This window comes from Gordonia metallireducens (assembly GCF_021245825.1).
Classification (GTDB): domain Bacteria; phylum Actinomycetota; class Actinomycetes; order Mycobacteriales; family Mycobacteriaceae; genus Gordonia; species Gordonia namibiensis.
Genome location: NZ_JAJQJP010000024.1, coordinates 56,964 through 100,480 on the forward strand (window position 1 = coordinate 56,964; position 43,517 = coordinate 100,480).

The 43,517-nt window shown below is 68.9% G+C and carries 38 protein-coding genes and 1 other RNA gene (1 of these 39 only partly in view); 18 read left to right on the forward strand and 21 right to left on the reverse strand.

What is annotated here, in order from left to right:
• On the reverse strand, positions 1–247 hold the beginning of the coding sequence (locus LQD00_RS08195; RefSeq protein ID WP_232716667.1) for a serine/threonine-protein kinase. 1,313 nt of this gene lie to the left of the window's left edge; the window shows 247 of its 1,560 coding nt (coding positions 1–247); its start codon is at positions 245–247; the stop codon falls past the left edge of the window.
• A gap of 124 nt (positions 248–371) precedes the next feature.
• Here LQD00_RS08195 and LQD00_RS08200 point away from each other — a divergent pair, with 124 nt between their 5' ends.
• Positions 372–1,196, forward strand: a complete 825-nt coding sequence (locus LQD00_RS08200) for a maleylpyruvate isomerase family mycothiol-dependent enzyme (RefSeq protein ID WP_232716668.1) — start codon at positions 372–374, stop codon at positions 1,194–1,196.
• Between the two features lie 250 nt (positions 1,197–1,446).
• Here LQD00_RS08200 and LQD00_RS08205 read toward each other — a convergent pair whose 3' ends face one another.
• The gene (locus LQD00_RS08205) at positions 1,447–3,477 is read right to left on the reverse strand and encodes a protein kinase domain-containing protein (RefSeq protein ID WP_232716669.1); all 2,031 of its coding nucleotides are present in this window, start codon (positions 3,475–3,477) and stop codon (positions 1,447–1,449) included.
• Between the two features lie 104 nt (positions 3,478–3,581).
• A complete protein-coding gene (locus LQD00_RS08210; protein ID WP_232716670.1) occupies positions 3,582–4,409 on the reverse strand; it encodes a spermidine synthase in 828 nt (275 codons plus the stop codon).
• A 40-nt stretch (positions 4,410–4,449) separates the two neighbouring features.
• Between LQD00_RS08210 and LQD00_RS08215 the strand changes: the two genes are divergently transcribed.
• A complete protein-coding gene (locus LQD00_RS08215) occupies positions 4,450–5,427 on the forward strand; it encodes a cobalamin biosynthesis protein (protein WP_232716671.1) in 978 nt (325 codons plus the stop codon).
• On the opposite strand, the gene LQD00_RS08220 is transcribed toward LQD00_RS08215, so the two are convergent.
• On the reverse strand, positions 5,405–6,457 hold the full coding sequence (locus LQD00_RS08220) for an SURF1 family cytochrome oxidase biogenesis protein (protein ID WP_232716672.1): 1,053 nt from the start codon (positions 6,455–6,457) through the stop codon (positions 5,405–5,407). The two genes, LQD00_RS08215 and LQD00_RS08220, sit on opposite strands and share 23 nt — an antisense overlap.
• A 36-nt stretch (positions 6,458–6,493) precedes the next feature.
• Here LQD00_RS08220 and LQD00_RS08225 point away from each other — a divergent pair, with 36 nt between their 5' ends.
• Positions 6,494–7,498, forward strand: coding sequence for a zinc-binding metallopeptidase family protein (locus LQD00_RS08225; protein ID WP_232716673.1), 1,005 nt, complete (start codon positions 6,494–6,496; stop codon positions 7,496–7,498).
• A gap of 27 nt (positions 7,499–7,525) precedes the next feature.
• On the opposite strand, the gene LQD00_RS08230 is transcribed toward LQD00_RS08225, so the two are convergent.
• Together LQD00_RS08230 and LQD00_RS08235 are read right to left on the reverse strand one after the other, a co-directional pair.
• Positions 7,526–8,005, reverse strand: a complete 480-nt coding sequence (locus LQD00_RS08230) for a low molecular weight protein-tyrosine-phosphatase (protein WP_232716674.1) — start codon at positions 8,003–8,005, stop codon at positions 7,526–7,528.
• Between the two features lie 53 nt (positions 8,006–8,058).
• Positions 8,059–8,745, reverse strand: a complete 687-nt coding sequence (locus LQD00_RS08235) for an HAD hydrolase-like protein (protein ID WP_232716675.1) — start codon at positions 8,743–8,745, stop codon at positions 8,059–8,061.
• A 30-nt stretch (positions 8,746–8,775) separates the two neighbouring features.
• Between LQD00_RS08235 and cobC the strand changes: the two genes are divergently transcribed.
• The 6 genes from cobC (at position 8,776) to LQD00_RS08265 (ending at position 14,456) form a co-directional block, all read left to right on the forward strand.
• Positions 8,776–9,870: an Rv2231c family pyridoxal phosphate-dependent protein CobC gene (gene cobC, locus LQD00_RS08240; protein WP_232716676.1), complete on the forward strand. Its 1,095-nt coding sequence runs from the start codon at positions 8,776–8,778 to the stop codon at positions 9,868–9,870.
• Entirely contained in the window at positions 9,848–10,987 is a 1,140-nt protein-coding gene (locus LQD00_RS08245; protein WP_232716677.1) for a Nif3-like dinuclear metal center hexameric protein, read from the forward strand. The genes cobC and LQD00_RS08245 overlap by 23 nt, the downstream gene beginning before the upstream one ends.
• A 102-nt stretch (positions 10,988–11,089) precedes the next feature.
• Entirely contained in the window at positions 11,090–11,827 is a 738-nt protein-coding gene (locus tag LQD00_RS08250; protein ID WP_232716678.1) for a zinc ribbon domain-containing protein, read from the forward strand.
• Between the two features lie 5 nt (positions 11,828–11,832).
• Positions 11,833–12,483: a histidine phosphatase family protein gene (locus LQD00_RS08255; RefSeq protein WP_232716679.1), complete on the forward strand. Its 651-nt coding sequence runs from the start codon at positions 11,833–11,835 to the stop codon at positions 12,481–12,483.
• A gap of 47 nt (positions 12,484–12,530) precedes the next feature.
• An RNA gene (gene rnpB / locus LQD00_RS08260) (RNase P RNA component class A) lies at positions 12,531–12,946 on the forward strand.
• A gap of 91 nt (positions 12,947–13,037) precedes the next feature.
• Entirely contained in the window at positions 13,038–14,456 is a 1,419-nt protein-coding gene (locus LQD00_RS08265; protein WP_232716680.1) for an RNB domain-containing ribonuclease, read from the forward strand.
• 175 nt (positions 14,457–14,631) lie between these two features.
• Here LQD00_RS08265 and LQD00_RS08270 read toward each other — a convergent pair whose 3' ends face one another.
• From LQD00_RS08270 to panB, 3 genes are all read right to left on the reverse strand, one after another.
• Positions 14,632–16,125, reverse strand: a complete 1,494-nt coding sequence (locus LQD00_RS08270) for a CYTH and CHAD domain-containing protein (protein WP_232716681.1) — start codon at positions 16,123–16,125, stop codon at positions 14,632–14,634.
• Between the two features lie 72 nt (positions 16,126–16,197).
• Positions 16,198–17,163 carry a prolyl aminopeptidase gene (gene pip / locus LQD00_RS08275; protein WP_232716682.1) on the reverse strand — a complete coding sequence of 322 codons (966 nt, stop codon included), beginning with the start codon at positions 17,161–17,163 and terminating at the stop codon, positions 16,198–16,200.
• Positions 17,164–17,243: 80 nt separating this feature from the next.
• Entirely contained in the window at positions 17,244–18,098 is an 855-nt protein-coding gene (gene panB / locus LQD00_RS08280; protein WP_232716683.1) for a 3-methyl-2-oxobutanoate hydroxymethyltransferase, read from the reverse strand.
• Between the two features lie 328 nt (positions 18,099–18,426).
• Here panB and glnA (LQD00_RS08285) point away from each other — a divergent pair, with 328 nt between their 5' ends.
• From glnA (LQD00_RS08285) to LQD00_RS08300, 4 genes are all read left to right on the forward strand, one after another.
• Entirely contained in the window at positions 18,427–19,767 is a 1,341-nt protein-coding gene (glnA, locus tag LQD00_RS08285) for a type I glutamate--ammonia ligase (RefSeq protein ID WP_040536757.1), read from the forward strand.
• Positions 19,768–19,833: 66 nt separating this feature from the next.
• A complete protein-coding gene (locus LQD00_RS08290; protein ID WP_232716684.1) occupies positions 19,834–22,845 on the forward strand; it encodes a bifunctional [glutamine synthetase] adenylyltransferase/[glutamine synthetase]-adenylyl-L-tyrosine phosphorylase in 3,012 nt (1,003 codons plus the stop codon).
• A 29-nt stretch (positions 22,846–22,874) separates the two neighbouring features.
• Positions 22,875–23,825, forward strand: coding sequence for an endonuclease/exonuclease/phosphatase family protein (locus LQD00_RS08295; RefSeq protein WP_232716685.1), 951 nt, complete (start codon positions 22,875–22,877; stop codon positions 23,823–23,825).
• Entirely contained in the window at positions 23,822–24,481 is a 660-nt protein-coding gene (locus tag LQD00_RS08300) for a biliverdin-producing heme oxygenase (RefSeq protein ID WP_232716686.1), read from the forward strand. Before LQD00_RS08295 ends, LQD00_RS08300 begins: the two co-directional genes overlap by 4 nt.
• 22 nt (positions 24,482–24,503) lie before the next feature.
• On the opposite strand, the gene LQD00_RS08305 is transcribed toward LQD00_RS08300, so the two are convergent.
• Both LQD00_RS08305 and LQD00_RS08310 read right to left on the reverse strand, forming a co-directional pair.
• On the reverse strand, positions 24,504–24,689 hold the full coding sequence (locus LQD00_RS08305) for a hypothetical protein (protein ID WP_006867855.1): 186 nt from the start codon (positions 24,687–24,689) through the stop codon (positions 24,504–24,506).
• 79 nt (positions 24,690–24,768) lie between these two features.
• Entirely contained in the window at positions 24,769–25,539 is a 771-nt protein-coding gene (locus LQD00_RS08310) for a TetR/AcrR family transcriptional regulator (protein WP_232716687.1), read from the reverse strand.
• Positions 25,540–25,636: 97 nt separating this feature from the next.
• Here LQD00_RS08310 and LQD00_RS08315 point away from each other — a divergent pair, with 97 nt between their 5' ends.
• On the forward strand, positions 25,637–27,166 hold the full coding sequence (locus tag LQD00_RS08315; protein ID WP_232716688.1) for an MFS transporter: 1,530 nt from the start codon (positions 25,637–25,639) through the stop codon (positions 27,164–27,166).
• A gap of 13 nt (positions 27,167–27,179) precedes the next feature.
• Here the strand turns inward: LQD00_RS08315 and glnA (LQD00_RS08320) are convergent, their stop codons facing one another.
• Positions 27,180–28,613, reverse strand: coding sequence for a type I glutamate--ammonia ligase (gene glnA / locus LQD00_RS08320; RefSeq protein WP_232716689.1), 1,434 nt, complete (start codon positions 28,611–28,613; stop codon positions 27,180–27,182).
• A gap of 324 nt (positions 28,614–28,937) precedes the next feature.
• Between glnA (LQD00_RS08320) and LQD00_RS08325 the strand changes: the two genes are divergently transcribed.
• Complete coding sequence (locus LQD00_RS08325; RefSeq protein ID WP_232716690.1) at positions 28,938–29,441, forward strand: RDD family protein; 504 nt, start codon at positions 28,938–28,940, stop codon at positions 29,439–29,441.
• A gap of 182 nt (positions 29,442–29,623) precedes the next feature.
• Here LQD00_RS08325 and LQD00_RS08330 read toward each other — a convergent pair whose 3' ends face one another.
• The 6 genes from LQD00_RS08330 to LQD00_RS08355 form a co-directional block, all read right to left on the reverse strand.
• Positions 29,624–30,367, reverse strand: a complete 744-nt coding sequence (locus tag LQD00_RS08330; RefSeq protein WP_006867850.1) for a DUF4191 domain-containing protein — start codon at positions 30,365–30,367, stop codon at positions 29,624–29,626.
• A 66-nt stretch (positions 30,368–30,433) separates the two neighbouring features.
• Entirely contained in the window at positions 30,434–31,546 is a 1,113-nt protein-coding gene (gene lipA / locus LQD00_RS08335; protein WP_232716691.1) for a lipoyl synthase, read from the reverse strand.
• Positions 31,543–32,259, reverse strand: coding sequence for a lipoyl(octanoyl) transferase LipB (lipB, locus tag LQD00_RS08340; RefSeq protein WP_232716692.1), 717 nt, complete (start codon positions 32,257–32,259; stop codon positions 31,543–31,545). The genes lipA and lipB overlap by 4 nt, the downstream gene beginning before the upstream one ends.
• On the reverse strand, positions 32,256–33,152 hold the full coding sequence (locus LQD00_RS08345) for a TIGR01777 family oxidoreductase (RefSeq protein ID WP_232716693.1): 897 nt from the start codon (positions 33,150–33,152) through the stop codon (positions 32,256–32,258). Before LQD00_RS08345 ends, lipB begins: the two co-directional genes overlap by 4 nt.
• Before the next feature lie 33 nt (positions 33,153–33,185).
• Positions 33,186–34,931, reverse strand: a complete 1,746-nt coding sequence (sucB, locus tag LQD00_RS08350) for a 2-oxoglutarate dehydrogenase, E2 component, dihydrolipoamide succinyltransferase (protein ID WP_232716694.1) — start codon at positions 34,929–34,931, stop codon at positions 33,186–33,188.
• 219 nt (positions 34,932–35,150) lie between these two features.
• A complete protein-coding gene (locus LQD00_RS08355; protein ID WP_232716695.1) occupies positions 35,151–36,704 on the reverse strand; it encodes a leucyl aminopeptidase in 1,554 nt (517 codons plus the stop codon).
• Positions 36,705–36,792: 88 nt separating this feature from the next.
• Here LQD00_RS08355 and gcvT point away from each other — a divergent pair, with 88 nt between their 5' ends.
• Both gcvT and LQD00_RS08365 read left to right on the forward strand, forming a co-directional pair.
• Positions 36,793–37,896, forward strand: a complete 1,104-nt coding sequence (gcvT, locus tag LQD00_RS08360) for a glycine cleavage system aminomethyltransferase GcvT (protein WP_232716696.1) — start codon at positions 36,793–36,795, stop codon at positions 37,894–37,896.
• Between the two features lie 87 nt (positions 37,897–37,983).
• The gene (locus LQD00_RS08365) at positions 37,984–39,090 is read left to right on the forward strand and encodes a branched-chain amino acid aminotransferase (RefSeq protein WP_232716697.1); all 1,107 of its coding nucleotides are present in this window, start codon (positions 37,984–37,986) and stop codon (positions 39,088–39,090) included.
• A 226-nt stretch (positions 39,091–39,316) separates the two neighbouring features.
• Here the strand turns inward: LQD00_RS08365 and LQD00_RS08370 are convergent, their stop codons facing one another.
• From LQD00_RS08370 to LQD00_RS08380, 3 genes are read right to left on the reverse strand one after another with little or no spacing between them, the layout of a single operon-like run.
• On the reverse strand, positions 39,317–40,102 hold the full coding sequence (locus LQD00_RS08370) for an adenosylcobinamide-GDP ribazoletransferase (protein ID WP_232716698.1): 786 nt from the start codon (positions 40,100–40,102) through the stop codon (positions 39,317–39,319).
• A 25-nt stretch (positions 40,103–40,127) separates the two neighbouring features.
• Positions 40,128–41,915, reverse strand: a complete 1,788-nt coding sequence (gene cobT / locus LQD00_RS08375; RefSeq protein WP_232716699.1) for a nicotinate-nucleotide--dimethylbenzimidazole phosphoribosyltransferase — start codon at positions 41,913–41,915, stop codon at positions 40,128–40,130.
• A 3-nt stretch (positions 41,916–41,918) separates the two neighbouring features.
• On the reverse strand, positions 41,919–42,602 hold the full coding sequence (locus LQD00_RS08380) for a DUF3043 domain-containing protein (RefSeq protein WP_119032668.1): 684 nt from the start codon (positions 42,600–42,602) through the stop codon (positions 41,919–41,921).
• A 149-nt stretch (positions 42,603–42,751) separates the two neighbouring features.
• Between LQD00_RS08380 and LQD00_RS08385 the strand changes: the two genes are divergently transcribed.
• Positions 42,752–43,517, forward strand: a 766-nt coding sequence (locus tag LQD00_RS08385) for a glycerate kinase family protein (RefSeq protein ID WP_232716703.1), incomplete at its 3' end; no start/stop codon positions are given.

Genomic DNA, 43,517 nt, shown 5'->3' on the forward strand with positions numbered 1-43,517 from the left:
TCTCGCCCCAGTCGTGGATCGGGATGACGTGAGGGTCGTTCAGCTGGGCTGCAACCCGTGATTCGCGGAGGAAACGGTCGTGGGCCACCGGGTTGTCGGCGACCGCCGGGCTGAGAAGTTTCAGGGCGACGACACGACCCTTCCGAGTGTCGGTGGCTCGGTAGACCTCGCCCATCCCGCCGCGGCCGATCAACGCGTCGATGAAGTACGGACCCAGGCGTTCGCCGGTAAGGTCGGAAGGAGCCACGCAGTACACAGTAGGGGCCGTCGAGTCTCGGTGGGGATCCTTGGCGAACCGCGATGGGACCGTCCCGCCCGATAGGGTTGGTGCGGTCCGGGTCTCGCCGGGCGCACGACGCAAGGAGCATCACATGCCGACGACCATCCTGCCGCTCGCCGAGGTCACCGAAGGCCTGATCGCCCAGTGGGCCGCGATCGCCGACGTCGCCGCCGGACTCACCGACGAGCAGTGGTCGGCGGCCTCGGTGCTGCCCGGATGGACCAACGCCGACATCGTCGCGCACATCATCGGCACCGAGAGCATGCTCGACGGCCGTGATGTGGACGCCACCCGCACGGTCAGCGCACTCGACCACGTGCGCAACCCGATCGGCGAGCTCAACGAGAAGTGGGTCGACCACTACCGTCCGACGCCGCGCGCCGAGGTCCTCGCCGCACTCGACGAAGTCGTCACGGTTCGCACCAAGGCTCTGAAGGCGATGACGCAGGAGCAGTTCGACGCCCCGTCGATGACGCCGGCGGGCGCCGACACCTACGGACGCTTCATGCGCATCCGCGTCTTCGACTGCTGGATGCACGAGATCGACCTGCGCGACGGCACCGACGGTTCCGCCGTCACCGATCCCGTCCCCGCATCGTTGGCACTGGACGAGATCAGCGCGTCACTGCCGTTCGTCGTCGGCAAGCGCGCCGACGCACCCAAGGGCAGCAAGGTGCTCTTCGACATCACCGGTCTGTCGGCGCGAACCGCTCGGATTCTCGTCGGCGACCGCGCGTCGCTGGTCGAGGAATTCGACGGCGGCGACGCGTCGGCCGATGTGCGTCTCCGGATCGACGCCGCCAACCTCGCCCGCTGCGCCGGTGGTCGCCGGGACGCCGACCCGAATGCAGTGGATATCGACGGCGACGCCGCGCTGGGGAACGCGATCCTCGATCGGATGAACTACGTGATCTGAGCGGCCTGCTGCGACGCTTGCTCGGGTGGAGTGAAAACTCGTCCCCCTCAGGGATGTCCGAGGGCACATTGCCCTCCGATGCCATTGAGGGGGACGAGTTTTTCTGCTGGGCTGCGGCCTGATCGAGCCACACCGATGTCGCGTGCGACATCGATCTGGATCGGCGAGCTCGGTTGAAGTCGTTGGGCCGGAACGACTTCGCGTGCGAATTCGATCCGGGGTGACCGATCACGGGCGGCGAGTGGGTGCGCTACTCGCCGACCGTCGCCTTCTGGATCAGGAGGTTCTGGTTCGGCGGTCCGGACTGGGCGCCGGGTTTGGCGGGGGTGAACCCGCCCGCGACGATCTTGTCCAGGACGGCGAGTCCGGACGGGTCCATGGTGCCGACGATGGAGTAGGTCAGCGGGAGGTCGGTGTCGTCGGCGAGCATGAAGAACGTCGTCGAGCCGGTGGCACCCGTGTCGTCGGGGAGGTCGAGGATGCCGACGGTGCCGCGTGGGTAGGTGACCTGCGGGATGCCGTTGTTGTCGGTGCCGGCCGACGGGAGATCCTGGGGCAGTTCGTCGGGGCTGGTCCAGCCGGGGTTGGTGCCCTCCTTGCCGCCCGACGAGCCGCAGATCAAGTACTTCGCCGACGCCCGGTGGCACTTGCTGCCGTCGTAGAACCCGGACTTGATCAGCGACACCATCGCGCCGACGTTGCACGGGGCCTCGGCCCGGTTGAGCGTCATCGTGATGGTGCCCTGAGCGGCGATCGGGATCTGGGCGTCCACGGTGCCGGTGTTCGGCTGGGTCGACGCAGGTGCCGGCTGGGTGATGCCGCCGACGACCGTGCGCGTCGGGTAGTCGCAGGCGACGGTGCCCGCAGGCATCGCCTGCTTGGAGGTGTCGGGGTCCGGCGGTTCATCCCCGCCGTTCGACAGTGCGACGACGATGCCGGTGACCGCGAGGGCGATCACCACCAGGCCCACGGCGACGGCGATCGCGATGTTGCGGCCGGTGTTCGACTTCCGTGGCGGCGGGGTCGGGGAGCCGCCCCACTGGTTGGGCCCGGAGAACGCCTGGGGTCCCGAGAACGACTGCGGACCCGAAAACCGCTGCGGTCCCGAATACGACTGCGGCCCGGAGTGGGGCGGTCCGGAATAGGGCTGCGGCCCCGACGGACCTGAGAATCCCTGCGGCCCGGAAGTTCCCGGGGGAGGGCCGTATCCACCGGCGGAGCCGGGAGAATGCTGCGGCCCGTGGACATTCGGGCCGGAGTTCAGGCCGCGGACCATCGTCGGGTCGGATGCCATGGAGCCGCCCGGCGTCGGGTGGGCACCCGGCGGTTGGTGCTGCGGCGTGGGGGATTGGGGCGGGCGGGGAGTGTGGGGCGGCGGGGTCAGGCCCGCGGGTGGGATCGGCTGGGGTACGACGGTCGGTGGTGCCTGCTCTGCCGGAGGTGTCTGAGGTTGGGTCGCCGGGCTCGATGCTCTGCCCGCCAACGCGTCGGAGGCCGCGTGGATGAGTTCGCGCGCGCTCGGGAAGCGCTGACCCGGGTCCTTGGCGAGGCCGCGCGCGATCACCGGGTCGAGCGGGCCGCCCGTCTGCGGTGGCGGCTTGGTGATGTGCGCGGTCATCAGGCCCTGATCGGTCTTCGCCGGGAACGGGGTCTGGCCGGTGACGCATTCGTACAGCACGCAGGCGAGGGCATAGTTGTCCGAAGCCGGGCCGGCCGGCTCGTCGCCGAAACGCTCCGGCGCCATGTAGGCCAGTGTGCCGAGCGCGGTTCCCACCTGTGTCAGGCGACTGTCGGTGGTGCCCTGCGCGATTCCGAAGTCCACGAGGTAGGCGAAGTCGTCGGAATCGACGAGGATGTTGTCTGGTTTGATGTCACGGTGGACGAGGCCGTCGCGGTGCGCGGCGTCGAGCGCTGCGGCGACCTGGCCCAGGATGCGGACGGCTCGATCCGGCGGGAGGGGACCGGAACCGAGCACCTTGCGCAGATCCTGACCGTCGACGAGGCGCATGTCGATGAACAGGACGCCGTCCTTCTCGCCCCAGTCGTGGATCGGGATGACGTGCGGATCGGACAGTTTCGCCGCGGTCTTCGACTCGCGCTCGAACCGTTCGCGGAAATCCTTGTCGTGCACCAGATGCGGCGGGAGAACCTTCAGGGCGACGCGTCGTTCCTTGACGGTGTCGTAGGCCTCGTACACCTCCCCCATGCCGCCGCGACCGAGAAGTCTGTCGATGCGGTACGGGCCCAGTGTGGTGCCCGCTCTCGACGATGGATCGGTCACGTCATCCTCGGTTCTACGATCGTCAGATCTCGGCCGGCGGTCGAAACCACCCTAACGACTGGCGAGAGACTTCGTACATCGACCGGACGCGCGACCGTCGGTAATCACGGCCGCTCCGATGCGACGTCGGCGTCCGTGAGACCCGGGCCGCGGGCGAAGTCGCGGGCCTTGGCGCCCGAGAGGATCTGTGCAGGTAGGGGATCGCTGAGCAGGGTGCGGACGAGGGTTGCCGACGCGTCGAGCGGGGCGTCGCTGCCGACGATGACGATGTTGCCGGTGCGACGGCCCTTGAACATCGCGGCGTCGGCGATGAGCAGGAGGTGGTCGAAGACCGATGCGACGGTGGCGGCCTCGGCCCGCGCTCCCGCGAGATCCCGGCTGTCACCGCAGTTGGCGAGGTACAGCCCGCCCGGCACGAGCACGTCGCGCACGGCGGTGGTGAACTCGCGGGTCGTCAGATGTGCGGGCGTGCGGTCGCCGGCGAAGGCGTCGCGGACGATCACCTCGCGTGTGCCCGGCTGCAGCGAGCTCACGACCTCGCGCGCGTCGCCGACCCGGATTCGCAGCTTGGGGGCACGGGGTAGGTCGAACCACTCGCGCACGAGGCGGGCCAGCTCGCCGTCGACCTCGACCGCCACCTGCCGCGCGTCGGGGTACTGGTGGTCGAGGTAGCGGGCGAGTGCGCAGGCCGCCCCGCCGAGATGGAGGACGCGCAACCGGTCCGAGGTGGGGTGGCGTTCGGCGATGACGGCGGCCATCTGGCGCAGGTACTCGAAGTCGAGCACGGTCGGGTCGTCGGGGTCGATGTGCGAACTGTGCGCACCGTTGACCGTCAGCAACCAGCCGCCGGCGATGGTGTCGCGCGCGAGTTCGGCGACACCGGTGTCGATGACGTGCCGACCCGGGGTCGGTTCCGCGGTTGACCTGGCCACGGGTCGAGTCTGGCACGAGCACGGTCGATACCATCGCGCGGTGCCCCTGACCCGTGAGCAGCGCAACCGACCCGCACGACGAGCCCTGTCGACCGCAGCCGGGCTCGTCGCGGGCTTCCTCCTCGACGAGGCACTGGGCGACCCGTCGACGGGGCATCCGGTCGCCGGTTTCGGTCGGCTGACGTCGGCGCTCGAACGTCGCATGTACCGCGATTCGCGGACCGCCGGTGCCGGCCTGGTCGCGGTGGCCGCGGGCGGCGTCGTGGTCGCGGGAGCCGCTGCGACGGCTGGGCGTCGGGCACCGGCCCTGGTGACGCTGACCGCTGCCTCGACCTGGATCGCGCTGGGCGGGACCTCGCTGTGCCGGGTGGGCGATGCGGTCGCCGACGCCCTCGAAGCCGACGACATCGACGCGGCGCGCGCCTTGATCCCGAGCCTCTGCGGCCGGGACCCGGAGTCGCTCGACGAGGCCGGGATCTGTCGGGCGGCGCTCGAGTCGATCGCCGAGAACACCTCGGATGCGACCGTCGGACCTTTGTTCTGGGGAGCGGTCGCCGGTGTACCCGGAATCCTCGGCTACCGCGCGGTCAACACCCTCGACGCGATGGTCGGGTACCGCAACGAGCGCTATCGCGACTTCGGCTGGGCGGCCGCGCGGCTCGACGACATCGCCAACATCCTCCCGGCTCGACTCGCGGGCGCGTTGATCGTGCTGGTGTCCGGGTCGCCCCGAGGTGCCGCCGAAGCCTGGCGACGTGACAGTCACGCGCATCCGAGCCCGAATGCCGGGGTCGTCGAAGCTGCGTTCGCCGGAGCCCTGGGGGTGCAGCTCGGGGGTCGGACCGTCTACCCGCACGGCGTCGAACAACGGCCGACGCTGGGTTCCGGGCCGGCGCCGAAACCTGCCGATCTACGCGCTGCGGTCCACTTGTCGCGGCGGGTTCAACGGGCGACCCTGGCCGCGGGCGTGGCGGGGTGCCTGATCCGGTTCGGGATCAGCCGCCGTAGCGCCGGCTGAGCTTGTCCCGTACGTCGTCGTCCTGCCTGCGGGGGTCGGGCGTCGCGTCGCGGACATCGCCGACCGTGTCCTCGGCGACGGGACCGTGCCCGATGCGTCCGACGTTGTGGACCACCGTGGTGCCGCTCGCGGCGCGCAGTTCCTCGCGCATCTGCCGACGACGTTCGGCGCGGGAGGCGGCGGTACCCGGCTGTGTGGTCGATCCGGTATCCGCGGCATGGGTCGCGGTATCTGCGTCGACGACTTCACCGGTCCCGGCGGTGGCCTCCGCTGCGGGAGCGGACCGTGCGGCGGCAGCGCGCCGGCGTGAACGGATCTCGGCGACCAGGAAGTACAGGACGCCGAGCGGCGCCATGATCCCGAAGGCGAGCCACTGCAGCCCGTACGAGAGGTAGGGGCCGGTGTCGAGCTGGGGGAGCGGGATCTCTCCCAGGGAGCCCGGTTGGTCCGGGGACAACTGCAGGTAGAAGTCGTCCATCGACGTACCGGTCGCAGTCCCGACCAGCCCCGGGTTGATCGACGGGACCGTGAGCACACCGTTGTCGGAGAGCGAGCCGCGGTCGGCGCTGACGCTTTCCGCCGCGCGTATCCGTCCGTCGATGGTCTGCTCACCGGCCGGCGGCGCCGGGACGTCGGGGACCCCGCCCTCCACAGGTCGGACGAAACCGCGATTGATCAGGAGCACGCGATCGGAACCGGTCACCGCGAACGGCGTCAGGACGACCACGGCGGGGCGTTCCTGGATGTTGCGCAGCCGCACCAGGGCCTGCTGGTCCGGCAGGTAGCGGCCGGTCACCTCGACCTCGCGCCACTCGGTCGACGGGTCGAAGGTCGACGAGGGCGCCACCTCGGCCAGCGGCGCGGTCTCGAGCGACGTCGCGGTACGGATCAGATCGTTGCGGCGTTCGGTGTCGGAGTTCTTCCCCAGCTGCCACGGCGCGAGGAGGGTGAAGCAGGCCACGGCGAACGCCACGACGACGACGCCGAGGGCAATCCACCCGGGACGCAGGATCGTTCGCAGCACGTGCACGATGCCCAGGTTACTCAGCGCATGTAGCGTGATCGAATGCGAGACTTCATCTGTTTGAACTGCGGCCAGCGTCTCTCCTTCGAAAACAGTCTCTGTCTGAACTGCAAGAGCCCACTCGGGTTCTGGCTCGAGTCCCGCTCCATCCAAACCCTCGACGACACGGGGCGCGCCGAGGTCGACGGCGTCCTCCTCGAGCGATGTGCCGACACCAAGGTCGCCCAATGCAACTGGCTGGTGAAGTGGACGGGTAACCCCGAGCTCTGCCGGTCGTGCGAGCTGACGCGCACCCGTCCCGGCGACGACGATCCCGAGGCGCTGGTGGTGTTCGGCCAGGCCGAGACCGCCAAGCGACGTCTGGTTCTCGAACTCACCGAGCTCGGGTTGCCGATCGAGAATCGTGACGAGAATCCCACCACGGGTCTCGCCTTCGACCTGCTCTCCAGTGCCCAACAGAACGTCATCACCGGCCACGCCAACGGAGTCATCACCCTCGATCTCGCCGAGGGAGACGACGTCCATCGTGAGCAGATGCGCGTCGAACTCGACGAGCCGTACCGGACTGTCCTCGGACACTTTCGGCACGAGGTCGGCCACTACTACCAGCTCGTCCTGATCACCGACGACCGTCGGCCGGGGTTCGAGGAACTGTTCGGCAACCCCGACGACGACTATCAGGCCGCGCTCGACCGGCATTACAAGGAAGGTGCGCCGGAGGGGTGGCGGAAGAACTTCGTCTCCTCCTACGCCACGATGCACCCGGCGGAGGACTTCGCCGAGACCTTCGCGCACTACCTGCACATCCGCGACACCCTCGACACCGCCGCCGCCTTCGCGATGGCGCCCTCGGGTACGACGCTGGAGGGAGTCCCGCCGGGCGACGTGGGCTTCGACCGCATCATCGATGAGTGGCTGCCGCTGACCTGGGCGCTCAATCAGATCAACCGGTCGATGGGTCACCCGGACCTCTACCCGTTCGTGCTCCCGGCGCCGGTGCTGGAGAAGATCCGCTTCGTGCACAACCTGGTGGCACCGGTCGGCTGAGACCGGTCGGTCGGCTGGGCGTGGTCGTCAGGCCACGCCCAGCTGAATCCGCACCCAGTCGATCAGGCCGGGGACCGCGCTCTCGATCTGTTCGCGGGTCGCCACGAAGTCGTCGGTGCTGCCGTAATACGGGTCGAGCAGGGCGAGATCATCGGCGGGTGCCGACGGGTCGAACGACCGCAACAGTCGCGTCCGGTCGCCGAGCCGCTTCCGCTCGAGCTCCCGGACGTGGCCGTCGTCCATCGCCAGGAAGAGATCGGCGTCGAAGTGTTCGGGTCCGAGCAGCGCCGCCACGTGGGCGTCGGAGTAGCCGTGAGCGAGCAGTTCGGTGCGGGCGCGGTTGTCGGCCGGTTCACCGACGTGATAACCGGTGATACCGCAACTGCTGACGCGCACCTTGCCACCCAGGCCCGCGTCGTCCAAAGCGGTCCGGAAGATGTTCTGCGCCATCGGCGACCGGCAGATGTTGCCCGTGCACACGAAACAGATGTGTAGTTCTTCAACCACTGGTGTCTACCTCAACTCGACGCGCCGACGCGCTCGGTGATCGAGGGCGTCGGTCACACACCCAGGACGTCGCGCAATTCGGCTGTGGACTCAACCGCCCAAGCGGCGTCCTGTTCCTCCCCGTGCAGAGAGTAACCCCATCTGACCAGGATCGCTGAGATGCCGAAGGCCGCAGCGCCGTGCACATCGTGACTGCGATCGCCGATCATCACGACCGGCGCGGTGACGTGGCCGGTGTCGGCGTCGACGGGCAGCCCCAGCTCGGCGACCGCGTGGGCGATGACGTCGGCCTTGTGGCGACGCGTGCCGTCGTCGCTGGCGCCGGCGATGTACTTGAAGTGGTCGGTGAGACCGAAGTGCTCGAGGATCTTGTGTGCGGTGGTCTGGTTCTTCGACGTCGCGACCGCCATCGTGCGCCCCGACGCGGACAGATCGGCTAGGACGTCGGGCATCCCGTCGTAGACCGCGTTCTCCCGCCAGCCGATCTCGGTGTAGCGCTCCCGGTAGGCGCGCATCGCCGCTTCCGCGACCTCTGGGGCGAGCCCCAGACCGTTGAGGGTGTCGATCATCGGCGGTCCGACGATGCCCGCGACGACCTGCGGGTCGGGCTCGGGCGCGTCTACGGCGGCGAGGGCGTGACGGAAGCTGTTGGCGATACCCGCGAAGCTGTCGGTGATCGTGCCGTCGAGGTCGAAGAGCAGCACAGTGTCGGGATGGCGGGGATCTGGCGGCGTCAACACGCGTCCATCGTGCACGTAAGGTCAATAGACATGACAGCTGGGTCTGGCGTCGCATCTCCATCCGACCTCTCCGATCCGGATCGGCACGGCGATCAGGACGCGGCACCCGGTCTCGTGGATTTCGCCGTCAATGTCCGTGGCACGCCACCGCCGTTCGTCCTCGACGCCATCACGCGCGGTCTCGGCGACCTGGCCCGGTACCCCGGCCTCGACGACGAGCGGCGCGCGGTCGAGGCGATCGCCGCCACCCACGGGCGCGCACCTGGCGACGTACTGCTGTTGTCCGGCGCGGCCGACGGTTTCGAGATGCTCCCGCGACTCGGCGTGCGCCATGCCGCGCTCATCCAGCCGTCCTTCACCGAACCGGAGATCGCCCTGCGCGCCGCGGGAGTGCCCATCACCCAGGTGACCCTCGACGAGCCGTGGCGGCTGTCCGGGGCGCAGGTGCCCGACACCGCCGACCTGGTGATCCTGGGCAACCCCACCAACCCGACGTCGGTGCTGCATCCGCGGGAGTCGATCGACGCGCTGCGGCGTCCGGGACGCCTCATCGTGGTCGATGAGGCCTTTGCCGATCTCACCCGTGGCGTAGACGGTGGACTCGAGCCGCAGTCGCTGGCATCGGCCAACTGGCCGGACCTCATCGTGATCCGCAGTGTGACAAAGACTTTCGGACTCGCCGGGCTCCGAGCCGGATATCTTCTCGCGGCGCCGGAGATCCTCGCACGACTGCGTGCGGGGCGTCGTCCCTGGGCGCTGTCGACACCCGCGTTGGCCGCCCTGACCGCCTGCCTCGGCGACGAGGGACACCGCTACTGCGCCGAGCAGGCCCGGCGGGTTGCGGCCGAGCGCGCCGAGATGGTCGACGAACTCACGCGGATCGGACTCGTCGTCGTGGCGGAGCCGGCCGCGCCGTTCGTCCTCGTCGAGGTGCCGCGGGCCACCGAGGTCAAGCAACGCCTCGTCGACCGCGGGTTCGCGGTGCGCAGCTGTGCCAACTTCGTCGGACTCGGCGACGGCCATCTGCGGTTGGCGGCACGTCCGGTTGATCAGGTCCGCGCACTGACCGCGGCGATCGAGCAGGTACGAGAGGAGATGAGGGATGGGAACCGAGTCGACGTCTGAGCGGGTCACCGTCGGGGAGGTGGTCGACGCCGTCGAGCGTGCGTATCCACCGGCGCTCGCCGAGTCCTGGGACGCCGTGGGGCTCGTGTGCGGCGACCGTTCCGAACCGGTGCATCGGGTCCTGGCGTGCGTCGACGTGACCGATGCCGTCGTCGAGGCGGCCGTCGCCGAGAAGGCGGATCTGGTGATCGCCCATCATCCGCTGCTGATGCGGGGCGTCACGTCGGTGGCCGCGGACACCCCGAAGGGGCGCATCGTGCACCGCCTGATCCGCAACGGCATCGCGCTGTTGTCGGCCCACACCAACGCCGACAGTGCGCGACCGGGTGTGTCCGACGCCCTCGCCGACCTGCTCGGCGTCGTCAACACCGTGCCCATCGAACCGAAATCCGCTGCACCGCTCGACAAATGGGTGGTCATGGTCCCCGAGGGCAACGTCGAACAGGTCAGTGAGGCGATGTTCGCCGCCGGTGCCGGTGCGATCGGCGACTACCGCGACTGCTCCTGGACGGTGGTGGGCACCGGCCAGTTCGAGGCCCAGGAAGACGCATCGCCGACGATCGGGGAGATCGGCACCCGCACCCACGTCGACGAGGCGCGGGTGGAGATGGTCGCCGACCGGTCCATCCGCGGGTCCGTGCTCCGGGCACTGCGCAACGCGCATCCGTACGAGGAACCGGCATTCGACGTCTTCGAGCTCGCCGACCTCGGCAGTGACCTGGGTCTGGGTCGGGTCGGATCGTTGCCGGAGCCGATGACGCTGCGGGACTTCACCGGGCTCGTCGCCCGTGCGCTGGGCGCGCCGTCGGGAATCCGGGCGGCCGGCGATCCGGATGCGCTGGTGCGCACGGTCGCGGTCTGCGGTGGAGCGGGCGATTCGCTGCTCGGGCGCGTGCGCGGGCTCGGCGTCGACGTCTATGTGACCGGCGACCTCCGTCACCATCCCGCCGACGAGAGTCTGCGCGACGGTGGACCGGCACTCGTCGACGCCGGCCACTGGGCCACCGAGTTCCCCTGGTGCGCCCAGGTTGCGGAGCTGGTCCGCACCGAATGGGACGTGCCGGTGGTGGTGTACGACACGCCCACCGACCCGTTCGTACTGCACAGCTTCGGATGACGCCCGCAGGACCGCATTATTAAACGCCATCCGCCCGCCGGGACGCCGGGACCAGCCGCGTACGGTAGGGGGACTTCAGAACTTCAGAGAGAGGAGGCCGCAATGAAAGTCGACGCCGGAGTGCAGCGTCTGTTGCTCGATCTCGCGGACTCCGATGCCGAGATCAACCGACTCGAGCATCGCCGCAAGAACTTGCCCGAGAACGCCGAGATCGCCGAGCAGGAGAAGGCGATCGACGCTGCCCGTGACGATCTGGTGCGCGCGGAGATCTCCGCCGAGGACCTGGGGCGCGAATACCGCCGCATCGAGTCCGAGGTGACCGGGATGGCCAACCGCGAGGCCAAGGACTCCAAGCAACTGGCGGCCGGCGGGCTGGCGCCCAAGGCATTGTCGGAGCTGCAGCACGAACTCGCCGGACTCGGACGCCGTCGCGCGGCCTTCGAGGAGGAGATGCTGACCCTCATGGAGCAGCAGGAGGCCGTCGAATCGGAGCGCGACCGCGCCGCCGCGACGATCTCACACCTCGAGGAGAAGATCGCCGACACCCGGGTCCGCCGGGACCAGTCCCTCGCGAGCATCGAAGAGGACCTCACGCGCGCCCACGAGAAGCGGGACACGCTCGCCGCGGAGATCGACGCCGACCTGCTGGCCGTCTACGACAAGCAACGCGCCAACGGTCGCATCGGCGCAGGACTCCTGCGCGCACGGCGTTGCGGCGCCTGCCGGATGGAACTCGACCGCGGCACCATCGCCTCGATCAGCGCGGCACTGTCCGACGAGGTCATCCGCTGCGAGGAATGCGGCGCCATCCTCGTGCGGACCGCCGAATCGGGGATCTGACCACTGTGGGCGAGAAGTCCCCGTCCTGGCAGGGGCAACGGAGTTCGCCGACCCGGTTCATCCTGCTGCGCCACGGCCAGACGGCGCTGTCGGTGGATCGTCGGTACTCCGGTCGCGGCAATCCCGAGCTGACCGCGGAGGGTCTGCGCCAGGCCCGCGCGGCGGCCCAACGGGTCGGGCGCGAGGAGGGCATCTCGGCCATCGTGACCTCGCCGCTGAGCCGCGCCCGCGCCACCGCCGACGAGGTCGCCGCGGTCACCGGGGTCGACGTCGTCGAGCATCCCGGACTCATCGAGAACGACTTCGGCGAGTGGGAGGGCCTCACCTTCGTCGAAGCGTCCGAACGGCATCCGGAGATCCACCGTGAATGGCTGTCGGATATCACCGTGCCCGCCCCGGGCGGCGAGAGCTTCGCTCAGGTAGCCGAGCGTGTGGCGGAAACGAAAGACGATCTGCTGCAACGGTATCCGGGGCAGACGGTCGTGCTCGTATCGCACGTCACGCCGATCAAGCTGATGCTGCGAGAGGCGCTGGGCGTCGGGCCGGAACTGTTGTTCCGTCTCCACCTCGACCTCGCGTCGGTGTCGATCGCCGAGTTCTTCCCCGACGGCGGTTCCGTCGTGCGTCTGGTCAACGACGCCGCGCACTGGCACTGACGGCTGCACGTCGGATTCCGACCCTGCCGTATCCTGGGTTCCGCGAACGAGTCGGCCGGGCGGCCGCGGTGAGCGGAACGGGCGGAAGACCGTCACGCCGCGCACCGAGGAAAGTCCGGACTCCACAGAGCAGGGTGGTTGCTAACGGCAACCCGGGGTGACCCGCGGGACAGTGCCACAGAGAACAGACCGCCGGCCGCGAGGCCGGTAAGGGTGAAACGGTGCGGTAAGAGCGCACCAGCGGCGCGGGTGACCGCGTCGGCTCGGTAAACCCCACCCGGAGCAAGGCCGAAGCACGCACCTCGCGGTGCGTGTGCGCGGGCGTTACGAGGGCTGCTCGCCCCAGCCCGCGGGTGGGCCGCTCGAGGTACCCGGCGACGGTGTGCCCAGATGGATGGTCGCCGCCCGCGACGGTCGAGAGACCACGCGGGTACAGGATCCGGCTTACGTGCCGACTCGTTCGCCCTCGGCCCGCGCGCTCCGGCTCGCACGCGCGCTCCGGCTCGCACGCGCGCTCCGGCTCGACCGCGCGCACGCGCGCTAGGGTTCGAGGCGTGACGCGCTTCCTCTTCGCCCCCGACATCGACTTCGCCGGTATCCGCGATCAGCTCGGGGTGGACGAGTCCTACGGCGACGACGCACTCCGTGAGGCCCGCGACGCCGTCGACCGACTCGCGGACTCGCGCGAGGACCACACCGACGTCCCGTTCGTCACCATCGACCCACCGACGTCGCGCGATCTCGACCAGGCCGTGCACCTCGCCACCGACGGCGACGGGTTCGTCGTCGACTACGCCATCGCCGACGTCGCGGCCCTGGTGATCCCCGAGGGCGCACTCGATCAGGAGAGCCGACGCCGCGGGTCCACCGTGTACTTCCCGGACGGCTCGGTCCCGCTGCATCCGCGCGAACTGTCGGAGGGGAGCGGATCGCTTCTGCCCGAACAGGTTCGGCCGTGCGTGCTCTGGACGATCCGGGTCGCGGGGGACGGGACGGTCACCGACGTCCGGGTGCGGCGATCGCGGATTCGATCCGTGGCCCGCTTCGACTACGCGGGGGTCAGCGCCGACGCCGAGGCCGGACGCCTGCACCCGTCGATCGCGGCCCTTCCGGCCTTCGGCGAGCTGCGGCAGAACGTGGCGATGGACCGCGGAGCCGTCGAACTCGATCTGCCGGACCAGGAGGTGTCCCGCACCGACGCGGGCTGGCGCCTGGACCTCGAACCCCACACCCCGGCCGACATGTGGAACTCCCAGCTCTCGCTGCTCGCCGGGATGTGCGCGGGCACGATCATGGCCGAGGCGGGCATCGGACTGTTGCGGACGCTGCCGCCCGCCGAGCCCGAGGCGGTCGAGGACCTGCGTGCTGCGGCCAAGGCGCTCGACGTCGAATGGCCCGAGGGTATGGCGGTGGGTCGGTTCCTGGCGGGCCTGCCCGGAGCCCGGCCGAGCACGCTCGCCATCCAGTCGGCCGCGAGCGGACTCATGCGGGGCGCCAACTATCTCGTGCTCGACGGTTCGGACGAAGCACGCGCCATCCCGCACGACAAGAAGCAGCACGCCGCGATCGCCGGTCTCTACGCCCACGTCACCGCACCACTGCGTCGACTCGGCGACCGGTTCGCGACCGAGGTGTGCCTCGCGGCCACCGCGGGCGAGGAGGTGCCCGACTGGGTGATGCGCGCCCTGCCGACCCTCCCGAAGATCCTCCGCTCCGCCGACACCCTCGGCGCCACCGCCGATCGGGCCAGCATCGACCTCGCCGAGGCCGTCATCCTCGGTGACCGCGTCGGTGATCGCTTCGACGCCGTCGTCATGTCGGCCGCCACCGAACGCAAGCCCGCCCAGATCTTCATCGCCGACCCGCCCGTCGTCGCAGGATGCGAGGGAGACCTCCGACCGGGGACCAGGCTCGACGTCGAGCTGGTGACCGCCGACGAGGTGACGCGGAAGGTCGGGTTCCGGCCGGCGTAGACGCGCAAGATCGCTGGTTGGGTTACAGAAGCTCTGGTTTCAGGCCGGCGATCTTCCTGCGTGGCCGTCGGCGACTTCGTTCCGAGGCCGGGTCACCGAGTGGTTTCGACACGGCTCCTCGCTGCGCTCGTCGCCTGCTCAACCAGCGGAGGGGCGCCTGCTCCCAGCGGAGGGACTACAAGTCCTTGGCCGCCTTGCGGTACTCGGCGACCGCGCGGTAGGCGTCGGCTTCGAGGCGGGCGTCGAGCCGGCCGACGATGAACATGTCGGCGGGACCGAGCTTTCCGTCGGTGACGATGGCGGCGAGGTGGGCGCGGTTGATGCGGATGTCGTTGAAGTCGCCGAGAGCGGACTGGATTCTCTTCGCGACGGCACCGACCTCGCGATACTTCTTCTTGTTCAGCGGTTCGGTCGCATCGATGCTGTAGCGCAACCGCTTTGCCCGTTTGCGGATCTTGTGCAGCTGCTCCTGCCACTCGACCGAACCCTCGGTGAGGTCAGCGAGATCGGCCTGGGCCTTGCGGATGTGCTTGCGGCTCTTCGCGATCGCCTTGTCGACGACGACGGTTGCGGGGAGTTCGGCGTCGGGGCCGGGCGGGGGAGAGGCGAGCAGTGCATCGATGGAGTCGAGCAGGGCGAAGTAGCGCTTTGACGACATCGCGGCGTGCGCGGCGCGGATCGCCCGGTCGTGGGTCCGGGACTCGGCGCCGGCGAGGGCGGCGAGCAGCTCGGGGGAGGCGTTCTCGCTGCGGAGCAAGGACTGGTCGAGCTCGAGCTGAACCTCGGAATCGCGTGCGTCGCCGAGGATTCGGGCGAGCAGCTTGAGTTCGGCGCCGATGTGGGCGGTGCGCTCGGCGTCGAGCACCGTGGGGTAGCCCGACAGCACGCTGCGCAACCGGCGGCACGACACCCGCATCTGGTGCACGGCGTCCTCGGCGTCCTCACGCACGAGCGGATCGTAGGCGATCAGGCTGTTGCGGTGCAGTGCGATGTCGGTGATGACGAGCTCGAGTGCGGTGGGCCGCTTGGAGAGCCGGGGTTTGTGGACGGTCGGGGTCGAGCCGATGGCGCGGGCCAGCTTCGATGCACTCGACGCCGAGCGGCCGCCGCCGGCGCGCAAGGCCTTGTCGGCGGCCTTGAGCAACTTGGTGGTGCCGCCGGAGAGGAGTTCGAACTCCCACTCCGCCCACTGCTGGGAGTGTCCGCCCGGCAGCAACGACTGGGCGGTGACGAGGTCCTCGGCGAGTTCGGCGAGCGGCTCGTCGTCGACGCCGAGTAGACGCGTCACCGTGCGAGTGGTGGAGATGACGGCGACGGCGTCCAGCTTGCGGCACCGGGTGAGCGCGAGGACCGGCGTCAGGAGGGCCTCGGGGATCTCACCGTCGGCCGGCGCCTCGTCGAAGCCGACCTGGAGTTCGCGACGCGCACCGGGGATGTCGGTGGGGCGCTTGAGATGCCAGCCCTGATCGGTGCCGCCGGTGCGGCGTCGCATGGTGATCTTGTTGCCGGCGAGGTCGAGGTTCTCCGTGTCGAAGTAGGTGGCGTCGAGCGAGAACGTCTCGGGTTCGGTCGCCGACACGACTCCGGGGAGTGCCCGCAGGTCCGGGGCCACATGGCCGGGGTCCACGTCGAACTTGAGTTCCACCTCGACCTGCTCGGATGCGGCCACCTGATCCTCCTGACGCCGACGACACGGTACAGCTGACCCGAGTCTAGTGACCGCGGGGCCGGCGACTCCTCCTCATTCGGCGAAGCGGTCGGTCGCTTCGATGAGGTGGTGTTTGATGCCGGTCTCGAAAGATGCGTGCCCGGCGTCGTCGACGATGCGGAGATCGGCGGCCGGCCAGGCGCGGTGGAGGTCCCACGCGCTGCGCATCGGGCAGACGACGTCGTAGCGGCCCTGGACGATGACACCGGGGATGTGCGCGATGGCGTCGATGTTGTCGAGCAGCTGACCGTCGTCGAGGAAGCCGTGGTTGACGAAATAGTGGTTCTCGATCGACGCGAAGGCGAGGTCGAAGCGGTGCGCCTCGTCGGGGTCCTGGCCCGAGTCCTCGTCGGGACGGGGGAGCAGGTAGCTGGTGGCCTGCTCCCAGCCGGTCCACGCGCGGGCTGCGGCACGGGCGACGTTGCGGTCGTCGGAGGTCAGCAGCCGGTGATAGGCGGCGACCAGGTCGCCGTCGCGCTCGTCCTCCGGGATCGGCTCGAGGTAGGTCTCCCAGACGTCGGGGAAGATGTGCGCGGCACCGCCGTTGTAGTACCAGTCGATCTCGCTGCGGCGCAGCAGGAAGATGCCGCGCAGCACCAGTTCGGTGACGCGGTCGGGATGCGTCTGCGCATAGGCGAGACCCAGCGTCGAACCCCAGGAGCCGCCGAAGACCTGCCAGCGGTCGATGCCGAGATGGGTACGGAGCTTCTCCATGTCGGCGATGAGGTGCGGCGTGGTGTTGACGCTCAGATCCGCGCCGTCGGCGATGTGCGGACGCGACTGTCCGCAGCCGCGCTGATCGAACAGCACGATCCGGTACTTCGCGGGATCGAAGAAGCGTCGCTGGGCCGGCGACGTGCCGCCGCCCGGACCACCGTGGACGAAGACCACGGGCTTGCCGTCGGGGTTTCCCGACGCCTCCCAGTAGATCTGCTGGCCGTCACCCACATCGAGGTGACCGGACTCGTAGGGCTCGATCTCCGGGTAGAAGTCACGCATAATCATCGAGCCTAGGCGCAACCGGGATTCCGTAGAAGTCGTGGGGATATGGCGCGTCCACAACTTCTACGGATCGCCGCTCAGTAGCTGTGCTCGGGGCCGGGGAAGACGCTGCGACGGACCTCGTCGGCGTACTGCTCGGCGGCCGAACGCAATTCGGAACCCACGTCGGCGAAGCGCTTGACGAACTTCGCGGTCTTGCCGTGGGTGAGGCCGGCCATGTCCTGCCAGACCAGCACCTGGGCGTCGGTCTCGTTGCCTGCACCGATGCCGACGGTCGGGATCGTCAGCTTGCGGGTGATCTGACCGGCCAGCTCGGCGGGGACCATCTCCATGACGACCGAGAAGGCACCGGCCTCCTGGACCGCGATGGCGTCGGCGATGAGCTGGTCGGCACCGTCGCCACGACCCTGGACGCGGAAGCCGCCCAGGCCGTTCACGCTCTGCGGGGTGAACCCGATGTGCGCCATGACCGGGATGCCGGCGGCGGTCAGCGCCGCGATCTGCGGGGCGACGCGCTCGCCGCCCTCGAGCTTGACCGCATGTGCGCCGGTCTCCTTGAAGATCCGGAAGGCGTTTTCCAGGGCGTGCTGCGGCCCGATCTCGTAGCTGCCGAAGGGCATGTCGGCGACGACGAGCGCATGCGGGGCACCGCGCACCACGGCGCGGATCAGCGGGATCATCTCGTCGACGCTCACCGGGATGGTGGTGTCGTAGCCGAGGACGACGTTGGCCGCCGAGTCGCCGACGAGCAGCACCGGGATCTCGGCGGCGTCGAAGATGCGCGCGGTCGAGTAGTCGTAGGCGGTGAGCATCGGCCACTTCTCGCCCTCGGACTTCATCTGGGCGAGGTGGTGGATGCGGGTCACACGACGCTTGGGGGCGTCGGCGGCAGCGGTGGAGGTGGATGCACCATAAACCGAGGATTCGGACATCGTTGTCTCTTTTCTGCCTCGAGTCCCGGCTGGCCCGAAGGGGCGCGGCGGGTACCCGGGTTGAACACGGACAAGCGCCATTGTGTCACCGCGGATATGTTGTGTAACCGGCCCTGGTTATGCAATTGATCACACCGATCCGGGCGTGGAATCGGCACGTTCCGCGACGCGTGTCGAGCGGTGGTCGCATCCTGGCTGCTCGGGGCCTTCCCAGCGCCGGCAATTTTGTGTCCCAAATTATGGGACGACCTCGGTAAACCTGCAGGACAGCGAGTTGGTGTTATGCGTGTAACACGGATTTAACAGCCGACTTCTAATGTCGGCGACCATGGATCGCCAAAAGGAATTCGTGCTGCGGACCCTCGAAGAGCGCGACATCCGTTTCGTTCGACTGTGGTTCACCGACGTACTCGGTTATCTGAAGTCCGTGGCGATCGCGCCGGCCGAACTCGAGGGTGCCTTCTCCGAGGGCATCGGCTTCGACGGCTCGGCCATCGAGGGCTTCTCCCGTGTGTCGGAGGCGGACACCGTCGCCAAGCCCGACCCGTCGACCTTCCAGATCCTGCCGTGGACCACCTCGGCCGGCCGCCACCACTCGGCTCGTATGTTCTGCGACATCGCGATGCCCGACGGCACCCCGAGCTGGGCCGATTCGCGCCACGTGCTGCGTCGCCAGCTCAACAAGGCCGCCGACCTCGGCTTCAGTTGCTACGTGCACCCCGAGATCGAGTTCTTCCTCCTCAAGGACTCGCCGCTCGACGGTTCGGTGCCGACCCCGGCCGACACCGGCGGCTACTTCGACCAGGCCGTCCACGACGCCGCGCCCAACTTCCGTCGCCACGCCATCGAGGCCCTCGAGTCGATGGGCATCTCCGTCGAGTTCTCCCACCACGAGGGCGCGCCGGGCCAGCAGGAGATCGACCTCCGCTACGCCGACGCACTGTCGATGGCCGACAACGTGATGACCTTCCGCTACCTCATCAAGGAGGTGGCAATCAACGAGGGCGTGTGGGCGACCTTCATGCCGAAGCCGTTCAGCGAGCATCCCGGTTCGGCGATGCACACCCACATGAGCCTGTTCGAGGGCGACATCAACGCCTTCCACAACCCCGACGACCCGATGCAGCTGTCGGCCACCGGCAAGAAGTTCATCGCCGGCATCCTGCACCACGCGTCGGAGATCAGCGCCGTCACCAACCAGTGGGTCAACAGCTACAAGCGTCTCATCCACGGTGGTGAGGCCCCCACCGCCGCGACCTGGGGCGGCGCCAACCGGTCCGCGCTCATCCGCCTGCCGCTCTACACGCCCAACAAGGCGTCGTCGCGTCGCATCGAGGTGCGCAGCCCGGACTCGGCCTGCAACCCGTACCTGACCTTCGCGGTCCTGCTGGCCGCCGGCCTGAAGGGCATCGAGGAGGGTTACGAACTCCCCGACGAGGCCGAGGACGATGTCTGGGCCCTCACGACGGCCGAGCGTCGGGCGATGGGGTACCAGGAACTGCCCGGCAGCCTGGCGGACGCGCTCACGAAGATGGAGAACTCGGAGCTGGTCGCGGAAGCCCTCGGCGAGCACGTCTTCGACTACTTCCTGCGCAACAAGTGGAGTGAGTGGACGGGCTACCGCAGCATGGTCACCCCCTACGAGCTGAAGAACTACCTGCCGCTGTAAGGGGTCGGTTCCGGTTGTTCGGGACCGCGATGTCGTCTTCGGTGGTCGGGCCGCTATTTTTGTGATGTGACACGACGACCGGGACGCAGCGCGGTACCCAGTGCAGGACGGTTGGGTCTGCTCGACACCTCCGCGCCGCAGAATCTCGCCGAACTCGGCTGGAACACGCCCGAGTCCGTCGACGTGCTGTGGGCGCTGTCGCGGGCACCCGACGCCGACCTCGCTCTCCGCACGCTTGTCCGCCTGCGCGGCGCCGTCGAGGACGAGTGGTCCGAGATCGACGCGACGCTGCGCACGAACAAGTCGTTCCGAGGGCGTCTGTTCGGCGTCATCGGCTCTTCCGACGCCCTGGCCGACCATCTCGTCGCCGAGCCTTCGACGTGGCGTCTGCTGCTCGCCGAGGAGCTGCCCGACCGCGACGAGGTCGACCGCCGGATGCTCGAATCGGTCGGCGCCGAAGCCGTGCCGGGCGAGGTCGAGAAGGGCAACCGCGTCTACCGCGCAAAGCTCACCGGGCCGAAGTCCGTGGTCGCGCTCCGGCTGGCGTACCGCAACCTGATCCTGCAGCTGGCCGCGCACGACGTCGCCTCCACGGTCGAGGACGAACCGGTGATGTGGCTCCCGGAGGTTGGCGCCTACCTGTCCGACCTCGCCGACGCCGCGCTGACCGCGGCGCTCGCCGTCGCCTTCACCGAGGTGTGCGGCGACGATCCGATCCCGGTCCGTATCGCCGTCATCGCAATGGGCAAATGCGGTGCGCGCGAATTGAACTACGTGAGCGACGTGGACGTCATCTTCGTCAGCGATCCGGCCGACGGTGTCGCCTCCCGGATCGCCGGCGAGATGATGCGGATCGGTTCGCTGGCCTTCTTCGAGGTCGACGCCGCGCTGCGCCCGGAGGGCAAGTCGGGCGCACTGACCCGCACATTGGATTCCCATGTGGCGTACTACGAGCGGTGGGCCAAGACCTGGGAGTTCCAGGCGCTGCTGAAGTCCCGTGCGATGACCGGCGACATGGAACTGGCGAACGAGTACATCGCGGCGGTCAAGCCGATGGTGTGGAAGGCCGCCGAGCGTCCCGACTTCGTGCCCGAGGTGCAGAAGATGCGGCGCCGCGTCGAATCGCTGGTCCCGGAAGGGGAGCGCGACCGCAATCTCAAACTGGGACAGGGAAGTCTGCGCGACGTCGAGTTCGCGGTCCAGCTGCTGCAGATGGTCCACGGCCGCGTCGACGAGGAACTCCGGGTGATGCCGACGGTCGATGCCCTGGCGGCGCTGACCGCGGGTGGTTACGTCGGACGCGACGACGGCGCGAATCTCAGTGCGTCGTATCAGTTCCTGCGGCTGCTCGAACATCGGCTGCAGCTGCAGAGGATGAAGCGGACGCACCTGTTGCCGAAGCCCGACGACACCGAGGGGCTGCGCTGGCTGGCGCGGGCGGCCCACATCCGTCGTGAGGGTGAGCTCGACGCGACCGGGGTGCTGCGCGAACAGATCCGGCATCAGACCCTCCGTGTCCGGCGGCTGCACCAGAAGCTGTTCTACCGTCCGCTGCTCGAGGCGGTCACCCGTTTCAAGCCCGACGAGCTGACGCTGAGTGACGAGTCGGCCGAGAGGCGCCTGGCCGCACTGGGGTACGCCATGCCCGACCGCGCGCTCAGTCACATCCGAGCGTTGTCGAACGCCCCCGGGCGCCGCGGTCAGATCCAGCTGCTGATCCTCCCGCAGTTGCTCGAACACATCGGTGACACACCGGATCCCGACGCCGGTCTGCTCAACTACCGCCGGTTGTGCGAGGCGCTCGAGGACAAGGACTGGTTCCTACGACTGCTCCGCGACGACGGGGTGGTCGCCGAGCGCCTGATGAAGGTGCTCGGCACCTCGGAGTTCATCGCGAACATGCTCATGCGTTCGCCCGAGGTGATCCACCAGTACTCCGACGGTCCCGACGGGCCGAAGCTGTGCGCCATCCGGCCCGAGGACGTGGCCAAGGGCCTCATCGCCTCGACCGTGCGTCAGGAGGACATGAAACGGGCTGTCGCCGTGGCTCGTTCGCACCGTCGTGCGGAGCTCGTCCGCGTCGCGTCGGCCGACGTGCTCGGTCTCATGGACGTACCGACCGTGTGCAAGGCGCTGTCGAGCGTGTGGGCCGCGGTCCTCAACGCCGCACTGACGGTGGCGATCAACATCTCCGAACGGGATCGCGGGAAGCCTGCGCCTGCACGCATTGCCGTGATCGGCATGGGCCGGCTCGGTGGTGGGGAGCTCGGGTACGGGTCGGACGCCGACGTGCTGTTCGTGTGCCAGCCTGACCGTGAGGCCGACGAATCCGAGGCCGTCCGGTGGTCACAGACCATCGCCGAGACCGTCCGTTCGGCGCTCGGCAGCCCGAGCGCCGATCCGCCGCTCGAGGTCGACACCGGACTGCGTCCGGAGGGGCGCAACGGCCCGGTTGTGCGCACCCTGGCCGCCTATTCCGCCTACTACGCCCAGTGGGCGCAGGCGTGGGAGGTGCAGGCGCTGCTGCGTGCGCACCAGGTCGCCGGCGACGAGGCTCTCGGTATCGACTTCCTGCACATGATCGACCACGTGCGCTACCCGGTCGGCGGGGTCAGCAACGAGGCGGTCAAGGAGATCCGGCGCATCAAGGCCCGCGTCGACGCCGAGCGGCTGCCGCGTGGGGCCGATCCGGCCACACACACGAAGCTGGGCCGCGGCGGACTCGCCGACATCGAGTGGACGGTGCAGCTGCTGCAGCTGCGCTACGCCCACCGCTACCGGAGTCTCCACAACACCTCGACGCTGGAATCGCTCGATGCGATAGGCGCCGCGGAGTTGTTGTCGGAGAACGACGTCGCGCTGCTCAAGAACGCCTGGATCACCGCGACCAAGGCGCGCAACGCGCTGGTCCTGGTGCGCGGCAAGCCGGTCGATCAGCTGCCGGGCCCGGGGAAGCAGTTGCGGCAGATCGCCTACGCGGCGGGCTGGCCGGAGGACCAGGCCGCGGACTTCCTGGAGAATTACCTGCGGGTGACGCGCCGGGCGAAGGCCGTGGTGCTCAAGGTCTTCGGCGCGTAGTCGCGCTGCTGCCGTACGGGGGGGGACAAGTGAAGAGGTTTCTGTGGGTGTCGGCGTACATCCTCGGCTGGGCGATGCTGGCCGGGGTGGTGCTGGCGGTGTGGCTGCACTTCTATCCCTCGCGGGGGAACGTCGCGCTGTATCTGACGAGCGGGGTGGCCTTCGCGCTCGTCCCGGCGCTCGTCGCCATCGCGATCTTCGCCGCGTTGCGCCGCTGGTTCATGCTGGCGATCGCGCTCGTCGGCTCCGGTGTGCTGGCCTACACCCAGGTCCCGCTGGTGATCCCGGCAAGCGCCCCGCAGGGCGAGGAGTTCACCGTCGTGTCCGCCAATCTGCTCTTCGGCGGCGGTGACGTCGGCGCGCTGGAGGACATCGTGGCGCAGGCGGATCCCGACATGCTCTCCCTGCAGGAGGTGACTCCCGAAGCGCTGCAACGAATCCGCGGCGGCGAGATCGCACGTCTTCTGCCGAACGAGTTCGCCATACCGTATTCGTACGCGGCGGGGACTGCGTTGTTCACGAAGGCGACCCTGTCGGATCGGTTCAACATCCCCGACACCATCCTCCACAACCTGCAGGCGCGCACCGACCTGCCCGGTGCACCCGGTACGCACGTGCTGGCCATTCACCCGGCCGCGCCGCTGTGGGGGGAGAAGGACGGCTGGTTCCATGACATGGGCATCCTGGCCGACCACTTCGCGAATCTGCCCGCGGGCAGGGTGATCGCGATCGGCGACTTCAACTCCACCTGGAACCACGCGACCTACCGCAAGCTGCTGACCAACGGGCTCGTCGACGGTACGGACGTGGCGGGCGCGGGTTTCCTGCCGACGTATCCGACGGACAAGAGGATCGGCAACCGTCCGCTCGTCGCCATCGATCGGGTCATCCTGCGCGGATTCGTGGCCACCTCGATGGACAGTCACCACCTGCCAGGTTCCGATCACCGGGCGCTGGTGGTATCACTGATTGCATCATGAGCGCCAGCATCTCCGGTCCCGACACCGCGGGCCCCAGCATTTCCCAACGCCTCCGCGAGGCGACCGCCGCCGCGCACCAGCGCGCCGAGACGGCCCCCTTCATCGACGATCTGATGTCGGGTCGTCTCGACAGCGGCGAGTACCAGAGGCTGGCTGTACAGCTCTACTTCGTCTACGAAGCCCTCGAGGCCGTCGGCGACGAGCTCGCCGACGATCCGATCGCCGGTGCCGTGATCGACGACAAGTTGCGTCGGCTCCCCAGGCTCGGTGCCGATCTGGCGTCGTTCGGCGTCGACCCGAGTGCGTTCGCGCCGCTGCCGGCCGTCGCGCGGTACGTCGAGGCCATCGAGGCCACACGAGATGACCCGGCTCGCTATGTGGCACACCACTACACGCGATACCTCGGCGACCTGAGCGGGGGACAGGTCGTGGCCCATCGCATGCGTGAGCACTACGGCGTCGACGCTTCGGCGCTGAGTTTCTACACGTTCGACGAGATCGAGAAGCTCAAGCGCTACAAGGATTCCTATCGCGCACGGCTCGACGCCCTGCCGCTCGACGCCGCTGCGGTGGAACGGCTCGTCGACGAAGCGATTGCCGCATTCGGCCACAACCAAGCGGTCTTCGGCGATCTCGATTCGGCCAGCGCCGCCTGAGAGCGGCAATACCTGTTGGGGTTCAGTTCACCTGGAGCTTGACGGTGCGGTCCAGCACGACCTCGTGGAGGCCGTCGTTGCCCTTGACCAGTTCGATGCGCAACTGATTGTTGTCGAGTCGGCTGGTGGTGCGAACCACGCGCGGGGTGCCCTCGAGGCTGATGCGGTCACCGGGGACAAGGTCTTCGACATACACATCTCTGGTCATGCGACCAAACTAAGGCCGTACCTTGTGGTTTGGCAGAGTAAGAAGTCACATTTGTGCGGTAGATCACAGCACCGTCCGTTCAGGTCCTCGCAATGAGACGTTCGACTCCGTCGAGTATCACCGTCAGACCGAAATCCAGTTCCGCGGAGAAGAAGTCGTCGGAGTTCTGCATCGCGGGGTCGGCGAACGCCGCCGCGAGATGCGGAAGTACTTCAGGCCGGGCGTATTCGGTCACCAGGCGCTCATAGGAGTCCTCGACGGCCCCGGTGGTGCCCGGGGCGCCGAGCATGCCCATCTGGCTCGCCTGGCGCACATGGTGGCGGACGAAGCCGTCGACGACGAGCAGTGCGCTGAGCTTCTGCTGCCCGGTCAGTCCGGTGTCCTCGAAGGCGCGCACACCGGCGTCGGACCACGACAGGACATTGGGGCCGACCGGCGGTCGTCGTAGGGGAATGGTCGCCAGCCACGGGCGCCGGCGCACGACGTCGGCGGCCGTCAGTGCCCACCCGGTGAGCCGCTCCCGCCAGGTCCCGGTGGCCGTCACGTCGGCGTCGAAGGGGCCGAAGCCGGTGTCGATCATGACCTCGAGCAGATCGTCTTTGCTGTCGACGTACCGGTACAGCGACATCGTCGTCAGGCCCAGACCGTTCGCGACCGCCTTCATCGACACCGCGTCCACGCCGTGCTGGTCGGCGATCTCGGCGGCCATCTCGCCGATGTCCCGGATGGCCAGGGTGGGGCGGGGGCCGCGCCGGGGCGTCGGGTCGTCGCGGCCCCACAGCAGGTCGAGATAGCGGGGGAACGGGCGCGCCGGTTCGGTCCCAGGGGTGGAGTGGCGGGGGTCGGGCATGGGCTCATCGTACTTTCTGCTTGTGGCATACACAGTTAGGACCTACGATCTGCGTACTACATAAACAGTCTATGTTGCATACAGAAAGCTGACGCTCATGCCGACTCGATCCCCGTGGTTCGCCCTGATCGCACTCTGTCTACCGATGCTCATCGTCTCGATGGACGTCTCCGTCCTGTTCTTCGCGGTGCCCTACATCGCCGCCGACCTCGGGCCCACGCCCGAACAGCAACTCTGGATCTTCGACGTCTACGGGTTCGTGCTGGCGGGTCTGTTGCTCACGATGGGATCGGTCGCCGACCGCGTCGGGCATCGGCGTCTGCTGATGATCGGCGCGGCCGGCTTCGGTGTGGCGTCGCTGGTCGCGGCATTCGCGTCGTCGGCGGAGATGCTGATCGGTGCCCGGGCGCTGCTCGCGGTGGCGGGCGCGACCCTCATGCCGTCGACCCTCGCGATGATCCGCCACGTCTTCGTCGACGCCGGGCAGCGTGCCAAGGCCATCGCGGCCTGGAACGCGGTACTCGCCGGCGGTGTCGCCGTCGGGCCGGTCATCAGCGGCCTGCTGCTCGAACACTTCTGGTGGGGGTCGGTCTTCCTGATCAACGTGCCGATCATGGCTGCCCTGCTCGTTGCCGCACCGCTGCTGCTGCCCGGCGACACCGCCACCCCGTCGCGGCGCATCGACGTCCTCAGTGCGGCATTGGCGCTGGCGGCCGTGCTGCCGGCGGTCGCGTCGATCAAGAACCTCGCCGCCGACGGCGTCACCCCTGGGCGTCTCGCGGTCCTCGGTGCCGGCGTGCTGGCGGGGGTGCTCTTCGTTCTCCGTCAGCGCCGGATCGACGAACCGATGGTCGACGTCGGACTGCTCGCCGAGCGCCGGTTCGGCGGCTCGATGTGGATGAACCTGATCTGCATGTTCGCCCTCCTGGGCAACGCCATCCTGATGACGCAGTATCTGCAGTCGGTACTGGGGTACTCACCGCTGCGCGCCGCCCTGTGGAGCCTGCTGCCGTCGGTTGCCGTGGCCGCGGTCGCACCGGCGGCGGCCGTGTTCGCGCAACGGGTCGGCCGGCAGGCGGTGATCGTCGCCGGACTCGTGACGGGTGCGGTCGGGTTCGTGGTCCTCGCGACCTGCACGGGGACCGACTCGATACTCCCGATCATGGTCGGGGCGTCGGTGTTGGCCGCCGGGATCGTCGCGACGACGTCGATGATCGCCGACTATGTGGTCGGTATCGCCCCGGCCGAGCGGGCGGGCGCGACCTCGGGGCTGCTGGAGACCTCGAGCGAGTTCGGTGGCGCGCTCGGCATCGCGATCCTGGGCAGCGTCGTCAACGCCGTGTTCCGAACCTCGTTCCCCTCCGGGCTGGCCGAGGGGGAGGCCTCACGGAGCCTCGCGGGTGCGGTCGCGACGGTGCGGCACCTCCCCGGCGATCAGGGTGCCGCGGTGCTCGACGCCGCCCGGCACGCTTTCGTCGACGGACTCGTCGTCGCCGCATGGACGGGTGCCGGCGTCCTCGTCGTCTCGGCTGCGCTGGCGGTGTGGATGCTCCGGGGCGAGGAGCCTGCAGAAGCCCCCGCAGACGACGAACGCCCCGTCCGCGAGAACGCGGACGGGGCGTCGTAGTCGAGTGCTGGGATCAGCAGTCGTAGTAGAGCGAGAACTCGTACGGGTGCGGACGGATCTGCACCGGCTCGATCTCGTTCTCACGCTTCAGCGCGATCCAGGTCTCGATGAGGTCCTCGGTGAACACGCCACCGGCGGTGAGGTACTCGTGATCCTCTTCGAGGCGGTCGATGACAGCGGCGAGCGAGGTCGGCGCCTGCGGGATCGACTTGGCCTCCTCCGGCGGGAGCTCGTAGAGGTCCTTGTCGACCGGCTCGTGCGGCTCGATCTTGTTCTTGATGCCGTCCAGGCCGGCCATCATCATGGCCGCGAACGCCAGGTACGGGTTGCCCGAGCTGTCCGGGCAACGGAACTCGAGGCGCTTGGCCTTCGGGTTGTTGCCGGTGATCGGGATACGCACACAGGCCGAACGGTTGCGCTGGCTGTAGACCAGGTTGATCGGGGCCTCGTAGCCCGGGACCAGACGCTTGTAGGAGTTGACCGTCGGGTTGGTGAACGCCAGCAGCGACGGGGCGTGGTGCAGGATGCCGCCGATGTAGTAGCGAGCCAGATCCGACAGGCCTGCGTAGCCGGCCTCGTCGTGGAACAGCGGCTTGCCGTCCTTCCACAGCGACTGGTGGGCGTGCATGCCCGAGCCGTTGTCACCGAAGAGCGGCTTCGGCATGAAGGTGACGGACTTGTTGTTCTGCCATGCGGTGTTCTTGATGATGTACTTGAACAGCTGCACGTCATCGGCCGCGTGGAGCAGCGTGTTGAACTTGTAGTTGATCTCCGCCTGGCCCGCGGTGCCGACCTCGTGGTGGCCGCGCTCGAGCTCGAAGCCCGAGTTGGTCAGGTTGGTCGACATCTCGTCGCGCAGGTCGACGTAGTGGTCGTACGGAGCAACCGGGAAGTAACCACCCTTGGGGCGGACCTTGTAGCCCAGGTTGGGGCTGCCGTCGGGATCGGTCGGCGCGGCGGTGTTCCACCAGCCCGACTCCGACTCGATCTCGTAGAAGGTGCCGTTCATCTCCGAGCCGAAGGACACCGAGTCGAAGATGTAGAACTCGGCCTCTGCGCCGAAGAAGCAGGTGTCGGCGATGCCGGTCGAGGCCAGGTAGTCCTCGGCCTTGCGCGCGACGTTACGCGGGTCGCGGCTGTAGGCCTCGCGGGTGAACGGGTCGTGGACGAAGAAGCTGATGTTCATCGTCTTCGCCTTGCGGAAAGGATCGATCCGCGCGGTGGCCGGGTCGGGCAGCAGCATCATGTCCGACTCGTTGATCGACTGGAAGCCGCGCACCGACGAACCGTCGAATGCCAGACCGTCCTCGAACACGCTCTCGTCGAACGCCGAAGCGGGGATCGAGAAGTGCTGCATGACACCGGGCAGGTCGCAGAATCGGATGTCGACGTACTCGACACCTTCCTTCTTGATGCCCTCGAGTAGTTCTTCTTTACTGCTGTACACCGTGCGGTGACTCCTTCGTGATCGGGTGGTCAGTGGTACTGACACGCCACACACATCCGCCACCGAGAAACAGCAGCGGATCTCAGCGGCAACCGTATGGAGGCGAAGTTGCCCAGGCGTCAAGTCCGTGTTTCCCCCGTGTTACACACCCGGTGTTCTTGGCGACACACGGCTCATACCTCGGTGAACGCACTCGGCAGTTCCCACCCTAGCCCGCTGCGGTGACCGGGGAGGGCGGTAGGGGTAACGGCCCCGACTACGATGGACCCCAGTGAACGCCGTGGTCGTCGACGACGCGCCGCGGCCGCGAGAGGAGTCATCACGATGGGACGAGTAACCGGTTCCTGGCTGTCGGGACCGCAGATCGGTCCCGGCGACGGCGTCGACAACGATTACCGCGGTCAGGACCTCGGTCTGCCCGCGTCCGGGCCGGGCTCGCTGGCCACCGGGTGGCCGCGCGTGGCCGGACTCCTCGTCGACTGGCTGATCGCCGGGGGCCTCGCGATCCTCTTCGTCGGGTTCGAGTCCTCTGTCCTGGGCACCACCCAGCTCGGCATCTGGTTCGTCATGGGCGTCTTCGCGGTCTCGCTGTTCGGTTTCACCCCCGGCCAGTTCGCCGTCGGCATGCGCGTGGCCCGCGTCGATTTCGGAGCTGAGCGCAACGCCGCCGAGGCCGCAGGCAAAGAGAGCCCGGCGGCCGTCGGCATCGTGCGGGCGTTCTTCCGTCAGCTGCTGATGGTGTTCCTGGTGCCGGCCCTGATCAACGACTACAACGGTCGCGCCCTGCACGACCGCGCCACCGGAACGGCAATCCTTCGGACCCGCTGAGCCGCAGGCCGAAAACCGCCCCTGAGATGCACACCTGAGATCGGTCCTCCAGCGAACGACGGGCGACGTGACGCCGTCGGCGTAGCTGCGCAGGGTGCTTTCTGGGGGCGGATTTCAGCAACGACGAGAAACCCACGACCCGAGCGGGGTCGTGGGTTTCTTCGTAGGTGGTGGGTTTCGCGTCAGCCGCGACGACGCGCGGTGCGCTGCATGCTCTTCATCTTCGCGTTGCCGGGCAGCGGGCCCTTGGGCATACCGGGGCCGGGGGCCTTGCTGCTGAGTGCGGCGAGACGACCCTCGAGGGTCTCCATGCGCTTGCGGTCGATGTTGCTGGGCAGCTTGTTGATGTGCCGCTCGAGCTTGGACAGCGGGACCTGGCCGTCGTCGTTGCCGACCATGATCTCGTAGATCGGGGTGTCGCCGACGACGCGGGCGGCCTTCTTCTTCTCCTGGTTCAGCAGGGACTTCACGCGGGTGGGGGAGCCCTCACCGACGAGGATCACGCCCGGCTTGCCGATCACGCGGTGCACGGCGTCGAGGTGCGAGGTACCCGAGACGGCCTGGGCGACGCGCCACTGGCCGCGCATGTTGCCCAGCGCCCATCCGGCGGCACCGGGCTGGCCCTCGGCCTTGGTGTAGACGTTCTTCTGCACACGACGGCCGAACAGGATGAACGCGCCGAGCACACCCAGCACGACGCCGAGCGGGATCAGCAGCCACGGCGAGCCCAGCAGGAAGCCGAGTCCGGTGAACACGGCGATGGACAGGACGATCACACCCACCATGTAGGGGATGAGTCGCTTGTCTTCCTTGCGCTGCATCTGGAACGCCTGCCACAACTGCTGGCGCCGTTCCTTCGATGCAGCCTTGCGGGCCTGCTTCTTAGCGGCCTTTGCTTCCTTGCTCACGGACTGCGCCTTTGCCATACGGCCAGTTTACGTCCGGTCGTCTGGTGACCTGCCGCATGGTCGGCAAGCGGGGTGCGGGCGCGGTCAGCGCGCGAGGCGGGCCATCAGGCTGGACGCCTCCTGGCTGGCCGAACCCTCGGCGGCGAGATGCGCCAGGGCGGGCGAGATCTCCCGGCCGTGATGGGCCATGGCCTGCGCGTACAGACGCCCCGCACGGTAGGACGAGCGCACCAGCGGCCCGGCCATGACTCCGGCGAAGCCGATCTCCTGGGCGAACTCCGAATGGTCGACGAACTCCTCCGGCTTGACCCACCGCTCGACGGGATGGTGCCGCGGCGAGGGACGCAGGTACTGGGTGATCGTCAGGATGTCGCAACCGGCCTCGTGGAGGTCGATGATCGCCGACTGCACCTCTTCGGGGGTCTCGCCCATCCCGAGGATCAGGTTCGACTTGGTCACCAGGCCGAAATCGCGAGCGGCCGTGATGACCTCGAGGGAGCGCTCGTACCGGAACGCCGGACGGATGCGCTTGAAGATGCGGGGCACCGTCTCGAGGTTGTGGGCCAGCACCTCGGGCCGGGCCTCGAAGACCTCGGCCAGCAGATCGGGCTTGGCGTGGAAGTCCGGGATCAGGTTCTCGACGCCGGTGCCGGGGTTGAGCCGGTGGATGGCGCGGACGGTCTCGGCGTAGAGCCACGCACCCTCGTCGGGTAGGTCGTCACGGGCGACGCCGGTGATCGTCGAGTAGCGCAGACCCATGGCCTGGACGCTCTCGGCGACGCGACGCGGCTCGTCACGGTCGAGTTCGGCAGGCTTACCGGTGTCGATCTGGCAGAAGTCGCAGCGTCGGGTGCACTGCTCGCCGCCGATCAGGAAGGTGGCCTCGCGGTCTTCCCAGCATTCGTAAATGTTGGGGCAGCCGGCCTCTTCGCAGACGGTGTGCAGGCCCTCGCGCTTGACGAGTCCCTTGAGTTCGGTGAACTCCGGGCCCATCGTCGCGCGGGTCTTGATCCAGCTGGGCTTGCGCTCGATCGGGGTCTGCGCGTTGCGCACCTCGAGGCGCAGCAGCTTGCGGCCCTCGGGAGCGGGCGAGGCGGGAGCGCTGCTCTGAGGTGCGGGGGTCTTCGGTGCGGGTGCCGAGGCCGGGGGTGTGGCGTCGGGGGCACCGGGTCCGGGGGTGAGGGGGGACGCGGTCACCGGACCGATCCTACGCTCGCTGTCGCGGGCCCCTCGGACGCCGTCGGAGCGGCCTCCCGCGGGGTGTCCAGGGCGTCGAGCACGGCGGCCGCGACGGTGTCGAGAAGAGAGGCGACCGAGATCGGTTGTGCCAGTTCACGCGACAGCGAGGTGACGCCGGCGTCGGCGATCCCGCACGGCACGATGGCCTCGAAGGCCGACATGTCCGGGTCGATGTTGAGTGCGAACCCGTGCAGCGCGACGCCGCGTGCGACGCGGATGCCGATCTGGCCGAGCTTGCGCTCACCCGCGTCGTCGACGATCCACACGCCCGAACGTCCTTCGACGCGTCCGGTGGTGACGCCGAGGCCGGCGCACACGGAGATGAGAGCGCTCTCGAGGCGTCGTACGTATTCGACGACGTCGAGCGGCTCGGTGAGCTTCACGATCGGGTAGCCGACGAGCTGTCCCGGTCCGTGCCAGGTGATCCGGCCGCCGCGGTCGACGTCGATGACGGGTGCGCCGTTGGTGGGGCGGTCGGCGTCCTCGGTGCGTTTGCCCGCGGTGTAGGTCGACGGGTGTTCGAGCAGGAGGAGCACGTCGTGGTCGAGGGTGCCGTCGGCACGCTCGGTGGCGAGCCGGTGCTGCATCTCGTAGGCATCGCGGTAGTCGACGGTGCCCAGGTGCCGGACCTCGACAGGTGTCGAGTCGGCGCGGACGGAACGGTGGGTCATGTTGCCGGCTTCATCGCGTAGGCCAGGGCCTCGCGGATCTCGGGGTGGTTGAACGTGAATCCGTGGTCGGTGAGCACGTGGGGTTCAACGCGTTGACTGAACAGAATCATTTCCTCGGCCATCTCGCCGCCGACGCGGCGTGCCACGAACTCGGGCACCTGCATCACGGCGGGCCGGTGCACGGCCTTGCCGAGGGCCTTGCAGAACTCGCGGAAGGGCAGCGAACCGGGGGCGCTCAGGTTGACCGGGCCGGCGATGTCGGGGGAATCGAGGAGGAACTCGATCGCCCGCACCTCGTCGATGAGGCTGATCCAGGAGAAGTACTGCTTGCCGTTGCCGATCGGGCCGCCGAGGCCGAGCTTGAACAGCGGACGGAGTTTGCCGAGCAGACCGCCCTGCGAACTGAGGACCGGTGCGGTCCGGAGCAACACGACGCGGGTGTCGGGGCCGACGTTGGTGGTCGCGGCCTTCTCCCAGTCGACGACCAGCTCGGCGAGGAAACCCTCACCGGGGCCGTCGGTTTCGACCGCGGCCCGGGTTCCGGTGTCGCCGTAGTAACCGGTGGCGCTGGCGCTGATGAAGGTCGGGATGCCGAGGTCGCGCACCGCCTCGGCGAGAACCTCGGTCGGCGTGATGCGGGAGTCGCGCAACTCCTGCTTGAACCGGCCGGTCCACCGGCCGTTGCCGACGCCGACGCCGCCGAGCGAGACCACCGCGTCGACACCGTCGAGACTCTCCGCCGGCATCCCGATGGTCTCGGGATCCCAACTGAACTCGTCGTCGGCGAGTGCCTCGCGGCGGACCAGACGGATGACCGTGTGGCCCGCCGCGCGCAGCGAGTTGACCAGGGCGTTCCCGATGAGGCCCTGTGAACCTGCGACGGCTATGCGCATCGCTTGCCTCGGCGTCGTCGGCTCGGCGGTTGCCTAGAGACCCAGGTCCGCGGCGAACGTGGCCTCTTCGAGGCGCTTCTTCACGGTGGTGAGGAAGCGGCCCGCGTCGGCACCGTCGATGAGGCGGTGATCGTAGGTCAGCGGCAGGTACGACATCGACCGCACCGCGATCGACTCCGAACCGTCCTCGTCGGTGATGACGACCGGACGCTTGACGATCGCACCGGTGCCCAGCATCGCCGCCTGCGGCGGGACCAGGATCGGGGTGTCGAACAGCGCGCCCTGGCTACCGATGTTGGTGATGGTGAAGGTGCCACCGGCGAGCTCGTCGGGCTTGAGGCCGTTGGAGCGTGCACGCGCCGCGATGTCGGCGATGGCGCGGGCGAGGCCGGCCACCGACAGGTCGTCGGCGTTGTGGATGACCGGCGACAGCAGACCCTGCGGGGTGTCGACGGCGATACCGAGGTGCACCTTGTCGTAGTAGGTGATCTCCTTGGCGTCCTCGTCGATCGACGCGTTGACGTTCGGGTGCGCCTTCAGCGCCTCGACGACCGCCTTGGCGATGAACGGCAGGAAGGTCAGGTTGACACCCTCGGACGCCTTGAAGCCGTCCTTGGCCGCCTTGCGGAGGCTGACGATCTTGCTCATGTCGACCTCGAACACCTGCGTGAGCTGAGCGGACTGCTGCAGCGACTCGCGGGTCTTCTTGGCGGTGATCTGGCGGATCCGGTTGATCTTCTGGGTGGTACCGCGCAGCTCGGCGAGCTCGGGACGGATCTCCGGCGAGGCCGACGACGACGAGGCAGACGCGGCGGCGGCCGGCTCGGCCTTCTTCTCCGCTGCGGCGGCCGGCTTCTTGGCGGCCTCGGCCGCGGCCAGCACGTCCTGCTTGCGGATACGACCACCGACGCCGGTGCCCTTGATCGAGTTCAGGTCGATGTTGTTCTCCGCGGCCAGCTTGCGCACCAGCGGGGTCACGTACGGGGTCGACTCGACCGTCGGCGGGTCCGACTTGGCGGGGGCCTGCGCCTTCGGCTCTTCCTTGGGCTCGGGCTTCGGTTCCGGCTTGGACTCTTCCTTCGGCTCTTCCTTGGCCTCCGGCTCGGGCTCGGGCTCCGGCTCCGGCTCGGGCTCCTTCTTGGACGGCGCGGCCGAGGCGTCACCGATGACGGCCAGCTTGCCGCCGACCTCGACGACGTCGTCTTCCTGGGCGAGGATCTCGAGCAGGGTGCCGGCGACCGGCGAGGGGATCTCGGTGTCGACCTTGTCGGTGGAGACCTCGAGCAGCGGTTCGTCGGCGGCGACCTCGTCGCCGACGGCCTTGAGCCAGTTGGTCACCGTTCCTTCGGTGACGGACTCGCCGAGCTCGGGCATCAGGACGTCAGTGCCCTCGGCCGAACCGGAACCGGTGTCGGCGGTGGGCTTCTCGGCGGGTGCCTCTTCCTCGGTGGACGGCTCCTCGGCCGCCTCCTCGGGTTCGGGCTCGGGGGCGGCCTCGGTGGGCTCGTCGCCACCGGCCGAATCGTCCGAGCCGGCCTCGTCGGCGTCGCCGATCAGTGCGAGTTCGCCACCGACCTCGACGACGTCGTCTTCCTGGGCGAGGATCTTGGTCAGCACACCCGAGGTGGGGGCGGGGATCTCCGTGTCGACCTTGTCGGTCGACACCTCGAGCAAGGGCTCGTCGGCCTCAACGGTGTCGCCCTCCTCCTTCAGCCACCGGGTGACTGTCCCCTCGGTGACACTTTCACCAAGGGCGGGCATCTGGACGGAGAAGGCCATCGTTGTGAACTCCTGAACTCGACGTGGTGGTCTGTAGGGGGTGGCCCGTCGGTGTGTGCTCCGTGGGCACGGGGGTGGGAAGCGGTCGGGGGGACCGCCGAGACGGGTGGCGGATCAGCCACTCGTCCCCGCGGATCACCCTACCCGTACGCCGCTTGGTGGACCGGATTCGGCTCGTACTCGCGGGTAACGATTCTCAACCGTCGCCGGCATGACATGTCAGCCGTTGGCCGCGATGTCCTCGAGGACGGCTGCGATCGTGCGGACGGGTACGCCCGTGCCGCCCTTGGTGGTGTAGCCCCACGGGCCGCCGGTGTTGAATGCCGGTCCGGCGATGTCGATGTGGGCCCACTGCACGTCCTCCGGCACGAACTCCCTGAGGAAGATGCCCGCGGCGAGCATGCCGCCCCAACGGTGCGGGGTGACGTTGGCGAGGTCGGCGACCCGGGACTTGAGGTCTGCGCGCAGCTCGGCGGGCAGCGGCATGGCCCAGGCGTTCTCGCCGACGTCGGCCGACCGGGAGGCGACCCGGTCGCGGAACTCGTCGGTGCCCATGACGCCCGGGGTGCGGGTGCCGAGCGCGACCATCTGAGCACCGGTCAGGGTGGCGGTGTCGATGAGATAGTCGGGGTCGTCCTCGGCCGCGCGCACGATCGCGTCGGCGAGGATCAGCCGGCCTTCGGCGTCGGTGTTGAGGACCTCGACCGTGCGTCCGCCGTACTGGGTCAGCACGTCGCCGGGACGCTGGGCCGTCGACGAGGGCATGTTCTCGGCCATCGGCACGGTCGCGGTGACCGAGACGTCGAGGTCGAGGCGGGCGGCGAGGATGGTCGCGGCGATGACCGCGGCCGCACCGCCCATGTCCGAGGTCATCTGGTCCATGTTCGCGGCCGGCTTGATGGAGATGCCGCCGGTGTCGAAGGTGATGCCCTTGCCGACGAGGGCGACCTTCTTGGTCGCCTTCTTGCCGGCGTGGGTCAGGCGCACGAGGCGGGGGAGACGCGAGGAGCCCTTGCCGACGCCGATGATGCCGCCGTAACCCTGCGCCTCGAGTTCCTTGTCGTCGAGGATCTCGACCTTCAGGCCGGCCTTCGACCCGAGTGTGCGGGCGCGGGCCGCGAACTCCTCCGGGAACAGGTGGCTGGGCGGGGTGTTGACGAAGTCGCGGGCGATGGCGACCGAATCGGCGACCGCGATCGCGCGGTCGAGTTCGGCCTTGGCCTCCTTGGACTTCGACTCCACCAGCAGGGTGATGTGTTGCGGCGGTGTCTTCTTCGGCTTCGACGACTCCGAGCGGAACTCGTCGAACCGGTACGCGCCGAGGAACAGGCCCTCCGCGGCGGCGGCGAGGTCGACGGACGAGAGGGTGGTCGCGACCGACTCGAGGCCGTCGAGTTCGCGGACGACGATGCCGGCGGCCTGACGGACCTGGTCGGCGTCGTCGAGGTTGTCGGCGTCGCCGAGGCCGACCGCGACGACGAGGTCGACGGGCAGCGACTCGGGTGCGGCGAGGCGGGTGACCTCGCCGTGCTTCCCGGTGGCGCCGAGGGCCGTCAGCGCGGAGGTGATCGCCGCGGCCTGGGCGTCGTCGAGCACGCCGTCGCCGATGGCGAGCGTCGGCTCGGCGGTGGACTCATCCTTGCCGTCGGCCTTCTCGTCGCCGTCCGGCGCGCTGATCAGGCCGATGACCAGGGCGGCGTCGCCCTTGCCGATCGAGGTGGACAGGTCGAATTCGGGGCCGCGTACGCGGTCGACGGTGTCGTTCTTGCTCACCCGCTCAACTCTGCCACAGCGCGCCGGATGTCGGCGGCGACCGCGGGACCGGCCCGGCCGGCGGGTGCGGCCCGATACCGTGTGGGCCATGAGTGAACTCCTCGCCGGCCCCATCGCCGACCGTCACGCCGCCCTCGGTGCGAGTTTCGCCGAGTTCGGCGGCTGGAACATGCCGGTGTCCTATGCGGGCACCGTCGCCGAGCACACCGCGGTCCGCGAGGCCGTGGCGATCTTCGACGTCAGCCACCTCGGCAAGGCGCTGGTGTCGGGTCCCGGGGCCGCCGCGTTCGTGAACTCGACCCTCACCAACGATCTCGGCAAGATCGTTCCCGGGAAGGCGCAGTACACGCTGTGCTGCAACGAATCCGGTGGTGTCGTCGACGACCTCATCACCTATCTCGTGAGCGACGACGAGGTGTTCCTGGTCCCCAACGCCGCGAACACCGCGAGCGTCGTCGCGCAGATGTCGGCCGTTGCGCCCGACGGGATCTCGATCACCGACCAGCACCGCGACTTCGCGGTCTTCGCCGTGCAGGGCCCGCGCTCGCCGGAGGTCCTCGAAGGACTCGGCCTGCCCGCCGACATGGAGTACATGGCGTTCGCCGACGCCGAGCTCTCCACCGCCGACGGCGACAAGCCGGTCCGCGTGTGCCGCACCGGATACACCGGTGAACGCGGCTACGAGATCCTGCCCCGCTGGGACGACGCCGGCGCGGTCTTCGACGTGCTGCTCGAGGCGATCACCGCGGCAGGTGGGCAGGCAGCCGGACTCGGTGCCCGCGACACCCTGCGCACCGAGATGGGTTACGCCCTGCACGGCCACGAACTCAGCCCGGAGATCACCCCGGTCCAGGCGCGGTCGAGCTGGGCGGTCGGCTGGGACAAGCCGTCGTTCTTCGGACGCGACGCCCTACTCGCCGAGAAGGAGGCCGGTCCGGCGCGTCGCCTCTACGGACTGAAGGCCACCGGCCGCGGCGTGCCGCGCGCCGACTGTGCGGTCAAGCTGGGGGACACGGAGATCGGGGTGTGCACCTCGGGCACGTTCTCGCCGACCCTCAAGCAGGGAATCGCGCTCGCGCTGCTGGACACCGCGTCGGGAATCAAGAAGGGCGATCAGGTGGTCGTCGACGTGCGTGGGCGAGATCTCCCGTGCGAGGTCGTCATCCCGCCGTTCGTGCCCTCGCACGTGTGACCGCGATGTGACGCAGGTCCATGGGCCGCCTCACACGCATCGGACGGCCGCGGAAATGCTTTTGCGGCCAGCGGTACCATGGGCCCCATGACCTTGGAGTTCAACCGTACCGAGCATCCCCATCCGGTGTCGGAGAACCGTCGCGCGGAGATTCTCTCCGCCCCGGGATTCGGCCGCCACTTCACCGACAACATGGTGATGGTGGACTACGACGCGGACAAGGGCTGGCACAACGCGCAGGTACGGCCGTACGGACCGATCGCACTGGATCCCTCGGCGATGGTCCTGCATTACGGTCAAGAGGTCTTCGAGGGTCTCAAGGCCTACCGTCAGCCCGACGGTTCGATCGCCGCGTTCCGCCCGGAGGCCAACGCGGAGCGGATGCAGCGCAGCGCCGAGCGTCTCGCCATGCCGGCACTCCCGATCGAGGACTTCATCGGATCGCTGAAGGCTCTGCTCGACGCCGACAACGCGTGGGTTCCGCCGGCCGGCGGTGAGGAGTCGCTGTACCTGCGGCCCTTCATGTTCGCCTCGCAGGCGGGTCTCGGTGTCAATGCGCCGTCGTCGCAGTACATCTACTCCGTCATCGCCTCGCCGGCCGGCGCCTACTTCTCCGGCGGCATCAAGCCTGTCAGCGTGTGGCTCTCCACCGAGTACGTGCGCGCCGCTCCGGGTGGCACCGGCTTCGCCAAGTGCGGCGGCAACTACGCCGCGGCCTTCCTGGCGCAGCGTCAGGCCACCGAGCAGGGCTGCGATCAGGTCGTCTGGCTCGACGCGATCGAACGCCGCTACATCGAGGAAATGGGCGGCATGAACCTGTTCTTCGTGTTCGGCTCCGGCGCCGACGCCCGCCTCGTGACCCCGGAACTGTCGGGTTCGCTCCTCCCGGGCATCACCCGCTCGTCGCTGCTGACGCTGGCCACCGACGCCGGCTTCGCGGTCGAGGAACGCAAGATCACCACCGAGGAACTCCGCAAGGGCGTCGCCTCGGGCGACATCACCGAGGTCTTCGCCTGTGGCACCGCCGCGGTGATCACCCCGGTCGGTCACGTCAAGGGCGTGGGCGAGGACTACACGATCAACAACGGTCAGACCGGTGAGATCACCCAGGCCCTCCGCGACACCCTCACGGGCATCCAGCGTGGCACCTTCGCCGACACCCACGGGTGGATGACGGAGCTCTACCGAGCCTGAGCAAGACGCACTCAGGCCGGGCCACCCGGTTGGTGCCTGAGTGCGAGGAGCGTAATCGACGAGCCACGAAAGGCTTGGTGACATGACGTCGCCGGCCCTTCGTGGCTCGCTGCGCTCGCACCTCAGGGAGCAGAGGGTCGCGCTCGCACCTCGGGGAGCAGAGGGGTCGCGCTCGCGGCTCAGGGAGCAGGGCGGGGTCCCGCTCGCGCAAGGGATCTCCGAATCGTCAGACCAGCAGTCCGACGAGCGCGACGGCGACGCCTAGTTCGATGGTCGCCCCCAGGACGTCGCCGTTGAGCCCGCCCATGCGGCGTGCGCAGTGCCGTGTGAACGCCCACGCGAACACCACGACCGCGAGGACGACGACGAGCGCCTGTACCACCGCGGCTACGTCGAACCCGTTGTCGTGCAGTCCGATCGGCACCGTGGCTGCGGCGGCGACCAGGCACCACACCGGGATCGAGACCCGCTGCGTACCGGCGACGAGGGCGCCGAAGCCGTTCGGGTGAGCGGGGGAGATGGATCGTCGGGTGCCGACCACGGCTCCCAGCCGACCCAGGGCGATGGCGAAAGCGAGCTCGTACCACCGTGATTCGCCGACAAGGTCGGTCGACCCGGCGGCCTGTACCCCGAGTGTGAGGACGAGGGTCGCCACGCCGAACGGACCGACGGTCCCGCTGCGCATCACCTCGGCGATCCGCTCCGGCGGGCCGTAACAACCGAGTCCGTCGGCGGTGTCGGCCAGGCCGTCGAGGTGCATTCCCCGCGTGAGCGCCGCCGCCAGGACGACGACGAGAATGCCGATGAGCGCGGTGGGGAGATCGGTGAACGACAGCCCGAATGCGAGGGCTGCGGCCGCGGCACCCACCACGATGCCGACAACGGGGAGTGCGGACATCACCGCACCGCCCACCGCGCGATCCGGTGGTTGGTCCGGGTCGGTACCCGTGCCGACCGGCAGAACCGTCATCCAGCACAGTGCGGTCCGGACCGCCCGTAGCGGCGAGATCATCGCGCGACCGGACGTGTCATGGGTCTCAGGACGTCTCGGCGGCTTCGGGTACGGCCGAATCGTCGCGGTCAGTTACCCCGGCCTCGGAAAAGGTCGCCATCGAGATGAGGACGTCGGCGGCAGACTGCACGACCGGCAGCGCCAGGACCGCGCCGCTGCCCTCGCCGAGGCGCATCGACAGGTCGAGGACCGGTTCGAGGTCGAGGTGGTCGAGCGCGATCTGATGCGCGGGCTCCACCGAGCGGTGCCCGGCGATCCACCAGCGCGTGGCGCCGGGTGCGAGCTCGTTGGCGACCATCGCGGCCGCGGTGATAACGACACCGTCGAGGATGACCGGCGTGCGGCGGAGCGCGGCCTGCGCGAGGAAGCCCGCGGTGGCCGTCAGGTCGGCGCCCCCGACGGCGGCGAGGAGGGCAAGCGGGTCGTGCACGACCTTGCGGGCGCGGCGCATGCCGTCGCGGATCGCGGCGGTCTTGCGCATCCAGCCGTGGTCGTCGACACCCGTTCCGCGGCCGACGATCTCGACCGGTTCGCGGCGCGTGAGCGCACCGATGAGGACGGTGGCGGGGGTGGTGTTGCCGATGCCCATCTCGCCGGCGATCAGCAGGTCGCTGCCCGAGTCGACGAGCCGGTCGGCGATCGCGCGACCGGCGGCCAGCGCGGCGCGGGCCTCGGCGAGGGTGATGGAGTCGGTGGTGCGCAGGTCCTCGCTGCTGCGGCGGACCTTGAAGGTCGACAGATGGGGCGCGGTGTGGGCGTCGACGGACATGTCGACGACCGTCACCGAAGCACCGACGCGGGCAGCCATGACGTTGACCGCGGCGCCGCCGGACTCGATGTTGGCGACCATCTGCGCGGTCACCTCGGGCGGGAACGCCGAGACGCCGCCGCGGGCGACGCCGTGATCGCCGGCGAAGACGACGACGCTCGGCGAGGTGATCGGCGCGGGCGGACACTGGCCCTGGCACGCGGAGATCCAGACCCCGATCTCCTCGAGGCGACCCAGCGAACCCGGCGGCTTGGTGAGCGTCTTCTGGCGCTCGCGGGCCTCGAAGGCGACCGCCTCGCTCGGGGGAGTGATCGGGTCGAAGACCTCGGCGTCGGTGGGATCGGGGAGCTCGCCGTCGGTCGTGACGGGTGTCGGCTCGGCGACCGGTCCGGGCGTGACCGGGGCGGGGGTCGCCACCGGTGCTGTCGTGACCGGCGCGGGGGCGGGAGCGGGCGGACCGGACTGTGCCGCGGAAACCGGTGCGCCGGTGTGATCTTCGACGGACGAGCCGGGCAGGTCGAGCACGCGGCCGGCGACCACGAGGGACACCCGGTCGCAGGCCTGTGCCACCGCGGAGTTCAGGATGCCGAGCAGGTCCTGGAACAACCGGCCGGCCGGCGTCGGGGGAACCAGGGACAGGCCGACCTCGGAACTGATCAGCACCACGTCGGCGCTCATCGCCCGCAGCGCGTCGCAGAGCTCGGTGATGTCGGCGTCGAGGTCGATCTCCGAACCGGAGTCCCAACCGTCGACGGCGTCGATCCGCGCGGTGAGCCAGCTGCCGAGGTCGTCGATCAGGGCCGGGATGTCGGGTGCCGCGCGGAGGGCCGCGGCGAGATCGGTGGTCTCGATCGTGGTGTAGCGGGCGTCCCGGCGCTGCTTGTGGGTGTTGACCCGTGCCGTCCACTCGGCGTCGGTCGTGGTCACCGGACCGGTGGCCAGGTATCGGATCTGCTGATGCGCCCGAAGCAACGACTCGCCGTATGCGGATTTACCCGAACGCACACCGCCCAGGACGAGTGTGCGCATAGCGCGATCGGCCATCGATCAGACTTCGTCGCCGCGCGACACCGAGGGCTTGGGTGCACGCATCTTCCGCAGCTGCATCGCACGGGTGAAGGCGTACCAGCCGAGCTTGAAGCCGCCGTCCTGCGAGTCCGGATAACGTTCGGCGACACGGCGATTCACGAGACGACCGAGGATGAAACCGTCGACGGCCATCAGGACGACGAAGGCCACGAGGATCAGGTTGGTGAGCCCGGCTGCCTGCGGGACCATGAACATCAGCACGATCAGCAGGATCGCGAACGGCATGAACAGGCCGGCGAAGTTGCGGCGCGCGTCGACGATGTCGCGGGTGTAGCGACGGACCGGGCCCTTGTCGCGGGGCATGAGGTAGGCCTCGTCGCCCTCCATCATCCGCTCACGCTGCTCGAGGCGCTTGGCGCGGCGCTCCGCGGCGAGCTGCTTCTTCTCGTCCTTGGAGAGCGTGTTCTTCAGTTCCTTCTTGCGCGCGCGTGCCTCGGACCGGTTGGTCGGCGGCGGCGCGACAGGCCCACGGCGCTTCTCGGCCTCACGGCGCTTGGGGGTCGGACGGCCCTTTCCGGGGGTGGTCTTGCTGCCCTTGGCCGGCGCGGAGTCCTCGGTGGCCGCGTCGTCGGCGGCGTACGTGGTCACCGTGCTCTCGCCGGATTCCTCCGACGTCTCGTCCTTCTTCCATGGCAGCTTCACGCCTACGAGGGTAGGTGATCGCGGTTGCGGTCGAAACGCGTGGTCGTCGCTTTTCGGTGGACCCTCACCTGCACCCGAATCGGTCGCCCTGCCGGGTGGCGGTGGCGCTCCTATACTTCGTGCTCATGACCCGGGACGGAAGTCGGCGCCTGCACATCCTGATCGCGCCGGATTCCTTCGGCGACACCATGTCCGCCGTCGTGGCCGCGAACGCCATCGCCCGCGGTTGGGCGGCCGCCCGACCCGACGACACCCTCGTCCTCGCACCGCAATCCGACGGAGGGCCGGGATTCGTCGACGTCCTGGCCTCGAGGTTCGGCACCCTCGTCGCCGAGGAGGTGCACGGTCCGCTCGGCGCCGGCGTCACCGCGCACTGGCTCTTCGACGCCGCATCGTCGACCGCTTACGTCGAATGCGCCCAGGCCTGCGGTCTCCACCAGCTGGGCGGCCGGCCGACCCCGCGTACCGCGGTCGCGGCGACAACACACGGCGTCGGCGAACTCGTGGCGGCGGCCCTGGCGCACGGAGCACGACGCCTCGTCGTCGGACTCGGCGGCAGTTCGACCACCGACGGCGGTGCGGGGCTCGTCGACGCACTCGGCGGCCCGGAAGAGGCGCGCGAGCGACTCGCCGGGATCGAGATCGTCGTGGCGTCGGATGTCGAGAACCCCCTGCTCGGTGCGCTGGGTGCGGCCGCGGTGTTCGGGCCGCAGAAGGGGGCCGACCCCGAGACCGTCGAACTCCTGGAGAAGCGCCTCACCGAATGGTCGATCACCTTGAACGAGCTCGCCGGGCGCGACATCACCGCCGACGCCGGTGCCGGTGCCGCGGGTGGGCTCGGCGCCGCGCTCCTCGCGCTGGGCGGCGGGCGCGTGTCCGGGGCGACCGTCGTCGCCGAGGCCACCGACCTCGACG

Bases quoted from the DNA above. Each gene is read 5' to 3' on its own strand.
- LQD00_RS08305 (WP_006867855.1), bottom strand. From the start codon at position 24,689: ATGACCAGAGATGTGTATGTCGAAGACCTTGTCCCCGGTGACCGCATC.
- pip (WP_232716682.1), bottom strand. From the start codon at position 17,163: ATGCGTGACTTCTACCCGGAGATCGAGCCCTACGAGTCCGGTCACCTC.
- LQD00_RS08300 (WP_232716686.1), top strand. From the start codon at position 23,822: ATGAGCGCCAGCATCTCCGGTCCCGACACCGCGGGCCCCAGCATTTCC.
- LQD00_RS08330 (WP_006867850.1), bottom strand. From the start codon at position 30,367: ATGGCAAAGGCGCAGTCCGTGAGCAAGGAAGCAAAGGCCGCTAAGAAG.
- glnA (WP_040536757.1), top strand. From the start codon at position 18,427: ATGGATCGCCAAAAGGAATTCGTGCTGCGGACCCTCGAAGAGCGCGAC.
- LQD00_RS08310 (WP_232716687.1), bottom strand. From the start codon at position 25,539: ATGCCCGACCCCCGCCACTCCACCCCTGGGACCGAACCGGCGCGCCCG.
- LQD00_RS08250 (WP_232716678.1), top strand. From the start codon at position 11,090: ATGAAAGTCGACGCCGGAGTGCAGCGTCTGTTGCTCGATCTCGCGGAC.
- LQD00_RS08315 (WP_232716688.1), top strand. From the start codon at position 25,637: ATGCCGACTCGATCCCCGTGGTTCGCCCTGATCGCACTCTGTCTACCG.
- LQD00_RS08325 (WP_232716690.1), top strand. From the start codon at position 28,938: ATGGGACGAGTAACCGGTTCCTGGCTGTCGGGACCGCAGATCGGTCCC.
- gcvT (WP_232716696.1), top strand. From the start codon at position 36,793: ATGAGTGAACTCCTCGCCGGCCCCATCGCCGACCGTCACGCCGCCCTC.
- LQD00_RS08225 (WP_232716673.1), top strand. From the start codon at position 6,494: ATGCGAGACTTCATCTGTTTGAACTGCGGCCAGCGTCTCTCCTTCGAA.
- LQD00_RS08345 (WP_232716693.1), bottom strand. From the start codon at position 33,152: ATGCGCATAGCCGTCGCAGGTTCACAGGGCCTCATCGGGAACGCCCTG.
- lipB (WP_232716692.1), bottom strand. From the start codon at position 32,259: ATGACCCACCGTTCCGTCCGCGCCGACTCGACACCTGTCGAGGTCCGG.
- sucB (WP_232716694.1), bottom strand. From the start codon at position 34,931: ATGGCCTTCTCCGTCCAGATGCCCGCCCTTGGTGAAAGTGTCACCGAG.
- LQD00_RS08365 (WP_232716697.1), top strand. From the start codon at position 37,984: ATGACCTTGGAGTTCAACCGTACCGAGCATCCCCATCCGGTGTCGGAG.
- panB (WP_232716683.1), bottom strand. From the start codon at position 18,098: ATGTCCGAATCCTCGGTTTATGGTGCATCCACCTCCACCGCTGCCGCC.
- LQD00_RS08200 (WP_232716668.1), top strand. From the start codon at position 372: ATGCCGACGACCATCCTGCCGCTCGCCGAGGTCACCGAAGGCCTGATC.
- cobT (WP_232716699.1), bottom strand. From the start codon at position 41,915: ATGGCCGATCGCGCTATGCGCACACTCGTCCTGGGCGGTGTGCGTTCG.
- LQD00_RS08245 (WP_232716677.1), top strand. From the start codon at position 9,848: ATGGGAACCGAGTCGACGTCTGAGCGGGTCACCGTCGGGGAGGTGGTC.
- LQD00_RS08370 (WP_232716698.1), bottom strand. From the start codon at position 40,102: ATGATCTCGCCGCTACGGGCGGTCCGGACCGCACTGTGCTGGATGACG.
- cobC (WP_232716676.1), top strand. From the start codon at position 8,776: ATGACAGCTGGGTCTGGCGTCGCATCTCCATCCGACCTCTCCGATCCG.